This window comes from Methyloglobulus sp. (genome assembly GCF_040079455.1).
GTDB lineage: Bacteria > Pseudomonadota > Gammaproteobacteria > Methylococcales > Methylomonadaceae > Methyloglobulus.
This window is the reverse complement of sequence record NZ_JBEBKJ010000009.1, coordinates 1-57,671: the sequence shown is the minus strand read 5'-3', so window position 1 is coordinate 57,671 and position 57,671 is coordinate 1. Positions and strand designations below refer to the sequence as shown.

Here is a 57,671-nt window from a genome sequence, read left to right as displayed (position 1 = left end):
CATGAATGTCCAAATGAATACAAAGATAAGGTTAAATACTTTCTCGACTATGCGCCACATTTAGGCGTACGCGAAGTCCCTGACCCTTATTACGGTGAGAAACTCGGTTTTGAACAGGTTTTGGATATGGTTGAAGATGCCTCATTAGGGTTTTTAGAAACCCTACAAAAAGCGGGTTTTAAATGATTTCTGCGTGTTGGTGAGATGTCAGGCACATGCTATTCTAGCAATTCATCTTAATAAATTAAGTTGCTTGGACATCAGCCTAGGTAACGCTAAAAAGAGGAGATACACTATGTTTATGAAAAGCTTTATAAGCTGTGCTACATTGACTGCGTTGCTGTTTTTGCTGGGTATCACTGACTCGTTCGCTGATATACAAGCATCCGCACAAGAGCCAGCACTGGTTCGTACGGTACAAGATACGCAACTTAAGTGGAACCCCTGTCCCGCATTTATGCCCAAAGGCTGCGTGATTGCCTTGTTGCACGGCGATCTTGCAAAAGATAACGCTGACGTATTCTTCAAAATGCCAGCCCATTCCACTATTCCTACCCATAGTCACACGTCGGCGGAGCGCATCTTGGTGGTTGCGGGAGAGCTTCATGTAACCTATGAAGGCCAACAGACAGCTGTGATAAAGCCAGGGACTTATGCGTACGGACCAGCAAAACGATCTCATAACGTTTTTTGCGCCAGTGCTGAAGCGTGTGTGCTGTTCATCGCTTTTGAAACGCCGGTTGATGCTGTACCGACCAAAGGCGCACAATAATTCCAGTTAATGCCTACTATTAATGCGGGTTGCCGTATTCATACTATGGTTAAGTATTAGATATTAAAGATATAATTATGGCAATCATCGAAAATACTGTTGTGTACATGGATGGAGAAGTTGTCTTAGAAGCATTTTTTGCTTTTGATGATGCTTTTACAGACCGAAGACCTGCTGTTTTGATTAACCACACTTGGGCCGGTCGGGATAATTTTGTCTCAGATAAGGCAAGGAAATTGGCGGAATTAGGTTATGTCGGATTTGCGCTTGATATGTATGGTAAAGGCGTGTTGGGAACCAGTGCCGAAGAAAATGCAAATTTGATGCAGCCTTTTATGGAAAACCGGGCTAAATTGCAACAACGTATGAAAGTCGCCCTTAATACGGTTAAGTTGCTGCCTTGGGTGGATGACAGTAAAATCGCTGCGATTGGTTTTTGTTTTGGGGGTTTATGCGTTCTTGATTTAGCACGGACTGGCGTCGATATTAAAGGTGCGGTGAGTTTTCATGGCTTGCTTGGCACACCGGATAATACTAAAGGCAACAAAATCAGGGCAAAAATCCTTGCCTTACATGGCCGTGACGATCCAATGGGGTTGCCTGAACAAGTGTTGGCTTTCCAGGAGGAAATGACATTAGCCGGAGCTGATTGGCAGTTTGTTTCTTATGGCAACACAGCGCACGCTTTCACTAATCCTATTGCTAATGATGCCAATTCAGGCATGGTTTATCAGGCCGATGCCGATAGACGATCATGGCAGGCCATGCAAAATTTCTTGGCTGAAATCTTTGGATAAGTTGTCAATATACACTTTTTATATAGTCTAGCTTCGGTATCATCATTAGTTATATTTATTGAATACAGAAGCTGCACTTGTGAGTTGTGGGTCGTTTCTCACCCTAATCACACCAATTTGACTGGTGGGAGACCAAATCCTGTAACAATTACTTATTTTTGTGCCGTAAAAATACAGTAAGCCGTCAAATTCTTGGTGAATAGGTAATGTTGAGCGACACCCACCCAATAGTTAGCCGTTTGCCCTTCCGTGCGGAGGCCTAACCACTCGCTGGCTTTTTGAATCGGCCGTAAGCGTTTCGCCACTTGCAGCATGTAATTTATGGAATCCATGGTTTCCGGCATAAGATTGCGCATCGATACATCATGAAAGCCGTTCTGTTCTAACATGCCGCTGAATTCATCCTTAATACACAGGTTGGGGACTGCCCAGCCGTTCAGGCAGGTGATGATTTCTTTCCATTCTGCTGCATTGAATTCGCGCCGGGTAAAAAAACCGTCACAAACTACAACACGTCCACCTGGGCGTAACACCCGCCAAGCTTCCTTCAAGAAGTCGCCCTTATTGACAGCATAACAGGAGCTTTCCAACGCCCACACCACATCGTATGATTCATCCTCGAACGGCATTTGGCAAAAATCCGCGACTTCAAAATCGACCAATGCGCCAACACCCTGCCGTTTGGCATGTTTGCCGCCATATATTGCCTGTTGTTGGCTTACGGTCAGGCCAGTGGCTCGATTACCATAGTTTTTCGCCATCCAAATACTGCTACCACCGACACCACAACCCGCATCCAGCACCCGTTCACTGGCTTTGATCTTCGCGGCCTCATAAAGCACCTGGTTTTTGTTTAGCAGGGCTTCATGGTGTTGATATGGCGTGTCTTTATCCCAATAACCATAATGAAATGCCAAATTGTCCCGATTACACCAAGTAAGCAGATAGTCCCAATAACATTGGTCATAATAATGGGCGGTATCTTTGCGTAATGCTTCACCGGTTTTTTCAACTTCAGGAGAGAGTGCTCGATTGTCTCGATTGGATATCAGGGTGTACATGAATAAAGTAATTTGGTTGCAAAATGGTTGTAATAGCCGAACATTATATCAGCCAAACGGCTTGGATTCATGCAAGCCGAACATCGTAGCCATAAGAAGCTTATTTAACCCTCATCCCCGCAACTGCGCCCTCATCAGGGCTTAGCACAAAAATATCCTTTCCACCTAGACCTGCCGCCAGCACCATGCCCTCTGATAGGCCAAACTTCATTTTTCGTGGCGCGAGGTTGGCTAACACTACGGTTAACCGACCTTCCAAATCTTCTGGTTTGTATGCGGATTTAATTCCAGCAAACACGGTACGGGTTTCATCGCCTATATCGACGGTCAATTTCAATAATTTTTCAGCGTCTGGCACTGCTTCCGCCTTGATGATTTTGGCGATGCGTAAATCCAGCTTCGCAAAATTGTCAATTTGGATTGTCGCTGCTATAGGTTCGAATTGCTTAGTCTTAGGTTCGGCCTTAGAATTATCGCTGGTTTTTTCCAGATTTTCTTTGGATGCATCGATAATTGCCGCGATTTTATCAGCTTCAACCCGTGTCATCAGTGGTTTAAATTCATTGATTGTATTGCCTTTTAATGGTCGCATTCCGGCAACCCAGTGTTGGCTTTCAATTGCCAAAAACTGTTCGGCTTCCTTAACTAAGGTAGGTAGCACGGGTTTGAGATAAGCAGTAAGAACGCGGAACAGGTTGAGTCCCATCGAACATACATCCTGTAATTCCTGATCTTTACCTTCTTCTTTGGCGAGCAACCAGGGCTTTTTATCGTCGATATAAGCGTTGGCTTTGTCTGCTAAGGCCATAATCTCGCGCATAGCTTTGGCAAATTCACGGGTTTCGTACAAGTCGGCAATGGTTTCGTTCGCATTGACAAAGTCGGCAAATAATTCCGGTTCTGAACAGTTTTCAGATAAGCGGTTATCAAAGCGTTTGCTGATAAAGCTGCTGCAACGGCTGGCAATGTTAACGACTTTGCCAACTAGGTCGGAGTTCACCCGCTGGCTAAAATCATCGAAATTAAGGTCTATGTCGTCCACCCCAGCACCGAGTTTAGCGGCAAAATAATAGCGCAGATATTCAGGATTTAGATGATCCAGGTAAGTTCTTGCCTTGATAAACGTGCCACGGGATTTGGACATTTTTTCGCTATTTACGGTCAAAAAGCCGTGGGCAAAAATCGCACTGGGAGTCCTGAACTGCGCTCCACTTAACATGGCAGGCCAGAACAAGGCATGAAAGTAGATAATGTCTTTGCCGATAAAATGGTACAGCTCGGCATCGCTGTCTTTGCGCCAAAACTCGTCAAAATCCAACCCTTGCTTATCGCAGAGATTTTTGAAACTCGCCATATATCCAATCGGCGCATCCAGCCAGACATAAAAATACTTGCCGGGCGCATCGGGTATTTCAAAACCGAAATACGGCGCATCGCGGCTTATATCCCATTGTTTCAATCCGCCGTCCAGCCATTCTGCCAGTTTATTGCTTATTTCGGGCTGCAAATGACCGGCAGTCGTCCAGTCCCGTAACATATCGTTGAAGTTTTCCAGATTGAAAAAATAATGCACGGAATCTTTTGGAACAGGTTTTGCGCCTGAAATAGCCGACACAGCATTCTTTAGGTCGGTAGGGGAATACGTCGAACCACAGACTTCACAACCGTCTCCATATTGATCAACAGCACCGCACTTAGGGCAATCGCCCTTGATAAAGCGGTCGGACAAGAACATCTTCTTGACCGGATCGTAACCCTGGGTAATGCTGCGCGAGTTAATATGTCCGGCATCGCGCAAGCGTTCATAGATTAACGAGGATAGCGTTTTGTTTTCTTCCGAATGGGTGCTGTGGTAATTGTCGAAAGCCACGCCGAATTCATCGAAATCCGCCTGATGTTCCTTGCTCACTTGGGTAATCAGCTGTTCTGGGGTGATACCCTCCATATCTGCCCTCAGCATGATGGGCGTGCCGTGGGTATCATCCGCACACACGTAATAACACAGGTTGCCGCGTTGCTTCTGGAATCGCACCCAAATATCGGTTTGTATGTATTCGACTAAATGGCCGATATGGATTGGGCCGTTAGCATAAGGTAAGGCACTGGTGACGAGGATTTTTCTTGTGGACATGATTGTGGGTAAGTAAACAGTCAAAAACAATAGCCCATTATGGCATAAATGGTGGCTTCTTGGGATATTGGGAAGCTGTAGGGCATGGTGGGTTGATTTGCTGTAAAATGTTATGTACTTGGTACATTTTTATAAAATGACCAACTTTTACGCGGCAGTAGACTAACCCAGCAATAAACTAAAATGCTGTTGAAGTAGAACGGGCTAGTCCCTTCTCCCTTGAGGGAGAAGGTTAGGATGAGGGGAATTAAAATGAATTGTTCTTTTATTTCCCCCTCACCCCAGCACTCTCCCCCAGGGAGAGGTGGTCACCATAATTTAACAACGCTTGTGCATAACCCCAGGACGCCATCCCAATGACCGAAATAGTTAAAACCGACGTAGAAAACATCCTCAAAACCATAATCGACCCCAATCACGGTCTCGACCTTGTTTCCGCAAAATCGGTTAAATCCATTGACATTGAAAACAATGTCGTTTCTGTCAAAATAGAACTCGGTTATCCGGCCTTAAGCTATCACGAGGAATTGAAATCAGTTGTCAAACAGCAACTTAAAACCCTTAATGGTATTGGCTCTATTACCATTGAAGTCTCAACCAAAATCATCTCCCACGCCGTACAGCAAGCCTTAAAACCCCAACCTAACATTAAAAACATCATCGCCGTGGCTTCAGGTAAGGGCGGGGTTGGCAAGTCCACCACCGCCGTCAATCTGGCATTGGCATTGGCGGCGGAAGGTGCGAATGTCGGCATCCTCGATGCGGATATTTATGGCCCCAGCATCCCCACCATGCTCGGCTTGTCCGGTTATCCCGAAAGCAAGGACAACAAAACCATGATGCCCAAGATTGCCTATAACATCCAAACCATGTCAATCGGTTATCTGGTTGATGCAGGCCAGGCCATGATCTGGCGCGGCCCGATGGTCACCAACGCCTTACAGCAATTGCTCAGGGACACCAATTGGGACAATGTCGATTACTTGATCGTAGACTTACCTCCAGGAACCGGCGATATCCAATTGACCTTATCGCAGCAGATTCCCGTCAGTGGCGCGATTATCGTCACCACGCCGCAAGACATCGCCCTGATCGATGCCCAACGCGGCCTGGGCATGTTCCAAAAAGTGAATGTGCCCGTACTGGGCATTGTCGAAAACATGAGTATGCACATTTGCAGCAACTGCGGCCATAGCGAACCCATCTTTGGCACCGGCGGCGGCGTTGTGATGGCGGAAACCAACCATGTCGATTTTCTGGGCGCGTTGCCACTGGATATCAACATCCGTATACAAGCCGATTCCGGTCAACCGACGGTCGCCGCTGATCCAGACAGCCAAGCAGCGCAGATGTACAAAGCCATTGCCCGTAAAGCGACGGCGAAATTGGCGTTGAAGGCGAAGGATTTTAGTACGCGGTTTCCGAATATTGTTATACAAAATACCTAACTTAAGGCGAGGTTGGAGTGTTTAAAACAGACTTTGTGTGGCTGAGCTTTAAAAATTTTAAAGACATAAAATTTAGAGGTCGAGAGCGACCCTCAAATTACCCACTGATTACAATTTTACTGTTTTTGTCGTTTTGTTCAGTCTCAAATGCAAATAAACTGAGTTATGATCGAAATATTGCTCAATGGCAAGAGGTTGCTATTCCACCGTGGTCGGACAAAGGTTCACGAATGGTTTGGGATTATGCTGCAAATTATTCCGAACTTTCATGGAGTGTCTTCAAAAAAGATGGACAAGTGCTAGCGCAACTCAATGAAGAGATCGTCGGAAACCAATCTGCCCATCCCAATTTTACTCCTCTAACAAAAGAGTTTAGTGGTGCATCAACTTTTTTCCCAGTCAATAATGGTTGGCTTATTGGTTTCAATCACGGTGAGTTCGGTGCAGCTCTTTATTGGTTCAGCCGCAATGGTAGGCAACATTACAAAATTTCTAACCACCAAATTGTCAACTTTTTTATTACAAAAGAAGGGATTCAGGCTATCGAAGGCTTGGCTCATATGGGCATGTCTACGGGTTCAGTTATTCGTATCACCAGACCTAAAAAAAACTCCCGTTGGCATGCCTCCACCATTACTCAACTTCCTTTTGCTCCATTAGCCATTTCGTTAAAAAACGATGGCGTAAAATTAATAACACTTTCTGATTGTTTAGTTTCTCTTGATACCGAAAATAAAGTTCAGACACTTCTATATTTTGCCCCTTGGGACAGCTTCTATCCTAACTCTTCTGTTCTTTCTCAGGACGAGCAAAAGTTATTTATCGGGATGCGACAATTTGTCGGCGAATTTGATCTAAACACTAAAAAACTTCGTTTGCTCGTCCCTTCTAAAGAATTTCTTAACAAACTTCCTAAAGACGATGAGGATCGTATTCGCAAAACTTATGGAAGCGAATAATTAACCCGTTAATTCGGATAAATATTTTGTGAACGACTATATTTACCATCGCAACATCTTTTATTTTAAGACCGTAAGACGCATAAATGTAACCCGTAAGGCGCATAAATGTAGAGCTGTAGGGCGGATTAGCCGCGCATCTTAGAGGGATTTTGATTTGCCACTTTAGTTTGGGCGCGGCGTAATCCGCCGAATGTGTGGTGTACCCTTGCCATTCGGCGGATTACGGCGCACGGAAACTTCTTGCATATCTGAATATTAAGCTATTTGTGCGCCTAATCCGCCCTACGACTACGACCTTAAATAGCTCGTAGGTTGGGCTGAATGCAATGATGCCCAACATAACGAAGCCTATCTATATTGTTGGGGTTCGCACACTCACCCCAACCAACATAAAAATTCGTTATACAATATATCCTACGTAAAAATTATTCCTAAAACAACAAGCTACCACTCATGAGCATCAAATCAGACAAATGGATACGCCGGATGGCGCAACAACACGGCATGATCGAACCCTTTGAATCCGGCCAAGTCCGAGATTCCGAACAAGGACGGGTAATCTCCTACGGCACGTCAAGCTACGGTTATGATGTACGCTGCTCGGACGAATTCAAGATTTTCACCAACATCAATTCTGCGGTGGTCGATCCCAAAAATTTCGACCCGAACAGCTTTGTGGATATCAAAGCCGATGTGTGCATCATCCCGCCCAACTCCTTTGCATTAGCGCGGACGGTGGAGTTTTTCCGCATTCCCCGCGATGTGTTAACGATATGCCTGGGTAAATCGACCTATGCCCGCTGCGGGATTATCGTTAATGTCACGCCGCTGGAACCGGAATGGGAAGGCCACGTCACCCTGGAGTTTTCCAACACCACCACGCTGCCAGCAAAAATCTATGCGAATGAAGGCGTGGCTCAAATGCTGTTTTTTGGCAGTGATGAAGTTTGCGAAACGTCTTACAAAGACCGAGGAGGCAAATATCAGGGGCAGACGGGCGTGACTTTGCCGAAAGCCTAAACCTAATAATCTCCTCTCCTGCTGGCGAGGGTTGGGTGAGGAGAATATGATCAACTTTATATTCCCCCTCAACCAACCTTAACGGCGCAGGTTCCATACCTCCTGCCGCACTTCCACCATCTCTGGTGGTCGTCCCTCAAGGGATAAGGGGCTTTTTGAATTTTTTGAGATTTCCATGAATAACTCCCCGTTCAACCCCGAGCGATTTTTCAAAAGCGCATGCCTATTTGAAGCCGCGCTAATCCTGGTTGCGATAGTGTTGGGTTGGATGAGTGGTATCAACCCGTTTGCTGATTTACATTACTCGGAAAGTGCCATCCTATATGGAATATTGGGTACGATACCTCTGTTTTTGCTGTTTTTATTGCTGGAACAATTCACCTCAGAATCCGTCATCACCATCCGGCGTTTCCTTATGGAAACCTTGGGGCCAGCATTACATCGCCATCATTGGGCAGATTTATTCGTGTTGGCGGCAATCGCCGGTATCTCCGAGGAAGTTTTATTTCGCGGTGTAATCCAGCCTTGGATGGAATCATCTTGGGGAACAATCGCTGGGTTGATTGGCAGCAATATCCTTTTTGGTATGGTACATGCCATCACACCACTCTATTTCGTAATGGCGACGGTGGTCGGTATTTATTTAGGGCTTGCCTTGGATATTGGTGGGGATAGAAACCTATTAACGCCAGTCATCATCCATTCACTGTATGACTTCTTGGCGTTTCTGGCACTTATGAGGAGTTACAGGGCAAATTTAGTGAAGTCACAATAATTCTCAAAGCGATAACAAAGCCAGCAAAGTTCCGTAAATCAATTGCCATTGCGAGGATGGCTTCAGCTAAAAAGAACTGACCCCTCTCCCCGTGGGAGAGAGTGAGGGGTTCCAATAAGGCTTTTTGCTTTTTAGATCCCCTCATCCCAACCTTCTCCCGAAGGGAGAAGGGGCTACCTAGCGTTTGGCTGAAGCATCTTACTAATCAGGCTTACTTTTGACCAAACGCAACAATACCGTCCCATTCCAGAGGTTCATTTTTTTTATAAGCGACTGCCAAATCCAAATAGAACCGAGTTGGGCCATCGTAGCCATGACTATCTAATGACATTTGAAAGTCAGCTGCTGCGTCCTCCCATCGGCCTTCCTGAAATGCACTTAAGCCACGGGCGAACTGCTTGTATATAGCGTGTTTGGATACGCTGGCATCGGCCTCCATGCCGACAATTTCGATAAGTTCTAATGGTTCATCCCGTCCGACCAAGCGAAAGATACCTACTGGTCGATAAATGACATTGCCCAGGCTAGCTGCAATTGTTGCTGTCGCTAAAATCTGCGTGTCCAGAAATTTGTTAACACCCTGAATGCGTGAAGCGGTATTTACAGTATCACCAATGGCGCGGTAATGACTGCCTTCACCGGCATCTAAGCTGCCCAGCGTCATATCGCCTTCGTGTAAACCGATGCGTGTGGGGAGGCGGCCTATATTAGATTTTTCATTAAATCGCTCAACTGCCAGTTCCATTTCTAGCGCGGCTAAACACGCTGCAAGTCTTTGACTTGAAACAGGTAAATTAATCCACACCGCCATCATAGCATCACCCGTTACATCCGCGATGATGCCATTATGAGAACTCACCGGATAACCCAATACCTGATAATACGCGTTTAATAATTCCCACATCTCATGTGGAGTATGTTGCGCTGCAACAGTCGTATAACCTTCAATGTCTGTGGCAAGACACAAACCAAAGACATCCCGCTCTGAAGTTAATTGTGCCACGCCTTTTTCTGGATACCATTGCCCCGGCGATGATGGTAAGGGCATCCATTGTGGAAATACGCGGCGGACAAAAGCAAGAATCCGTTTTCTTTCATTTAACAGATCTCGGCGTGACCACAATAAGGAAATAAACCACGACACAGGTAATTGAATCAATAACGGCACGGCTATTGGCAAGCACAAGCCGCTACGATTGAAGCTCCACACAGCCAAGCCAACATAAACGCCGCTGACCATTAAAGTTGCCGCTATACCTGATAGACCAGCAAACTGAGCCAATAATAAACCAATCAGTAAGCCGAACATTACAAGCAATAGGCTTGGAGGGAATGGCGATTCGATAAAACGACCTTCCAATAAATTGGCAAATTGCGTAGCCATTATTTCTACACCCGCCATTTTGCCACTATGCGTGTCGGTGAAAGGCGTCTGGAAATAGTCTGTTTTGCCTGGTGAAAATTTGCGGTTAGCCTTTCCAACAAAAACCACCTTGCCTTTTAAATCGACCACCTTTCCTTCATAAACATTACTATAAGATTCCATTCTCAAGGTCTGTGGCGGACCATAAAAATCAAGATATCGGCTGTCACCTAAGCATGTCAACTGTCCAATACGATTTTCCAAACCAGATTTTGCTGGTGAATTTTTGGTTTCATATAAGTCAGAAGCGCATTGTCTACGCTGTTCTGTTAACCAAGAAGAAAAAAGCACATTGGGCTGGGTAATACCTTGTAAAGCATTAGAGCGCTGCAAATAGTACAGCCACGTCACCACTGATAAGGTAGGCACTTCTGCCAGCGAATTAAGAAAAGTCCAGCCTTCCCGAACGGTAGGGTTTTCAGCATCGTTAGTCAGATAAAATGGGGCATGATCCAATGCAGACTGAGCCAGCGGCGATTTAATTAAGCGAAAAACAATAAGCTGATCGGAAAGTGGCTGTTTTTGTATGCCTTCCTTCTGGACGAAAGGTTCCTGATTGCTTTCTGAACATTCATCCCGGCCATAAAAATCTTCAACCCCGCGCAGTAATTTCTGTACACAGTCGGTCACTAGCACATTGCCTGCTGCCTGCATTGCAGCAGCAAAGGCTGGATCGTTATCGGGATGCGGTGCGATAAATTGAAGGTCAAAAATTACCAACGCCGCACCCTGGCGATGCAACTCCTGAATCAGCTTGGCATGAAAGCTGCGCCAGCGGGTTAAATCCTGCCCCATGCATAAACGGGTTTCTGAGGTTTCATCCATAGCCACGACCACGACTTCGGGAGGAGGGGGGCGTACTCCGCGCAATTGAAACAAGGTATCCAAACCCAAGGTCGATTCCAGGTTGGTCAGGTAATCAATACCGCTGCCTAGCAGGAATGTGATAAAGGCGATGGTGATTGCGCGATGGAAATGACGTTTCATGGTTAGAATTCTATCTGTTCAATTCATGATTAATTTAGGAGGAGTCCAAAAAATAGCGTAATTGTTTTAGAGCAAGCAAAACATATTTTCCAGGTCTTTACTTTGGATTCAGTTGTTCAATGCTTAAAAAGAAACTCAAACACAATCATTCGCCCTTTTTATCAACTATCCCACCAATATCAGCACATGGCGATTGTGGGACTCATTAGAGGACTAACTAAGCTGGGTCATACAATCGTCTTGTCAATGCTCGCGTTGTGTCAAAAGCTTTGCTTTATGGGATCTCTAAAATCCCCGACACCCTTGCTACGCTCCCTCGTAGGGCTAGAGGTATCTATACAAGCATCGTGCATTGTCCTACTAGCTATATCCATGTAGGCATCCCGACGGGTGAAGGAGTTTTTTGAAGTATTAGAGATTCCCTTACCTTGATAGTCGATGTTGCCACTCGGCGACGTTTGTTTTCAGCGCGGCTAAATTAACTGTGGTTAATTGCCGTTGTTTTAGTAGTTGTTTTCCGGCGACCCAAACATCGGTGACTTGCTGTCTGCTGGCGGCATAGACGATTTGTGAAACGGGATCATATAATGGTTGTGTTTCCAGATGATCGAGGTTTATGGCAATGACATCGGCAGATTTTCCGATAGTTAGAGAGCCGATTTCGTGATCTAGTCCAAGAGCTTTAGCACCGTTGATGGTTGCCATCCTCAAAGCCGTCATGGCGGGAACTGCACTGGCATCTTGGGCGACGGCTTTAGCAAGCAATGCGGCAGACCGCATTTCGCCCATCATATCCAAGTCATTGTTGCTGGCTGCACCATCAGTACCGAGCGCGACGTTAATGCCAGCGGCTAGGCATTGTGCGACAGGGCAAAAGCCGCTGGCGAGCTTTAGGTTAGATTCTGGGCAATGCACGATATGGGCACCGGATTCAGCAAATAAGCCAATTTCTTCAGCAGTCAATTGTGTCATGTGAACAGCTATAAATGACGGATTAATTAAACCAAGGTTATGCAGTCTTTGTAGTGGCCGCTGCCCTGTTTTAGCGAGTGCCTCATCCACTTCATGTAAAGTCTCATGGACGTGCATATTGATAGGTATTTCAAGCTCGTCTGCCAATGTCCTAATTTTTTGCAAGGGATCATCCGAGACGGTGTAAGGCGCATGAGGTGCAAAAGAGGTTGTGATAAGCGGTTGGTGACGAAATTGATCGTGAATATCGAGACCTTTTGCGATATAAGATGCGCTGTTTTCCGCCCAAACGGTTGGAAAATCAATAACAATCAATCCAATACTGGCACGAATGCCATGTTGTATGGCTTGTTGGGCTGTTACATCGGGAAAAAAGTACATATCGTTGAAACAAGTCGTCCCACCCAATATCATTTCGGCAATCGCCAAATCAGTGCCATCCCTTACAAAAGCTTCGCTCATCCATTTTTGTTCCAAAGGCCAGATATGGTTTTGCAGCCAGTCCATCAATGGCAGGTCATCGGCAATGCCACGCATCAAAGTCATTGCCGCATGGGTATGGCAATTGATGAAGCCGGGGAGCAGGGCGTGGGTGGCTAGGTTTTCAGTCGTTGTACCTTGGTACATCAACTTGGCGACATCCGTGGGTTGTAAGTCAATAATCCGGCCTTTATCAATGACTAGAGTATGGTTTTCATAGGTTACGGATTCCGGTTCAACGGGTATAATCCAGCGGGCGTGGATAAGGGTATCGACGATCATGTTAGTTTCCAGATTTAGTTAGCCGAATTATAACTTTTTAGCGTTAGTTCTTATAAACAAATGACAAATCAAAAACAATCCGGTGTCTTGGCCTTGCAATGGACCGGACATAGCCTAAAAGTGCTGGATCAAAGGCAGTTGCCTGAAAAGATCGTTTACGATGAATATACTGATGCCCAAGGCGTTACCGAAGCCATCGCCACCATGCGTGTACGCGGTGCGCCTGCTATAGGGATTGCCGCCGCTTATGGTGTTGTGCTTTCGGTTTATCAACATTATGCCCAATCTATTGATAGCTGGCGGCAGCATGTTCTGACGGATATTGAGTTGCTGGCACAATCCCGACCGACAGCAGTTAATCTGTTTTGGGCTTTAAACCAGATGAAGGTAGTATTGGAAGGGCAGGGGGATGATCGCCAATCCGCCATTCTTGCCTGTGCAGAAAAAATTCATGCTGATGATATTGCCGCCAATTACAAGATGGGTGAATTGGGTGCGGATATTTTGGTGAATGCTAAAGGCATCCTAACCCACTGTAATACCGGCGCATTGGCAACGGGAGGCTATGGTACTGCCCTGGGTGTGATAAGAAGCGTGTATGCCAGAAATCCTGTCAAAATCTATGCCGGAGAAACCCGCCCCTGGCTGCAAGGAGTCAGGTTAACCGTTTGGGAATTAGCTCAAGATGAAATTCCGGTAACGCTGATCGCCGATTCAGCCGCCGCATGGTTGATGAAGTCCGGCGCAATCGACTGGGTGGTAGTGGGTGCTGACCGCATTGCGCTGAATGGTGATGTCGCCAATAAAATCGGCACTTATTCTTTAGCAGTGCTGGCCAAACAGCACGATGTGAAGGTGATGGTGGTTGCACCAACATCGACCATAGATGGCAGTATGAAAAGTGGTGCTGAAATTGAAATAGAGCAGCGCCAGCAAAGCGAATTGTTACCCGTCTGCTATAAGGATAATGCTTATGTGAGCGCGTGGAATCCGGTTTTTGATGTCACTCCAGCGGGATTGATTTCAGCTATTGTGACCGAGCGGGGTGTGGTTATGAATCCTGTTAAAGGTGGGATGGGCGGAGAAAATAAATAAGATACCCAGAATGCCGCCATCTGTAATCTGTGTCCCAAATATCATACGAAGCCATCAGCTTTAGCGGGTGGTTGTTTAGTTAATTTTTTGGTTTTTGAAGTTGTTTGGTGCCGAGAAAAGGACTTGAACCTTCACGGAGTTTCCCCCACTAGCACCTGAAGCTAGCGTGTCTACCAATTTCACCACCTCGGCAGAGGATGCTGTAAGCAAAGTGAGCGGGAAATATACTCGCCAAGCCTGATTTTGTCAATTAGAGGGGTGAAGTTCGTTACGGGTTGGCAATGCTGCATATATGGCGGATTGCTTCGCTCCGAATCCGTATATGGACACCTCCCGGTTTGCAAGCATTAATTACTTCTGGTTTTAGGGTACGACTGCACACGTATATCCGACCTCTCAGTTGAGCGCATTTGCTCGGGCCATAATGGGCTATTCGCGCGTTTACACCTAATCGCCTTATCGTGCTCTTTGGCAGCACGGATTCGTCAGGGTTTGTAAACGCCGGTTCGACCTGTTTACCATCAGTAGTTGTTGCTTAACAATCGTGGGTGAGTAACTCCTTTATCTCAACTTGCTTAAGTTTGAAAACTTGTTCTTGTAACCTAAAGGTCATAAATGCCATCGGGTATTCGAACTTAAGCAGGTTTGCCTTCCGGCAGGAAATCCGTTTCTTTAGTCAACAAGGCCCACACGATACGTGCGTTCTTGTTAGCCAGGGCAACAGCAGCAATATTTTTATTGCGGCGGCTGCATAAGTTTTGCAGCCAGCGACTACGCGGATCGTCTTTTTTATCGGCGACTTTGAGTACCGCTCTGGCACCATGTATCAGTAAGGTTCTCAGGTAGGTATCACCCCGTTTGCTGATGCCTAATAAGCAGTCTTTACCACCACTGCTGTGTTGTCTTGGGGCCAGTCCTAACCATGCCGCTAAATCGCGCCCACGTTTAAATTGTTTACCATCACCAATTGCACAGACTAAGGCTGTAGAGGTAATTGGGCCAATACCTGGGATTTGTTGTAGCCTTTTGGCTGTACTATTGTTGATTGCCAGTTGTTGGATTTTTTTATCCATTTCACTTGATCGGTCATCCAGGGCGATTAAATCTTGTTGTAAACTTTGTAATAACACCCGAAAATCAAAACTGAGTCCATTCTCAGCATCTTCAAGCAACAACGTCAGTGCCTTGCGCAATTTCTCCACTCGGCGCTCAACGACGATGCCATATTCAGCCAGCAATCCGCGAATTTGGTTCACTTTAGCGGTGCGTTGTTGCAGTAATCCGCTGCGGATGCGATGCACGGCTTGAATATCTTGTTGCTCAATCGTTTTAATCGCTACAAAACGCATGTTAAGACGGGCAACGGCTTCACAAATCGCTTCGGCATCGTTGGCATCATTTTTGTTGCCTTTAACATACGGTTTTACAAACTGTGGGGCTATTAGTTTAACGGTATGCCCAAACTTCTGTAATTGCCTGGCCCAATAATGTGAACTGCTGCATGCTTCTATGCCTATCAAACAGGGTGGCAATTTAGCGAAATAATTCAGCATTTGATTCCGGCGTAGCTGTTTGCGTAATACAGGGTTTTCTTGATGGTCTACGCCGTGAAGTTGAAAAACTTGCTTTGCTAAGTCTATGCCCATTCGTTTAATATTCATGGTGGATGTCTCCTATAAGTTGTCTGATAGTGTAATTCTATCAGTCTGGCATCTCGATGCCGATAGGCAGGAGGTGTCCATCCCATTGCCTTACGCCTTACAAGCAATCGCCGAATTAAGATATTGTGTGTAATGTTCACATGCGTCTGCCGCAGTTGGGTAATATGCGCCAAAAAATTGCCAATTATAATATTCAGCCGTCGCGGATGAGGTGAACAATAAGGAGCATAAGGCCGTGAGGATTCGCTTTAGCAATCCACCCAAACGAATTGCCTCAACCGAAGCCGGGCAGGTACGTTACCCCGTCCCCAGGGTTTCTTGTTGCGTTCAACGGCGGCGGCAACATCCAAACTTTCTGGGCGGGACTTCAAGTCCCTCCCCGCGGAAGGCGTAATGGCATCGGGAATTGCCGAAACCCCGAACTCCCCTATTCCGCAAGCTGCAGCGAGACCACTGTTTGGTTCAACCTTTTTACCCACCATCTTACCACCCTTATTTGCCGTTTTACTGTTGAAAAATACCGTGTCTTCTTATAATCCGTTGCACTATAAAAACGCACTCATGGACGTAGGTAGTAGGGCAACGCAGGAGCAGTTGCCGAGAGGGTTTGGGAGAGGCGAATACAAAAGGAAAAGCTATTATATTCCCCCTCATCTTAACCTTCTCCCTCAAGGGAGAAGGCACTAAAGCAAGTTGCATCGAGGCTAATGTTAAGATTCAACCACTTTATCCACCATCTTCTGATGCCCTATGTATTATTGGTAGTGGGTTAAACCTATAACTTGATATGGAGAGGAGTGACAATCCTTACCTTCTGGGGCATAAGAGGTTTATCACTCCAAAATACACGCGACTCACGGGCATGAAGCCGACAAGTTCATTAAAAAATACAGGTTTAACCTACTACTGGGATTTGTAGTAATATTTACCCAGTCCATTCCAGAAAAGGTTGCTCCATGAGTCTTGAGTCAATGAATGTAAGCGGGATTGCTCAAGCGCTAATCTTAATTAATGCCGCAAATGGCGCGCCTGTTATCGTGCGAAAATTTTTTGGGGCGCGGTTTGCACGGTCTGTGGATGGTGGATTGTTACTGCCTGATAGGCAACCTTTGTTTGGTCCATCGAAAACCTGGCGCGGATTGGTCGCTGCTGTCGCCTGTCCAGCAGCGATAGCGCCGCTGCTGGGGTTATCATCTTTGTTAGGCGCAGAGTTTGGCGCTTTATCAATCTGTGCTGATTTGCTGGCGAGCTTTACCAAACGGCGTCTCGGTTTTACACCTAGCAGTCGCGCGCGGTTGCTGGATGTATTTCCCGAAGCATTGTTGCCGATGCTGGTGTTACACTCTGTGTTCGGCCTTGGAAAATGGGATATTTTAATCACTGTGTTGATTTTCTTCGTGCTAGAAGCATCAATTTCCCCCCTGTTATACCGATTACATATCCGTAATCGACCCTATTAGTGTTGCGATCTGAGCTATGGCTGCAAACTGTCTGACTGTCCTAACTTATAATATCCATAAGGGTTTCAGTCCAGGTAATCGGCGTTTTGTTTTGCATCAAATCCGTACTGCATTACTCGCCGTTGATGCCGATGTGTTGTTTCTACAGGAAATGCAAGGCGAACATCAAGGGTACGAACAGCGCATTAGCGATTGGCCGAATTGTACACAGCTTGAGTTTCTGGCTAGGGATATATGGCCGCACTATGCCTATGCCCAAAACGTGACGTATAGTGCGGGTCACCACGGTAATGCGTTATTGAGTAAATTTCCTTTGCTAAGTTGGGAAAATATCAATGTTTCACCGTTCCGTGGGGCAAGCCGCAGCCTGCTACATGGCATCTTGCACGTGCTAGGCAGCCATTCTCCAGTGCATATTATTTGCATTCATTTCGGCTTATTCGGTTTAGAACGTCAGCGACAAATTAAAACGCTTTGCGCACGCATTGACAGCCATGTGCCGCATGATGCACCGTTAATTGTCGCAGGTGATTTCAACGATTGGAGCGGTGTGGCAGAAAAGCGTTTTTCTCAACATTTGGAGTTGCAAGAGGCTTTCCGTGGGTTGCATGGTCACCGTGCGCTGACGTTCCCGGTCTGGCTGCCTTTTCTACCGATGGACCGCATTTATTATCGCGGTTTGCAACCGGTTTCATGTGAACGCTTATTGCATGCGCCATGGCCACATTTATCCGATCATGTGCCATTGATGGCGACCTTTCAGCTATGAAGATTCCGCGTGAATTGCTAACGATACCCAATTTGCTAACTGGCTTTCGTATAGTGTGTGCCCCAGTGTTATTAATCATGGCCTGGCATGGCTATGCTACATCTTTTATGTTATTGCTGGCTGCGGCATTTATATCCGATGTCTTGGATGGCCTGGCAGCGCGTTTAAGCGGGCAAGTAAGCCAATTTGGAGCCAAGCTCGATAGTTGGGCGGATGCCACCTTGTTTTCAACGATAACCATCAGTGCTTGGTGGTTATGGCCGGATGTCGTACGGCGCGAAGCCGGGTATGTTGTTGTGGTGATAGCTTGTTATCTATTGCCGGCCATTGTCGGATACCTTAAATTTCGCGCTATAACCAGTTATCACACATGGATTGTCAAATGTGCGGTGGCCGCTGTTGGTTTGTCGTTGTATGTGTTTTTTCTCGGTGGTCCGGTGTGGCCGTTCAGGTTGGCAACGGGGCTTTGTGTGCTGGCAGCTATCGAAGAAATAGCCATTACCGCCGTTTCGACAGAATTGCATAGTGACGTGCGTTCCCTTTGGGGTGTGCTACGGCATTTGTCGAATAAAAATCAAAAATAGCGGTTCAAGCTTTTCATTACAGTTAGAGTGTATCCGTGAAACGCAGCGTATATGATTTCCACACATTTTATTATTAGAATCATTCTTACGATGGGATGTTTTGTTTTTTAATGTCTGTGTTCAGATCAATGTGAAATAATGTAAACAATTGGAAGATTAAGTTTTTAGGTTACATTTTGAATACACAAGTTTTTTGTCTTTGTGGCTCGGGCATTGAATACAGGCAATGTTGTGAACCCTTTCATTCCGGTGACGAATTACCGGCTACTGCTGAGAAATTAATGCGTTCGCGCTTTACGGCTTACGCACTGGATAAAACCCAATATGTGCAAGATACATGGGATGCCAGTACCCGACCAAAGCCGGAGAAGACCCAGCTTGCTGAAGAAAATATCGACTGGCAGCGGCTGGAAATTATCGACACCAAAAAGGGCGAAATCAATGACAGTAAGGGCATAGTAGAATTCAAAGCGTTCTACTTAAACAATGGCGAAGCGTATAGGCTGCATGAAGTCAGCCGATTTGCTAAAACCAATGGACGTTGGTTTTATTTGGACGGCGTGGTCAAGAAAGTTGGCAAAATCATCCAGCAATCTAATCAAGGCAAGAATGCACCTTGCTCATGCGGCAGTGGCAAAAAATTTAAGCGTTGTTGTGGTGCGGGATAATGTGTTTCTAAAGAGGTAACAAATACCAGAGTCTATTCTTTTGTCTTTCTAATAATGTCATACACTTACCCATTTAACTTCAGAGATATTTTGCGATGGCATCACCCGCTAAAGAAAAAGCCTTCCCACAGGATGCTAAGCAAGCGCTGAACGAAATTCTAAGACGGATCAGCTTCCGTGCCGAGGTTTTTTACCGTGGTCAGTTGTGTGATTCCTGGGCTCTTGATACGTCGGGTACGGGCAATGTCAATTTCCATATCGTTTGTCATGGTGAATGTTGGCTGCATTTGCCGGATTCTCAGGCTTCGACTCGATTACAAGGCGGCGACATCTTAGTTTTCCCGCATGATGCCGCGCATATCATTGGTTCGTCAGAGGAAAAACCCAGGGCATTTGGCATACAAAATGTTACCCGTGAAGTGCGCTTGGATCGCACCAATCCAGGCACTGCCTTAATTTGCGGCTTTCTGGAAATCGACCATTCAGTGCGTCGGCTACTTATGGGTGCCTTGCCGGAATTTTTAGTAATTGCTTCCCAGTCGGGAGGCACTAATGTCGCCGCACGTACCTTGCTTGACTTACTTTTTGCCGAAGCGGGGATGGATGAAGTGGGTGCTACTGCCATTCTGGATCGACTTGCCGATGCGTTGTTGTTTTATATCGTGCGTGATCTTGTAGAAAAAAACCTACCAATTCCTGGATTATTGGGCGCATTTGGCGATGCCCAGATTTGTAAAGCAGTTTTGGCGATTAACGCAAATCCTGGTGAACATTGGACGTTGGATAATCTGGCAGAAACGGCATATCTTTCGCGCTCTGCTTTTGCTGAACGCTTCTTATCGGCTTGCGGTATGCCACCGATTGAGTTTTTGACGATCTGGCGTATGTATTTTGCCCGCCGTTGGCTTGAGCAAGATAAAGCGACTGTTATGGATGTTGCGGAACGCTGCGGTTACGAATCAGCAGCGGCATTTAGCAAAGCGTTTAAAAGGGTGATGGGCGCAGGGCCTGGACAATTTAGAAAAATCGGTGGGGTTCGCAAAATAAAATAAAGGTATTTAGCGGACTCTGGTAAAAAAATCCACTAAATTTCATTTCGTTATTATCTGGCAATTAATCCATTAGCACCGTCAGGCAAGCCTGTTAAGGTGGTTAGCGGTGCAAGTTCGCCGTCTAAGCCTACGGAAAAACTGGAAATTGATTCGTTACCTGAATTTAGAGTATAAAGAAACTGGCTTTCAGGGCCGATAGCCAGATCGATTGGGGCGGTAGCCTTTCCGGTAATACCGGCTTTACTCTCGGCAACGGTAAGTTTGCCGTTAAAGCCGATTTCAAATGAAGACAGCGTTCCACTAGCGGTATTGGTAGTAAATGCGTAACGGCCATCAGGTGTTAATGCTACCCAGCAAGCTGCCGTTTCGCCCGTGCCAACTTTTGGGCTAATAATGCCTAATTTACCGGATGATAGTAGGCTGTAAGAAGACAATGATGAAACACCAGCCGCACCGCCTTCAGCATTTGATACGAAAAATTGATTGCGTTTGCCTACGGCAAAGCCAAAAGGGGTGTTGCCGGATGAAGCAATCAGTCTAGGGTAACTAGGCACACTGTAATGATTCAAAGAATAAGTCAGGATTAGATTAGTTGCTTTTTCAGTCACAATAAGCTGTCTTCCGTTGTCACTAAAATTAATTTGAGCTGCACCGGTAGTCGCTGTTTTGCTGCTTAAAGGGCGAGAAGTGTAGGGCATTGACCACAAATCACCATTATATTCAACACGAAAGCCATAGATGTTGCCACCTTTTGAGCTATTACCGGCATTGAGTACGAACAGTCGGCCGTTATGTTCTGTGATACTGACTGGACTTATCCCGCCGGATGAGCGAGAACTAATTAAAGCTAATCCTCCTTCTGTAATCCGAAATGATGAGATTGAATTGCTGCCTGCATTGACGGCGAATAGAAAGAATCCATCACTGCTCAGTTTTAAAGCACTCTGATTGCCCAACCCGCTGCCGCTGCCCTTGCCATTAGTTGGCACATGTCCAGCCTGGAATAGGCTACCATCGGAAAGACGGTTATAAATCAGTATCTCATTTCCGGTAGTCGCATTACTCATCGTGTATAATTTGCCTATCGAAGTAGCCGCAAATGCCGACATCAAAGGTAAAGCTGTTAGCGTGAGTACGCTTCCAAAGTATCGTAAATATTTTTTCATTAAAATTCTCCAAAACATTTTGAGGGATGATAGGGTACACCGTCATATTTGGCGTCCCGTTTCTATATTACGTTTGATGTCTTGATGGCACTATGTGCATTCATCCTGATAATGTGTCCGAACGTACGTAAATGCTTACATCATGAATAACACAATTATTTTTTCTCCCAAAGTTTCCCAAACAAAAAATCAAACAGTCACCTGGACAGGCTTAACCGGTTGTGGTGATTCATTGGCTTTGGCTACGGCTATCCAAAATGAAAACCGCCTGTTTGTGGTGGTTACACCGGATAACCAGACGGCTTTAAGGTTAGAGCATGAGCTGGCGTTTTTTTTGCACGACGAATACCCCATTTTGCATTTTCCCGATTGGGAAACGCTGCCTTACGATGTTTTTTCGCCATTGCCGGAGATTATTTCCGAACGGCTGAAAACCTTGGCGTTATTACCGCAAGTTAAACGCGGCGCGTTGGTGGTTTCGGTGACGACCTTAATGCATCGCTTGGCACCGAGAGAGCATGTCCTTGCTAACAGTTTTGCGGTGAAGATCGGTGAGGATTTCAATCTGGAATTAAACCGGATCAAGCTGGAAAGCGTCGGTTACCAATGTGTATCTCAGGTTTATCAACATGGTGAATTTGCCGTTAGAGGTTCGATTGTCGACCTATTCCCGATGGGCAGTAAAGTGCCTTTCCGTATTGAATTATTTGATGAGGAAATTGAATCCATCCGCACATTTGACCCCGAAACTCAGCGGTCTTTAGAACTGTGCAAAGAAATCCAGTTATTTCCAGCCCGCGAATATCCATTTACCGATGAAGCTATCAAACATTTTCGGCAAGCCTTTAGGGAATATTTTCCAGAAACGTCACCTAAAAACGTGTTGTATGTTGATGTCAGTAAGGGTATTACGCCGAGCGGGATTGAATATTATTTGCCACTGTTTGTAGAGCAAACTGCAACTTTATTCGATTACCTGCCTGCTTCTGCGGTAATGGTAACAGCCGAGACTTTTGACCAAACCGCTCAGGCGTTTTATGGCGAAGCAGAAGACCGTTTTCAGCAACGTAAATATGATGTTGACCGGCCATTGCTTGCACCCAATCTGTTGTTTTTATCAGCGCAAGAAGTCGCGCAAAAAACGGAAAATTTTGCCCGTATTACCGTCGATAACACAAAACTAAATGATAACCGTGCGTTTAAATGTCTGGATTTACCCGACTTAACCATTGATGCAAAACTATCCGAGCCAGCCCAACGGCTTCAGCAGTTTGTAAAAGAAGCTACTGGCAAAATCTTGTTCGTTGCTGAGTCTGCTGGGCGCAGGGAAGCCTTAATCGACAAATTAAGGCAAATCAAAATCCTTGTTAAGCCGATAGAAAGTTGGCAGGCTTTTTTAGCCGATGCCATTTTGCTCGGCATTACCGTAGCACCGATGGACCATGGAGTATGGCTTGAAAATCCTGCCATTGCCATCATCACCGAAAGTTTGCTATCAGGTGAAAAAATCCAGCAACGTCGTAGGCGTAGACGTTCAGCCGCACACGAGCTTGAAAACATCGTCAATAATCTGAATGAGTTGACGATAGGATCGCCGGTTGTACATCAAGAACATGGTGTAGGCCGTTATCTAGGTTTGCATACAATAACAGTAGGCGGTATACCAGCTGAGTTTTTGGCATTGGAATATGCCGGCGGCGATAAGCTCTACGTGCCGGTGTCGTCATTGCATGTGATAGGGCGATATACCGGTGTCAGTCCGGAAAATGCACCGTTACATAAATTGGGTGGCGACCAATGGTCAAAAGCCAAGAAAAAAGCCATCGGGCGAATTAGGGATGTGGCGGCTGAATTGCTGGAAATTCAGGCAAAGCGTGCTGTGCAAAAAGGCCATGCCTTTGCTGTGCAAGATGCCGAATATATCACCTTTGCCGATGCGTTTCCGTTTGAGGAAACGCCAGACCAGCAAACCGCCATTGAAGCGATCTTGGAAGATATGGCAAGTCCACAGCCGATGGACAGGGTGGTTTGTGGCGACGTGGGTTTCGGTAAAACCGAAGTTGCTATGCGTGCTGCTTTTATTGCGGTACAAAGCGGCAAACAGGTTGCCGTGTTGGTACCAACCACGTTGCTGGCGCAACAGCATTACCAAAACTTTCGTGACCGCTTTGCTGATTGGCCGGTGCGGGTTGAAGTGCTGTCACGGTTTGTGTCGGCCAAACGGCAAAAAGAAATTACCGACGATTTGGAACAGGGCAAGGTTGATATTGTCATCGGAACCCATAAGCTGTTATCCAAGGATTTGCGTTATAAAGCATTGGGTTTGGTGGTTATCGACGAAGAACACCGTTTTGGTGTTACCCAAAAAGAACACTTCAAAAAAATGCGGCATACCTTGGATATGCTGACCTTAACGGCAACGCCCATTCCTAGGACGCTCAATATGGCCTTATCGGGTCTGCGCGATATTTCGATTATTGCCACGCCGCCGCCTAACCGTCATGCCATCAAAACCTTTATTAGTGAATGGGTCGACGCACAAATTAAGGAAGCCTGTCAGCGGGAAATCAAGCGCGGCGGTCAGGTATTTTTTCTGCATAATGATGTTAAATCCATGAGGAAAATGGCGGATGACCTGGAAAACCTGATACCCGAATCGCGGATAGCCATTGCCCACGGGCAAATGGCAGAGCGCGACCTTGAGCAAATCATGATGGATTTTTATCATCAGCGTTTTAACCTGTTGTTGTGTTCCACCATTATCGAAAGCGGGATTGATATACCCAGTGCCAACACCATTATTATTAACCGTGCCGACAAACTGGGCTTGGCGCAATTGCACCAACTGCGGGGCAGGGTGGGGCGGTCGCATCATCGGGCTTATGCTTATTTCGTCGTGCCACCCAAAGCCTTGATGAGCAGTGATGCGGTAAAACGTTTGGAAGCGGTGGAAAAATCCGGCGATTTAGGCGCAGGTTTCATGCTGTCGTCACACGATATGGAAATCCGTGGTGCAGGCGAGTTATTGGGCGACGAGCAAAGTGGGCAAATTCAGGAAATCGGTTTCACCTTATATACTGAATTGTTGGAACGCGCCGTTAATGCGCTAAAATCAGGAAAGATACCAGAACTTGATGCCCCAATGGATTACGGCCCGGAAGTGGATCTACAAGCAGCGGCATTAATTCCTGAAGATTATCTGCCCGACATTCATGCCCGTTTGGTGCTGTATAAACGTATCGCCAATACCGAAACCCAAGATGATTTACGCGAATTGCAGATAGAAATGATTGATCGTTTTGGCTTATTGCCGGAACCGGTAAAAACCCTGTTTAGCATAACCGCATTAAAGCAACAGGCAGGAAAGCTAGGCGTTAAAAAAATTGATGCGAATGCTGGCGGCGGGCGAATTGTTTTTAAATCTACCCCCAATATCAACGCCGAAGCCTTGATTAGGTTGATTCAAACGGAAGCGCAATGTTACAAATTTGATGGCACTGAAAAGTTAAGGTTTGTCAAATCATTTACCGACATAGAACAAAAACTTGAGTTTATCGGCGCGTTATTGAGAAAGTTAATGCCGGAAACAGCCGCTTGAAGTCTCCGGGTGGGATGGGATTGCTCTTTTGCCGAAATGGCAGTGAAACTGGTGTTTATTGGCGATTGGTTAAAAAGTCTAACATGCTGAAATTTAATATGATATGTTCTATGAAGAATGTATTTAACTGATAGAATTAGTCCAAAGAAGTTTTAACCCCCTTTCGGCTTCGCTCAGGGAGCTTTTTGAAAGTTATCGTGTTTCGATTAAGTTCCCTGAGCGAAGCCGAAGGAATCGATGCCCCTGCCTCAGGATATGCAAGATTCAAACATCAAAAAGCCAAATCAATAGCCTAAACGATATCCTGTTATTTCAGGGTTAAAGAATCAAACGCAATGACCGCACCCAACAAAGCCCTTATTCCAGGAAGAGCCAGACAAACCAAAGCCGACGAACTCGCTCGGCTGGATAAAATCGTCGAAAACTCTTCGGAGAAAAACCGCAATTTCTTTATCGTCTATCTGGGTTTGTTGGTTTATGTGCAAGCCATCATCTTTTCCACGACGGACTTACAATTGCTGGTATCTACCGACGGCTTAAAACTACCGCTGATTGATTTGAATGTGCCGTTGGTCGGGTTTTATGTGGTGGTACCGATCTTCATCATCGCCCTGCATTTTAACTTTCTGCAAAACTTGGAAAGCCATCATTACAAACTGATGCAATGGCAAGCCGCGCACATGGGTGGGCAAGTGCCGCGCAAGTTTATTTATCCCTTCCTGTTCGATTATGCCATTTTGGAACAGGGCAGCCAGTTTCAACGGCTGGTGAAAATCGCCAATAGTTTGCTCTGTTACAACCTTGCGCCGATTACCTTGGGGTTGCTGCTGATTCGTTTTAGTGATCGGCAGGATTTTATGGTCACCGCCTGGCATTATCTGCTGTTTGTCATTGATAGTTACCTGGTGTGGAAATTTAGTGTTGCCGTACGGGAAAATGGACAGCCAAACTCTAAGAATAAAAGTACTTACCGTTGGCCGCAGAAAGCCTGGTATTTTCTGCGCGATAGCTTTCGTTATGGTTTACATGGTGTGTTTGGTTTGTTGATCTTGTTGGAAACCGTGTTAACGGGGTTAATTGGCGGGACGAGCAGTGAATTTTTTGTTGAGGAAGTACAATCTTGGCTACAACCGATAGCCTATAAAAATTATATTTATAAATATGGGCATAAAGAAATAACTCTACTGATTGCACACCAACTTTTAGATAGGCCGATTGAATGGTTGCTTCCACGTATTTCCATTAATCCCACAGATTCGGTCTGGAAGCATGATGTCATTGCCTTGCAGACCCAAGCAAAATTAGCTGGACAAACTGACTGGGTTAAGTATTTTAATGAGCAGGGCAAAGGTTTTAGGCCAGCTTTAGATAGCTTACGATTTTCAATTTTGCAAGACCAAAATCTACCCCGTAGTCAATTATCAAATTTCAAGCTAGAAGGAGCTAATCTGAATGGCGCACAATTGCAAGGTTCTAATCTGAAGAATGCGTACCTGCACGGTGTTCATTTGGATTACGCGCAGCTCGAAAACGCTGATTTAGAGGGTGCTCAGTTAGAGTTCTCTGATCTAAGCGATGCACGACTACAAGGTGCTAACTTACAATATACTATTTTACGGTCTGCTAATTTGAGTGGAGTTGATCTGCGATTTTCTTTTCTGAATATGACACAATTGCAGGATGCATTATTATCTTTAGCAGTACTGATAGGTGCTACCTTAGACCATGTAAACTTGGCTGGGGTAGATTTAAGTTCTGCATATCTGATAGGTGCTGACTTAAACGGAGCAAACTTAACTGGAGCAGATTTAGGTAATGCTCAACTACAAGGCGCAAGTTTGACTGGTGCATCCTTGAAAGGTGCTAACGTTGATTCAGCCGAATTATCAGGGATTATTGTGGATGAGACATCATTTGAGGAGGTCAGTTTTGGCATTAATAGCGAACGGAATCACATTCCAGTCTTTTCGAAATCTGGAAATATCGATATGTTATTTATAAATCCCCCTGTGAGTTTTTTTAAGGTCATGATAGTAGATCCAACCGCATTTGGTGGCGCGTTTTTTAAACCAAAAATATCTAAAAAACAAAATTTTTACCACGCTCCTAGTGAAATTGCCAAGGCAGCATTAACTGGAGTTTGCACAACCCCACTTCGGTCTATTGCAGCAATCAGTTTTCGTGGGCAATACCAAGGGTTGCAAAACGAGGATAATAAGCTAAAAACAAACAAGGAATATCAAGTCCTACTCACCGACATCGACCGCAAACTTTGCACCCTGCCCGAATGCGCCGACATCCGCGATGATATTGACGGCTTGGATTGCCAGCCTTTTCTGAAAAAATCTCGAAAAATCAACAAATAAGGTGATTTAAAGGACGTAAGACGGATTAAATGTAGGGCGGATTAGCCGCGCAAACATATGTCCTATCGGTTTTTGGTTGACCTTTGGGCGCGGCGTAATCCGCCAACTGCAATGTCCGTCGAAATGGTGGATTACGACGCGCGGGTAATTCTTACGTATATAGAAGTTGGAGTATTTGCGCGTCTAATCCATCCTACGTGACTGCCCGAATGCGCCGACATCCGCGATGATATTGACGGCTTGGATTGCCAGCCTTTTCTGAAAGAATCCCAAAAAATCAACAAATAAAAAATCCTTACATGGCAATAAACTGGCGAAAGCTATTGTTTGGCTGACAATAAAATCCTACTATTCTTTACTAAACCAATAGTAGAGTTGCTGAAAACGTCCAACCTTGATAACCATTTTTTTCAGGAAGATGCTATGAACATTGAAACCATCACTGAACAGGCCTTAAAGCTCGAACCGGCTTTGCGGGCTTATGTGGCCGAAATATTATTGGAAAGCCTGGATTATGAGGAAGATTTTGTAGTCTCCGACGCATGGCGACAAGAAATAACCAGTAAGGCGCAATAGCCGTGAGGCGTATTGCGCCGAATGTTGGGCGACCACTGACGGCACGATGTACATCCCCTGTTGGCGCAATACGCTACACTATTGCGCCCTACGCAAACTTACGAAAAAATCTTCGGTGTTTCGTTTGTTTTTGGTTGGTGTTTGGCTATGATGATGCCTTATTTGCTTGGGGCTGAGGTGTATTGATGCCGGACTATCGCCGATACCGGGTGTCGGGCGGAACCTATTTTTTCACGGTGAATCTTTTGGAACGCTGTCCCAACGACTTGTTGGTACGGCATATCGACGTTTTACGTTCTGTGGTGCGGGATGTCCGCACCAAACGCCCCTTCGTGATTGATGCCTGGGTGGTGCTACCAGACCACTTACATTGTGTATGGACGTTGCCACTAGGTGACGATGACTTTGCCAATCGCTGGAGGCTGATTAAACAAGGTTTTTCTAAGGCTCTGCCAATTACTGAACGTCGTTCGGCGGTGCGAAAAGCACGAGGTGAGCGCGGAATTTGGCAGCGACGTTTCTGGGAACACGTTATCCGCGATGACCGTGATTATGCCAACCATGTTGATTATTGCCACATCAACCCATTCAAGCATGGTTATGTGCAAAAAGTCGCGAATTGGCCTTATTCTACTTTCCACCGCGCTGTGGCACAGGGTATTTACCCGTTGGATTGGGCGGGTTCGCCCAATATGCCCGATTTGGCATCCGGCGGTGAACCTGCTGACCTGCCACGATAATAAAATATTCTCTTTGATCGTTGTGCTTTTGGTTGATATTACCAACCCAGTTCTGAATGTGAACCCAACCTGACCAGTTGCGGTCTATCGTTATCCGATTTATGGTATATAAGCACTAAATCCGGCTTGATATGGCAATCCCGAAAATTCTCCTTTGCACCAAAGCATTACTGGCCATAAAACCTCCTGAAGTTGTTGTGAATGACGTTGTAATTCAGGATTAGGCTTGAGTCAAAATTGGTATCAATGGGACATATCAAGTCCGTAAAGCAAAAAGGCTTGGGCTTTGTTGTCCTATCACTTGCATTGTATTTTTCATCATCTTTTCGAAATGGAGCATCGAATATGAAAATATACGACGCTTTCATTATCGGTTTATTGCAGATGGCTGTACATTTGGATCATGGCCTAGCTGCACACGTAAAAATGGTCATAATTTGTGCGTTTGTACTTGAAATTGATTAAATGCACACGTCCTATTTGCACATAATGCCCCGAAAATGAGCGCATCTAAAATTGACTATTGCCGAGTATCGACTACCAAGCAAAATATGACCGCCCATTATTAAGGCTATCGAAGAAGGCCGGATTTAACGCCTATTTTCCTTAACGACGTTTTTTTCATAAACTCTAATACGTCTTCTGAACCGGATTTACATACTGTGAAATAGATGCTGAATTTTTGCAGGTTGGTACAGGTAGAAGATGGGAATAATGCAATAAAAAACATTAAGTTAGGCTTATCTCTGCGAAAAAAAATCGGAATATCGGCCAACCCTCCTTAACAACCTTAAGCAATATGGGGTTTTGTGTGGAACGGCCCAAAAAGAACCAGTTGTAGTTAAGTGTTCATAGGGTTTCATGCTGAAACACAGGCTTGTAAGCAGTCGTTTGAACTTTTATATTACTGGTTAGCGAAGTATAGAGTGCGTTTACGCACCCAAAGCATCGGTGTTTGGCGCGACATTGCTAAATTCGGCAAGATTCTACAAATGAAACGGGAAAGTAACTTGTTTTAATGCTATTGGCATAACTCTTACGCCTATTGTCCGTAATTGTTTTTTAGTTAGCCAGCCAGTTTTGGGGCTTTAGATAGCGCTCATAAAGCAATGCTTCTGGGCTGTTGGGTTCAGGTTGCCAGTTATATTTCCAGTGTACTATCGGCGGCATCGACATTAGAATGGATTCTGTCCTGCCTCCAGATTGTAGGCCGAACAGGGTTCCCCGGTCATAAACCAAGTTGTATTCGACATAGCGCCCTCTGCGATAAAGCTGAAAATTGCGTTCCCTGTCGCCAAAAGGAGTCGCTTTGCGTTTCTGTATGATGGGTAAATAAGCCTCGATGTAATGATTGCCGACGCTTTGCATGAAGGCAAAACAACGTTCAAAACCCCATTCATTAAGGTCATCAAAGAACAAGCCACCGACACCACGGGTTTCATCGCGGTGTTTTAGGTAAAAATACTCGTCGCACCATTTTTTGTAGCCTAGATAGACATCATCGCCGAAGGGCTGGCAGGCAGCTTCTGCAGTCTTGTGCCAGTGGATAACATCTTCCTCAAAAGGATAATAAGGTGTTAAGTCAAAACCACCACCAAACCACCAGATGGTGGGTTCATTTTCTTTTTCAGCGATTAAAAACCGCACATTGGCGTGGGATGTTGGGATATAGGGATTGCGCGGATGAATAACCAGCGACACCCCCATTGCTTGAAATTGCCGATTCGCAAGTTCTGGTCGTTTAGCGGTTGCTGAAGGCGGCAGGCTAAAGCCAGATACGTGCGAAAAATTTACGCCGCCTTGCTCAAAAACTTGCCCATTGGTTAATACCCGCGTTCTTCCGCCACCACCTTCGCTGCGTGTCCATAGATCTTCAATAAACCGCGCTTCCGGTTCTTCATCTGCCAAAGCCTTGCAGATACTATTTTGCAGGGTGAGGAGATAATTTTTTACTTTGTTAATATCATCAATATTCATGGCTGGGTCTGTGAAATCAAATGCGTTTTAAAAGATACTGCAATTCTGCCTGAATTTTTTTACGGTAAAAAATAAATTTCCAACGTGAACCACCACATTGCCGCCATAATAATGCCGAACGTACTCCTGCCAAGAGCAGCGCTCTGACTTTATTGGCAATATCCGGTCGGCCTAAGTAGCTTTGCTCACCATTCACCATAATTCTAGGCTGTAAGGTACTGATTGTGCTTTGATAAAGCGACCCCAAATTGGCTAATACATTGCCGTGTAACAAGCCAAACTGTTCCGTTTGCGCTTGCGCTTTAACGATTCCGGTTTGTATGGTGCTGAGCATGTCTTTGCGGTCAGAAAGTTTTCTTTCTAGAAACACGATAGCCGCTGCATAACGAGCCTGCTCAGGATTGGGGGCTTTATCGCCAGTTATTTGGCCATCAAGCTGTTCTAAGCCTAATTTCAACCCGGCTAAGCCGCCATAAATATCAGCCACCCCATCTGAATCTATTTTTAATATGCTGCCAATGCTGGCTTCCATCGCCTGTTCGTCGGCTGTCCCAGTGGTAGCTAATTGCTGAACCAGCACGGCTACTTGAGCAATGCCAGCCAGTGCGATGGTCTGATTGGTAAGGGTATTGAGTTCCATACGTCTAAATAATGAAAAATTAAGGGCTAATCGTACCAACAATGAAGGTTGTTATTCAATGGCTACTTACCAGAGAGTTGTTTGTGAACATAGTACCCGCTGTTAACGGGTTGTGATATAAATACCTTACACAATCTTATGGAGATGAGAAATGACTGAAACCACATCATTAAAAGTAACTGGCATGAAGTGTGGCGGCTGTGAAAACAATGTCGCCACGAAATTAAAGACCTTGGCAGGAGTAAAATCAGTGATGGCCTCAAGTAAAAGTCAAGAGGTTAAGGTCGAATTCGACGCAGAACAGACCAGCCTTAAGACGATTGCACAAGCAATTACTGACGTAGGGTATACGGTAGTTGACAATATCTGATTGATTTCTCACAATATCAAGGTGAAGCCATGAGTACAGAACCAGCCGCCGAAGTAACAGTAGACGAAACAAGATTATCCATCATGGGTATGACTTGCGCGGGTTGCGTGAGTGCCGTTGAAGGCGCATTGGCTACTGTGCCGGGAGTGGTGTCGGTCAGTGTGAATTTTGCCGATCATTCTGCGATGGTCAAAGGCCATGCCGACCCTGGTTTATTGAAACAGGCTGTGGTTAGTGCAGGTTACGATGCTGCGGTTATGGAAGGGATGGAAAATCCTGAAGAACAAGAGGCTTTTGAACGACAACACTATCGCAGCTTGATGAAAAAAGCGGCAGTAGCAGGGGCTTTCGGCACTTTTCTTATGGTGGCAGAGCATCTTGCCTGGTTGCCCGAAATAGGTTCGGTAGCAGGACTTTGGATTTGGCCGGAAATTGCCCTGATTACCTTAGGGGTAATGATCTATTCCGGTTTGCACTTTTATCAAGGCGCAGCTAAAGCACTGAGTATGGGGCAAGCCAATATGGATACCCTGATCGCCTTGGGCACAGGTTCTGCATGGCTATTTTCCTGTATTGTGATTGATTTTTCAGGTGTTTTGCCGTCATTGGCTAAACATGCGTATTTTGAGGCTGCGGTCGTCATTCTGGCTTTTATCAACCTAGGAACAGGCTTGGAAACGATGGCGAGAGGACGGACTTCCGGCGCGATCAGGAAGCTCATCGGCTTGCAACCGCGCACCGCCCGTGTCATGCGGGATGGCAAAGAAACTGACATTCCCATCGAAGAAGTCGGTTTGGGCGAGACGTTGCGGGTTAGGCCGGGCGAAAAAATTGCCGTCGATGGGGTGTTATTTGAGGGGCATTCAACTGTCGATGAATCCATGTTGACGGGTGAACCTATACCAGCGGAGAAAACCGTCGACAGCGAAGTTGTCGCTGGGTCTATCAACCAAACTGGCACGTTCCTGTTTAAAGCCACCCGTATCGGACGAGATACCGCCTTAGCGCAGATTATTAATAGCGTTAGACAGGCGCAAAGCAGTAAACCCGAAATTGCCCGTCTGGTCGATAAAATCTCCGCCGTGTTTGTACCGATAGTGGTGTTGATTGCTATATTAACCTTCGCGCTTTGGTATTATTTTGGCCCCGTGCCTTCCCTGGGCTATGCCTTTGTCACTTCTATGACCGTGCTGGTGATTGCTTGCCCTTGTGCATTGGGGCTGGCAACGCCGATTTCAGTGATGATTGCTGTCGGCAGGGCGGCGCAATCAGGGATATTAATCCGCCAAGGTGATGCTCTGCAAAAAGCAGGGCAACTAACCTGCGTTGTTCTCGATAAAACCGGAACGATTACTGAAGGCAAGCCTGTCGTATCAACTGTAAGGCACGCTGCTAAATTTGATGGCGATTCTGTGTTGGCCTGGGCAGCCAGCATAGAATCGGGTTCGGAACATCCCTTAGCCGCAAGCATACTGGCAGCCGCGGAGCAAAAACAGCTCAAGTTGGAAAAAGTACAAAAATTTGAAGCCATTGCTGGGCATGGTGTTGTGGCGACCATCAACAAAAGACCGGTATATTTTGGCAACCGCGCTTTGATGAAATTAAAAGGTATTGATGCCAGGAACTATGATGAACAACTCGCAGAATTGTCAGCTTTAGGACAAACACCCATGTTGCTTGCCGTTGATAATACAATTGCCGGCATTATTGCCGTGTCAGATCCCATCAAAAAAGATTCCGTCTATGCCGTACAGCAACTGCAAAAGCTAGGTATCCGTATTATAATGGTGACTGGCGATAATAATATCACCGCTCAAGCTATCGCAACACAGGCAGGTATTGGCGAAGTCAAAGCGCAGGTACTGCCTCAGGATAAGGCCACCATTATCAAAGAATTACAACAGCAGGGCGAGATAGTCGGCATGGTAGGCGATGGCATTAACGATGCACCCGCATTAGCACAAGCCGACGTGGGCATAGCTATAGGTACAGGTACGGATGTCGCGATTGAAAGTGCCGACGTGGTTATATTGCAAGGATCGCTACTGAAAGTACCTGAAGCCATTGCCTTATCCAAAGCTACTGTGAAGAACATCAAACAAAACCTGTTCGGCGCATTTTTTTACAACACTATTAGTATTCCCGTCGCCGCCGGAGTTTTGTACCCAGTCTTTGGTATTTTGCTCAACCCCATGATAGCAGGGGCGGCAATGGCAATGTCATCATTAACGGTGGTTGCTAATGCTAGCAGATTGCGTTGGCTTAAGTTGAGTAGCTGATGGCATTTTTTACAGACCGATACGTATAAAATTTAACAACAGGATCAATCATGACAACCACAGACATTCAAGTTGCAAGTGTAGAGGGTAAAGAACTGGCAATTGAATCGAAAATAATAAATGGAACTCCGATAGTAGTGATACCTGTAGGTTTTCAAATTACTCAATTTGATGACTTACGTGACAAACCAAAACGCGTAGAGCAAACAATACGACACAATACGGCTGACAGCTTTATCAGATATTACCAAGAATTTGCTACCGAAAATTCGGCAATTTTTCTGGACACTGACACCAACACATTCGTGGCTATTTTCGATTACCATAAAACAGACAAGCCCGAATGGTGCAGCCATAAAGCAATTTACACGCTTAAGCCGACATCGGAATGGACAGCGTGGAAGGAAAGCGATAGGCGTTCCATGCTGCGAGAAGAATTCGGGCAATTTATAGAGCGTAACCTAGAAGAGATAATCGACCCACAAAACGAACACCTTATGGATATTGCCGCGAGATTACAATCCGATGCCAGACTCAAATTTAACAAAGCCACACACACAGAAAACGGGCAAGTCGTATTCCAATACCATGAAGAAATCGAAAATGGCAAAGTAGGGCAGGTTGGGCAACTTAAAATACCGAATACGTTTTCAATAGGGCTTAAATTATTTGAAGGTGGCGAAGAATATCGAATTAACGCTCTATTTAGGTATCTTGTAAAAGACGGTACTTTGCTTATTTGGCACGAACTTATCAGGCCGCACAAAATTGTCGAAGCTAACATTAAAGATACTCGTGAGCGGATTGAAGCGGGTATGAATGTAGGGTCGTTTTTTGAAGCGCTTGTGCCTCTGTAAGTTTAAATAACTTGATCTTAGTAAACTATCAATATCCAGAATACCGTATTGACGGTGTCCTCCAGGACGACTGGGTATTATTTAACATAATATACATTATGCGAACTATATTATTTAGCGTTTAAGTTTAAACAACCTTCGGAAATTTTCGGTGGACTGATTTGCGATGTTACTAAACGATGTGTCTCGTAATTCAGCGATATGTTCCGCAACATAGCGAACGTAAGTTGGATAATTAGGTTTGCCTCGATGAGGCGCGGGAGCTAAGTATGGTGAATCAGTTTCAATCAAGAAACGATCAAGCGGTACTTTTTTTGCCACGTTTTTAATTTCTTTGGCATTATTGAATGTCACGATACCTGAGAAGGAAATATAAAAATTCAACTCTAATGCGCCTAGTGCAAACTCCCAGTCTTCGGTAAAGCAATGGATAATACCGCCGACTTCTGAGGCATTTTCTTCTCGTAAAATTCGTAATGTGTCTGATTTGGCTTCGCGGGTGTGGATGATTAACGGTTTTTTTAACGCTTTTGCCGCGCTGATATGATTCCTAAAGCGTTGTTGTTGCCAGCTCAAGTCGCCTTCGCTACGAAAATAGTCAAGACCTGTCTCGCCTATGCCAATTACTTTGTCTAGCTGTCCTAAAGCGATAAGTTCATCAACTGTTGGATCTTTACCATCCTGCACATTAGGATGAACGCCCACTGTTACCGATATTTGCGGGTAGTTGGCTACCATAGAAAGCATGTCGGGATATGATTCCAGGTCGATAGCGATGGTCAGTAAATGTTCAATCTGGTTATCGCTGACTGCATCCATAAAGTTTGCAAAATCATTCTGATAAGGTGTCAGATCAATACGATCAAGGTGGCAATGAGAGTCGATTAGCATTTAAGAGTATTTTGTGTTTTTTGGTATTAACTCAGGCTTGATCGTTAAAAGTCAAGCTGCAAGGAGGCACTAGGGGTGTGATTACTTTACATGGTATGTGTTGAGCGGTCGGAACCTAACGCCCCCGCAAGATAAGTTTCTATCTTATTACGCGCCAAACCACCGTCTTGATCGCTAAACTGAACGCCAATGCCGCATATCCGGTAGCCCGATGAGCCTACAGGGGTTTTCCAGATCACTTTCCCTGCAATGGGTAATCTCTCTGGTTCTTCCATCAGATTTAGCAACATAAACACTTCTTGCCCCATTGCGTATTCACGGTCAGTCGGAATAAATAAGCCACCGTTAGTCACAAACGGCATGTAAGCTTGATATAAGGCGTTTTTGTCTTTAATAGCGAGCGACAAAATACCTTGTCTGGGGGCTGGTGCTTCTGCCATTGCTAAATTCTCCCGTTAATTTGTTGCCATTGTACTAAAATTTCTTCAATCATTATCTGGAAATTAATTTGAGTACCTAAGCGTTGGCGGCTAATGATGAGTAAGTCATACCACTTATAAAGGTGCTTTAAGTCTAGTTGCTGTGACAATTCTTGCAAAGGTTTGATGAGATCTTGGTTGCATAATTGTTCTCGATTAATCTGGTAAGTACATTTAATCAAATCAACCACCCAGGATATTAGCCAGTTTATTAATTCTATTTCCGGCAATTTCTGCCATTTTTCTGAAATTATCGCTGGATGATTGGTCTGTTTTGCAATCGTTAACCAGTCGTTAAAGCAATCCGTGCGTTGCTTTAGGAGATCATGGTTAGTGAGTTGCTGGGGCTTTACTATTGATCCTTTAAGCAAATTGACTAGCGTTTCTTGATTATCGTCGATGCCCTGGGCTTTCAACCAATCGTAAAGCATCGGTTTCTCAGGAAAAGTTATCGAGAGTTTTTGACAGCGGCTAATAATGGTTGCCGGTAATTTATTCGGTTTGTCTGTTATTAGGATAAAAATAGTGCGCTCAGTCGGTTCTTCAAGGCATTTTAAAAATGCGTTTGCGGCTTGCCCCGTCATAACATCTGCTGGATTGATGATGGCCACTCGGTGAGTATCGAATTGTGGCTTTAAATAAGTATCGGTAACGAGCTGTCGAATTTGATTGATGGAAATGGATTTTTTGTCATCGTCCGGTTTTATCTGATTTAAATCGGGATGGGTATCGGCTTTAATTAACAAACAACTGTTACACACGCCGCAACACTCGCCATTATCTTGTGGATTTGCACAAAGCAAGGAATAGGCAAATCGGTTGGCTAACGTGTGTTTGCCTAGTCCACTCGTGCCTGTAATAAGTAAAGCCTGTGGTAACCGTTTTTGTTTGATATAACTGTAAAGGGAATCCCAGTTTTTTTGCTGGCTGGGGAATACGCTATGACTTACGGACATAGCAGCAAAGGCTTTAAGTTTTCAACAATCGCTTTTTGTACGTCGGCTAAGGCTTGATCTGCCTTGATTATTTTGATCCGCTCCGGGTATTGTTGAGCCTGCTGTAAATAAACTTGCCTGACTTGTGTAAAAAAATGCACGTGTTCTGACTCAAAGCGATCTAACTGCCCTCCCCTATTTTTTGCCCTAGCCATGCCAGTTTCGATAGGTACATCGAGCAATAAAGTTAGATCAGGCCTTAGATCATCTTGTACGAAATTTTCTAGCCATTGGATAGCCTCTAAAGGCGTACTTCGTCCACCGCCTTGATAAGCATACGTGGCATCGGTAAAGCGGTCGCACAACACCCAATGACCTTGAGCCAAGGCAGGTTTTATCACATACTTAAGATGCTGCGCCCTGGCGGCAAACATGAGCAAAATTTCGGCATGGGCAGTTACTTCTTCACCATCACTATGTAGCAAAAGCCCTCGTATTTTTTCAGCCAGCTGAGTGCCACCAGGTTCCCGTGTGACGACGACAGGAATGTTTTGGCTTAGTAGATAATCTTTGATGAACGGCACATTGGTAGTCTTCCCTACCCCTTCACCACCTTCCAGCGTGATAAATTTTCCTTTGGTAGTCATCATTTTCTATGCTTCTGAAAGTTATTAACGGCCTTGTTATGTTCAGCCAAGGTAGGTGAAAATTGATGGCTACCATCACCTTTAGCCACAAAATACAGGTTATTGCCTTTATCGGGATGCAAAACGGCATGTATGGCATCTCGTCCGGGCATGGCTATCGGTGTGGGCGGTAAACCTTGGATTACGTAAGTATTGTAAGGTGTTGCAGTGCTTAGATCTTTCACCCTGATGTTGCCCTTGTACTTATCACCCATGCCATAAATGACGGTGGGATCAGTTTGCAACAACATGCCTTTTTCAAGTCTGCTGGTGAATACTCCAGCAATCATTGGACGCTCATGTTTTGCGCCGGTTTCTTTTTCCACAATGGAGGCCATAATAAGTGCTTCGTATGGAGATTTATAGGGGAGATTGGCTTCTTTGCTTTGCCATTCCTGATCTAATACGGATTGCATTTCTGCATACGCCGTTTTTAATATCGAAACATCCGTAGCATTTTTTTCAAAATGATAAGTATCAGGAAAAACCCAGCCTTCGGGATTGCTTACACTTATCCTTAATAACGAAGATAGCTCTGCAACAGTTTCTTTTTGCAAGGTTTTGTTAATATTAGGATGCTTGGCTATTTCTAGCAAGATTTCCTTTAAACTCCAGCCTTCTGGAAAGGTAATGGTGTATTTTTTCGCCCTGCCCTCAGCAAAAATCGTCAATATTTGCGGTATTGTTAAGCCAGGGGTTAATTCGTATTCACCTGCTTTAAGATTGTTAGTTACGCCTTTTTGGAAAGCTATCGCTTTAAACCAGAAGGGTTCAATTGCTATGTTTTGCGCAAGGAGTTTTTGAATGATTTTGCTAAACGAATCGCCTTTTTCTATTTCAACGACTAGCTTGTTCTGGACGGCTGGCTTGTTTAATGCGTTGTTATAGCTTACTCCTAAGCCGATCAGCAATGCTAATAGGATAACAAGAATCCCCGCCATTATGTTACGTCGCATCAACGCACACCTGTTCTTTGCTATGCACTAACCAAGTTTGGAGCTGGCTAGTCACATTGCCAACAGTAAAGCTTACATTTTCTATCTGCCTGATAGGCCAAATGCCGATAATAGCGTTGCAGACGAACACTTCATCGGCGGCGAGTAACACGTCCTTGTGATAGTCATGCTCGATTAAAGTGAGCTTATGTTCGGCTATCAGAGCCTTAATAATACCCCGCATGACACCTGACACGCCTGATAACGTCAGCGTTGCGGTATAAATAATACTGTCTTTCACATAAAAAATATTGGTCATCGTTCCTTCAATCACATGGTCGTTGATGTCCGATATTATACCTTCTTGTATCGTAGGATCATCCCATTCGGCACGAGCCATGATTTGTTCCAAACGATTGAGGTGCTTGACACCTGCCAACGCAGGATTTAAGCCCAAACGGGTATTACAAAAACGCGCATTAATGCCCTGTTCGGAGTGGCTTTTAGGATATTCGGGGAAAGGATGCAGGCTCACGACGCGGGTTGGCTGGATAGCTTCTGGTTGTCGATAACCTCGACCGCCAACTCCACGTGTAATAATTATTTTGACTACGGCTTGTTTAGAATCTTTACAAATGTGATGAATTTCATCAGTAAGTTGTTTTATATAGGGTTTGGGGATATTGAGTTTGCAACAATCTGTACTCAACCTAAGTAAGTGTTGTTCCAAAAACACGGGCTTTCCATCTACAATTTCAATGGTTTCAAATAAGCCGTCACCATATTGAAAGCCGCGATCATTAACCGCAATGTGATCAGTTTCTACTCCATTTATCAGAATCATGGCAGAGTCGATCACATAGTTTGTGATGGCTTTAGTGCTTATTCAAAGCGCTTAAACACTAATGAACCATTAGTGCCGCCAAAGCCAAACGAATTGGACATGGCGACATCAATTTTCATATCCCGAGCGATATTCGGAACGAAATCCAGGTCGCATTCAGGATCTTGGTTGTCTAAGTTGATAGTTGCTGGGGCAATTTTGTTTTTGATGCTTAAAGCCGTCAACACCGCTTCAATACCACCCGCCGCGCCCAGCATATGACCGAGCATGGATTTAGTTGAACTGATAGCCACTTTATAAGCGTACTCGCCCAAGGCGGTTTTCATCGCTTGAGTTTCACCGAGATCACCTGCTGGAGTCGATGTGCCATGTGCATTGATATAATCTACGGCTTCAGGGTTCAGTCCAGCATCGCGCAAAGCGTTCCGCATACAGCGAGCAGCGCCCTCCCCGCCTGGTGATGGCGTGGTCATATGGTAAGCATCACCGCTCATGCCATAACCTACCAACTCAGCATAAATTTTAGCTCCCCTTGCCTTAGCGTGTTCCAGTTCCTCAAGAACAACAACACCAGCACCGTCACTCAGGACGAAACCATCCCTATCCTTATCCCAAGGGCGGCTCGCGGCCTGCGGGTCATCATTACGACGCGACAATGCTTTTGCCGAAATAAATCCGCCCATAGCTGTGGGTGATGAAGTACAACGTTCTGCGCCACCTGCTACCATCACGTCGGCATCGCCGTATTTAATCAATCGGGCGGCATCTCCGATATTGTGAGTTCCGGTTGCACAGGCAGTAACAATCGCAAAATTAGGCCCTTTCAAGCCATATTTGATCGAAAGGTTACCGGAAATCATGTTAGTAATATTGCCAGGAACGAAAAAGGGTGAAATCCTTCGTGGCCCACTCTTATCGTAGACTGCATAACATTCTTCTATGCCCGTAATGCCACCAATACCTGATCCAATAGCAACACCAATACGTTCGGCATTTGCTTCGGTCACTTCAATGCCAGAATCGTCTATCGCCTGGCAACCCGCAGCAAGGCCGTAATGGATAAAACCATCCATACGTTGGGCATCTTTGGCTGGGATATACTGTGTAATATCAAAGTTTCTTATCACACCGCCAAAAGTCGTCGCAAATGGCGATATATCGAAGGAATCTATGCCACTAATACCGCTGCGACCATTAATAATGCCCTCCCAAGTTTCTGATACCGTGTTAGCAAGAGGTGTTACAGCACCCAATCCGGTTATGACAACTCGACGACCGCTCAATGTAATAGTCCGTATGAAAAAAAGTTAAGGTGGGGATAAGGAGGTGGTAAAACTAGTGGATGAACGGTGATCGTTCATCCACTGAAAATCAGGTTTAGGCGTTTTTTGTTACATAATCAATAGCTTGCTGAACGGTTGTGATTTTTTCAGCTTCATCGTCTGGGATTTCACATTCAAATTCTTCTTCAAGAGCCATGACGAGTTCAACTGTGTCCAGAGAATCAGCGCCTAAATCGTCAACGAATGACGCATCGTTAGCGATATCTTCTTTAACGCCTAATTGCTCTGCGACAATTTTTTTAACTCGTTCTTCAATATTACTCATAATTATATCCTCAATCAATGCAAGCTTATTCTTAATATTCAGAAACTTGCAATGTGGTGGTGTTAGTTTTACTGGAAATCCCGTCTCCGGCATTTCCAGACGGCGGGGGAATTATACTTGATATTGCGATAATGTCACAATATTAAGGCATGTATAGGCCGCCGTTTACATGAAGAGTTTCCCCTGTAATGTAAGCGGCTCCTTCTGAGGCTAAAAACGCGACGGCATGGGCAATTTCACTGGCTGCACCCAACCTTGACAAAGGTATGGAAGCCAACAAAGAGTTTTTAATGTCGTCGCTCAATTCTTTAGTCATATCCGTATCAATAAAGCCAGGTGCAACAGTATTAATGGTGATATTACGTGAGCCGACTTCCTTTGCCATCGACTTGGCGAACCCTATCATCCCCGCCTTAGCTGCGGCATAGTTGGCTTGCCCAGCATTGCCAGTTACACCGACAACAGATGAAATATTGATGATGCGCCCAGTTTTCGCTTTCATCATGCCGCGCAACACCGCTTTGCTCATGCGAAACACGGATGTCAGATTAGTGTTAATGATGTCATTCCATTCATCATCTTTCATCCGCATTAATAAGTTATCTTTGGTAACGCCAGCATTGTTGACGAGTACCGTTGGCGCACCAAAGCTATCATTCACTGTTTTGATGACGGCTTCAATGGATTCCGCATCGGCGACATTAAGTTTTAGGCCTTTGCCATTTTGGCTGAGATAAGCTGAGATAGCTTCTGCACCACTGTCTGTTGTTGCGGTTCCAACAACAAAGAAACCGTCTGCGACCAGTTTTTCTGCAATTGCCTTGCCGATACCTCGGCTTGCCCCTGTTACCAAAGCGACTGGTTTAGTCATTGAGTTGCTCCAATACTTTATTTAACGTCTCTGAGTCATAAATTGCTAAGTGTTCAGCATCTTTGGCGATACGCTTGTCCAAGCCCGTCAATACCTTGCCTGGGCCGCACTCTACAAAAACGGTCACGCCTTTATTGTGCATACGTTCGATGGTTTCTACCCAGCGCACGGGCTTATATAGCTGTTCTTTTAAGGCATTGCGGATAACTTCCGGTGCCGTGTGCGATTCCACGTCAACATTATGGATTATGTGCATTTTCGGTGCGGCTAGGGCAATATCCTGCATGTATTCATCAAGTTTGGCCGCAGCCGATTCCATCAATGCACAGTGGGAAGGTACGCTAACAGGCAGCAACAATGCCCGTTTAGCACCAGCCGCCTTTGCTGCCGAAGCCGCACGTTCTACTGCCGCCTTGTGTCCAGCAATTACCACTTGGCCTGGCGAATTGAAATTGACTGCCGAAACAACTTCCGTTCCAGCAACACTGGCGCATATCTCTGTCACTTGATTATCGTCTAACCCCAAAATAGCAGCCATAGCGCCCACACCCGCAGGTACTGCATCCTGCATGAGACACGCCCTTGCACCAACCAATTTGACTGCATCTTCAAAAAACAATGCCCCTGAACATACTAAAGCAGTGTATTCGCCCAGGCTATGCCCCGCTATCCAGGCCGGACGGATGGGGCTGTGTTTGCACCATACTTCCCATACCGCAACACCCGCAGCCAACATAACAGGTTGGGTATTTTGAGTCTGATTAAGCTCGTCCTCTGTACCCTTTGAAACGAGATCCCAAAGGTCGCGTCCTAATACAAATGATGCTTTATCAAAGGTTTGTTTAACTTCTGGATAGCTTGCCGCCAATTGGGTCAGCATACCCACGGATTGAGAGCCTTGCCCTGGGAAGACAAATGCCAGATTTTTTTGTTGTTTACTCATGGATGTGTTACTAGTTAATATCTGATAAGCGCGGAACCCCAGGTGAACCCTGCACCAAATGCTTCCAATAAGATTATTTGTCCGCGTTGGATACGTCCATCACTAACACCTTCGTGCAAGGCAAGCAGCACAGATGCAGAAGACGTATTGCCTTGTTCTTCCAAGGTGACAATGACTTGATCCATAGACATCTTCAGTTTTTTTGCGGTGGCTGCAATAATCCTGATATTAGCTTGATGTGGAACCAGCCAATCGACATCGGATTTTTCCATGTTATTGGCTTCCAGGGTTTCATCGACAATGCGTTCCAAGGTATTGACCGCCATCTTAAAAACTTCATTGCCGCGCATACTGATGTACCCAGCTTCATGCTTATTGACTTCGGTTGCAGCTTGCGGGTTGGGACAATAAAGCATGTCCTCATAGCCGCCATCGGAATAGATGTGCGTTGATAACACACCCGCTTCATCAGATGATCCCAGCAATACAGCCCCTGCCCCATCGCCAAACAAGATGCAAGTGCCTCGATCTGTCCAATCAACAATGCGTGAACAAATTTCAGAACCAACGATAAGCACGTTTTTGACTGCACCCGTCTTGATATATTGGTCGGCAATGCTCAACCCATAAATTGCGCCGGAACAAGCCGCCTGGACATCAAAAGCTACGCAATGTTTGATTCCTAACCGGTGTTGGAGTAAACAAGCCGTGCTTGGATAAACTCGGTCAGGCGTTCCCGTGGCGACAATGATTAAGTCGATTTCATCTGGGCTGATTTGGGCAGTGTTTATCGCTTGTCTTGCGGCGATTTCACCCATGCTCGAAGCTGTCTCGTTTGCACCCGCTATACGGCGGCTTTTGATGCCCGTACGTTCGTAAATCCAGCTATCGGAAGTGTCAACCGTTTTTGAAATATCGTCGTTGGTGCGGATTTCTTCAGGCAAGTAGCCACCTGTACCTAGTACTTTTGCAAAACGGGTCATGCGCTTTTTCCCAGGGTCAGGGATTTTTCTACCTGTTCGCTTATCTTTCTGATAACATCTTGTTTCACTTCAAGTTCTGCAAGTTGGATAGCTGTTTTGAAGGCTAGCGCATCCGCGCCGCCATGACTTTTGATGACCAATCCTCTAAGCCCCAAAAAACTTGCACCATTATATAGCCGAGGGTCAATTCGATCTTTAAACGATTTAAGGACTGGATAAACAATTAATCCAGCCAGTTTGGTGAAAATACTTTTAGAAAACGATTCTTTGAGTAAGGTGCTAATCATTTTTGCTGCACCCTCTATGGATTTCAGTGCAACATTACCGACGAAACCATCGCAGACAATCAAATCCACCTCAACATTCCCCGCATTAAGCGAATTACCTTCGACATAGCCAATGTAATTCAGGGATGATTTTTCCAGCAATTTTGCCGCAGCCTTGACCTGCTCATTACCCTTTACGTCTTCTTCACCGATATTCAACAAGCCAACTTTGGGGTTTTCAATATCCTCAACTGCCTTGACCAATTCATTGCCCATGACGGCAAATTGGTAAAGGTGTTCTTCCGTACAATCGACATTTGCACCCAAATCAAGGACATGGGTATGACCATATATCGATGGAAGGGTAGAAATAATGGCTGGGCGGTCTATGCCGGGAATCATTTTTAGTACAAACCGAGCGGTCGCCATCAATGCGCCAGTATTGCCGGCACTAACACAAGCGTCTGCGCGGCCTTCATGAACTAGATTAATAGCCACCCGCATTGAAGAATCTTTTTTATTTTTCAATGCTTTGGATGGCGATTCGTGCATTTCAACCTGCTGCGAGGCATGCTGAATGACTAGCCTTTCGTGAGCGGCAGATTGATTTTTTGCTAAATGCTGATTGAGAATAGTCTCATCACCAACCAATATCAACGTTAAGTCTGGATTGTTTTTTAAACATTCCAAAGACGCAGGCACAGTCACCTCGGGGCCGAAATCTCCGCCCATTGCATCTATCGAGATCGTCAAACTCACGCTTAAGAAGTGCTCCGATATAATTAGCTTAGGATAAGTTAATGTAAGCTTGCTAACAACACGCTAAAGCAAAGCAGTAGAATAATTAATCTTCAACATCCGTAGTTACGATTTGACGGCCTTTGAAAAAGCCATCGGGCGTGACGTGGTGACGCAAATGGGTTTCGCCTGTCAATGGGTCTTGGGCTAATGTCCTTGCGGTTAAGGAATCGTGGGAGCGGCGTTGGCCGCGTCTTGAACGTGATACTTTACTCTTTTGTACTGCCATTGGTGGTCTCCAGTTTTTTTAAATTGGCTAATATGGAAAAAGGGGTTTCTTTTATTGTTTCAACGGTTTTGAGTACCGGCTTAGGCTTATTATTAGGCGTATTGGGCTCTGCACAATCGTCTTGGTGTTTAGGAATACTGGGTAAAATAAGCAATAACTCATCTTCGACGATATTCACGAGAGGGATTTTGCCTTCTTCAATGAGCAGTAAAGGTTCAAAACCTTCAGGCAAATCATTTGCTCGCTCTAACGAGCTAACAACACCTAAATTAATATCGCTACTTACAGTCCATTCCAAAGGCTCTAAGCATCTTTGACACTTTAGCGCCAGAACAGCAGAAATATGGCCATCAATCGTAGCCAGCCTACCTTTCCTGCCAAAAAATAACTTAACGGAAATATTGCCGGCATCATTAGACAACAAATCAGCTACCCGCTCTAAGCTGCTGACAGGCAATTCTCCTTCGATATTGGCATTCCTATCGGCCAATAATAAAGGGTCTATGAATTTGGGCAAGTGAGCTAGCATAACCGTAGGATAATATAGATAAACGAGGATTTCGTCAAATTTACAACTTAACCCTATCCGAAAGAAAGCTTTGAGCGTCTCAAATTACATCAGGCCAAAGGATGGATTTCAGAAGTCATTTCTGAAAAAATTTGTGGCTATCTTTCGCCAAGACATCTAAAAGATCGAATCAAGGTCAGGAGTTCTCTAAACGCTCATCACCCAAAGCAGAAACAACAAAGGTTGATGCCTATAAGTAGAATGAATTTATCTCTATTCCGACTCAACTTAATCCAAAAAGGCATTTAAAACTCCTTTTAAGTTTGGTCGACTAATCTGATGCGGTGTAGTCGCTACACCGCTAAACCCCTTGGTCAATTTTCAATCGGCACAGATGATCAGTTTTCGATCGCACCAACAGGCAGATACTTGTGTAGATACCTATGCTCCCAGAGGGAGAAGGAGTTTTTTGGATTTATTGAAAATAAAAATGACAGACTTATTGCTTAATCTAAAGTCTATTTTCAAGCTTTTTAAGCGTAATTGCCTTGCGACTTCAAGAGGTTTTTTTCTCTTGTGTAAGCCGAAAAAACGTGCTAGATTTTCACTGCTGTAAAGAATTTTTGATCTGTGCTGTTGATTACAAAACTTGAGGTTAGCGAACATGAAAATACAACTGACATTTACAGCCATTGCAGTGGGCTTATTGCTCGCATCGAATATTGCAATGGCTGATAAGGATAAAGGTAAGGACAAGGGCGGGCATCGTACTGAAGTCCGAGAAATATCTGGCAAACGTCCTAAATTTCCAGAAATATCTATTGCATCTGGAACCAGCGCGATTGCACTGCTTGCAGGTGCTTTATTATTAGTAGGCGAAAGGTCTAGATCTCGACGTTCTTAAAATTGCTCCATGCCACACATAAAGGCCGAATCAGACTATTAAGAACTGATTCGGCTTTTTGCTTTTAGAGGAATTTTTTTCACATTACGATTAGTTTCCTTAATTCTTGAAAAGCATTCACATACCAACAATCTTGGATAGGTCAACATTTCGACACCTCTTTTTAGTAGCGATTCTGTCCATTGAAATCACTGCAATAACAGCATGTTATGAAGTTCCCGTCCTACTTTACTATAACAATAGCCTGTCGGCGTGGTTATTTGATTTCTCCAAAGATTACTGGCAGGTAGCACTTTGGGTGGTTGGTGCTTGCTTCGTCATCCTTACTCCACATTACAAAACAGTCTTTGACCAGTTATTCATGCAGTCGCAAGGCTACCGCTGGCCAGTTTGGCTAACGCTGCATCTCTTAAGCTTTGCCGCATTCGCAACAGTCACCTCACTGATTTTTGAAAAGCCTGCCAATCCTCTCCATCTAACAGCACTCTGGTTCTCAGCTTGGTTTGCGTTAGCAAGTGCAACATTCATTCTATGGGTATTAGCATTAGCTCCAAGCAATTTTTGGTTAACCCTTATTCGTCAAAAACGCATAGAATTGCTTGTTGGCGTTCTCCTTGGCATTTGCGCCTGGATGCTAATTGGAATGCTTGCTCGGCAAGAAGCCCCTCTCGCCCAAAAAGATCTTTGGTTTTTTTTATCGGGACTCACACTTCAAATCGTCCATAAACTGCTTGGCTGGTTCTATTCCGACCTTATCTATGAGCCTGAGTCATCCGTGGTAGGAACGGTGTCTTATTTTGGCGAAGTCACTTACGCCTGTTCGGGCATCGAAGGTGTCTCCCTTATCGCCGTATTTCTGGCTGTTTACCTCTGGTTATTTCGCAAAGATTTACGTTTCCCTCAGGTCTTATGGCTTTTTCCCTTGGGTATGCTGGCAATATGGTTAGCCAACGCAGTTCGTATCGCTATGCTGATTGCCATCGGTAGCTCTTTTTCTCCCGAAGTGGCAGGGATGGGTTTTCATGCACAAGCCGGCTGGATAGCCTTTACCCTGATTTCACTTGCTGCAATAGCTTTGTCACACCGAATGCGTTTTTTTACTGCTTACCCATCCAAGCTTGTGATTGATACACACAGTAACTCTCTAGCCACCGCCTTGCTTGTTCCACTGCTGGTTCAAATGGCTGCCTTGATGATAACATCGGCTTTTTCAAGTGGATTTGACTTCCTCTACCCCATAAGAATAGGGATTATTACTGCCGTTCTTTTTTGCTACCGTAAAATTTACAGCAAATTAGTTTGGACATGTAGCTGGCAAGCACCAGTGATAGGCACTTTGGTATTTATAATATGGATGCTTCTAGAACCCAATGATAACAACAGCGGAATGGCTTTATTGCAAAGCCTTGAAAAACTGAGCGGTGGATGGGCGGCAGTGTGGTTGGTTTTTCGCGTGTTCGGATCAGTTGTTATAGTTCCGATAGTCGAGGAACTCGCCTTTCGCGGTTATTTGATCCGTAAGCTGAGTGCAAAAGACTTCGAAAATGTACCCGAAGGTCATTTTTCATGGCTATCTTTCCTTCTTTCTTCATTGTTTTTTGGGCTGTTGCACGACCGCTGGTTTGCTGGAATATTGGCTGGCATGGGCTATGCCATTGCCCTCTACAGACGCGGACATCTTGGTGATGCCGTCGTAGCCCACATGACGACCAACGCACTTATCGCTATCTTTGTCCTTACTCAGGGAAGATGGGCGTTATGGGTATAAAATAAAGACACCATGAAAAGTTTCTGATTACGTCAGTGAGAGTGATGATGGCCACCATGCGAGTGGCTGTGTCCATCATGGTTATGCCCACCGTGTTCATGGCCGCTGTGGTTATCAGCATTATTGTTAGATTCAGGATTATCTTTTTTATGCTCCGGCTGCATAGAAGCGTCTTCTGGCTTAATTCCTGAGTTGGTGGATGCGGCTTTGACAGATACGCCATACTGGTAAACCATTAAGCCGCCTAAATCTGCTCCCAATGATAAGAGTACACAGAGGAATCCGGCCAAACAAAGAAATATCGTATTACCGCTTTTTGAATGCAATCCCCATTGTTTTAACCGCCACGCGGAAAGAAAGAGTGATAAAGAAAGTACGGCGATGCCAATATGCTCATGACGCTCCATAATCTCATGTACGTCTTCTCCATGCTCGACAGAATCGGCTGCAAACAATCCTGCCACAACCGTAAATGCGGCAGCAATCGTACCCACATACAGCAAGCAGCTTGCTACATAGCGCAATTTTTCTTTTTTGGTTACCGTGCCAAAAAAATCAAATAGAAAAAATGCGGTAAATAATGCAATGGGGTAGTGTACAAACAGGGGATGGATGTTTTCCAACCCCGCAATTCCTGGCAGTATTGCAGAAAACATTTCTGGTGGCGTTTTGCCTGAAAGTCCCTCGATAAACACGAGTAGGCTCTCGACGTTAGCGGCAACACCGCCTCCCATTCCCCCGCCGTGTATTTGAAAGGATAAAAAATTGGTCATATTTATCATGTATTAGGTTATAAGAAATAAATCTACTCGATTAACTGTAAATTGCAAGCAAGGAGGCCACAAAACGGGGATTTAGTTAAAACGCTTGGCATCTTCCGGTAATTTAAGAAACGCAGGATGCTTTGAAATTCCATAACAATCAGGATAATAAACCGACTCCAAATACAAGCCATAAGGTGGGGCTGTTACGCCGCCAACAGACCGTTTTTTGGCGGACAGTAGCGCCAGCGTCCAATCTTCTGCTTGCTTGCCCACGCCTATATCTATTAAGACACCGGCAATATTTCTGACCATGTGATGTAAGAAAGCGTTCGCACAGATATGAATAATAACTTTGTCGCCATCCCGGGAAACCTCAATAAAATGCACAATCCGCACTGGGCTTTTTGATTGACAGCCTTGCGCCCTGAATGAAGAAAAATCATGACTGCCAAGCAAGTGTTGTGCGGCTTTATTCATTATCTCGGCATTCAACAGGTGATAGCACCACGTTGTCTGTTTGCCTAGCAACGCCGACTTGACCTTCCTATTCAGAATTACGTAACGATAGAGTCGAGCAATAGCACTATACCGCGCATGAAAGCCATCTACTGCTAGCTTAACCCAAGTAATCCGTATCGCATCCGGCAGATTACTGTTGCCCCCTAACAGCCAAGCATCGAGTTCACGTTCTACGTTGACATCAAAATGCACCACTTGTTCCAAGGCATGAACGCCAGTATCCGTCCTGCCCGCACAAATTACGGTCACGGGATGATTAGCCACTTTCGATAAAGCTTTTTCCAATTCACCTTGTACGCTAGCTAAATTGGTTTGCCACTGCCAGCCGAAAAAACGACTACCGTCGTATTCGATCCCTAGAACAATACGTGCCATTTATTTTTTTAAGATGAACATTGAGGTCTTTGGGCTGGTTTTGTTACACGGTTTTGCAAATACATAATTACTCGTGAATGTAGACCTTAACGCCAGTTTCCACAGACTCAAACAGCTCTAACATGTCTATATTTTTCATGCGTATACAGCCATGCGAAGCCGGAGAGCCAATCATCGCTTCATCCGACGTGCCGTGTATGTAGATGTATCGCCAGCAAGTATCGACGTTTCCGTAGCGGTTTCTACCTGGTTCCAAGCCACCTAGCCACAAAATGCGGGTTAATATCCAATCGCGCTGAGGATAAAGCACGCCCAGTTCATTGCTATAGATTTCACCAGTCGGTCGCCTGCCTTTAAACACCGAATTTATTTGCTGGCCTGAGCCAATTTTTGCCCTGACGCTATGCCAGCCGATAGGCGTACACTCGCTTCCACGCTGTTCACCTGCACCATTTTTGGCGGTGGAAACAGGATAGCTTCGTATTTCCTTACCGCCATCAATAATGGTCAAACATTGCTCTGAAATCGAAATATCCAGAAAGAAATCTGCGATCATGATATCGATTACCTAGGCTAGTGGTTATTCCAGCTTAGCAAAAACCTTTTTTAATCCAATACTACTTAAGATTCATTAGCTGAATCTGGTTTAGGTGTCACGGTTAGGCTGACATTCTCTGGGGCAGTATTTGAAGCACTCGCTTGAGACTCCGATCTACCGTCTCTTCCCTGACGATTGGCGAATTCAGCGGCATAAGACGGTGCAGAACTTGCCTGAGATTCGCCAGAAAACTCCCTGGTCGCGCCTTCAGCATTATTGCCGTCCTCGCCAGTAGCATCAGGTTTCTTGTAATTGGGATTGCGCGGTCTTCTGCGATTGGGCCCACGTCTAGAATTACTTCGTTTATTCTCAGAACGAGGCGAACTCTGCTCATCATTACTCGAAACCGATTCTTCTGTGTTGGCAATAACCACACTTTCACTTATGACTTCTTGCTTAGGTAAAAAAGTTGGCGTTGCTGTTTCTGCCACATTAACAATCGAGCTGGCATCAATATCTTCCACAGAAGGTGAAGCAACATTTCGTTTGAAATCTTTGATGGGTTCTTGTCGCCGATTCGGGTTTTGATTCGGATTCGGTGACCGCGTGGCATCTTGCGGCATTGCTGCCCTTGATTCCTGCCCCCTAGGAGGACGGGCATTACGTTGCGGTTGTTGTCCTCTTGGTGCGCCACGACCAGGATTAGCGTCTTTGTTCGGATTCTGGTTTGGATTTTGGCTTGTTTGGTTCGAGTTAGCACCTTGACCTCGCCTATTATTACGCGGTCTCGCTTGCCGATTTTCCTCACCCGCGCCAGCATCTCTAACAACCTGGGACGAAGAATTTTGTGCTTTTATATTTGGCTTAGTTTTAGCTTTTTCTGGCTTTGTGCCAACCAATTTGTGCCAGAAACGTTTAATCAGGCTGGCTGACTCATTCTTGTTTTGTACAGGCGCGGGTGCTGGTGAGTCATGCAAAAATTCTTTGATGACGGCTCTATCACTTTTGGGTTTTATCTGTTGGGCAAACTCAGGAATCGAAATATCTTCAGCTTTTATTTGCACATAACTGGGCTTATCATCAGTGCCGCCCTCTTTTTCTCTGATACGGTCAATATCATAAGCGGGAGTTTCTAGGTGTTTGCTAGGCAAAATGACGATGCCAACTTTTAATCTCTGTTCAATACTTTCTATCGCACTGCGTTTTTCATTCAACAGAAAAGTGGCACATTCAATCGACAAATGCGCGATCACTTTTTCCGTGCCTTTTTTCATGGCTTCTTCTTCGAGCAAGCGCAATACGGAAAGCGCGACCGATTCTACGTTACGGATTGAACCTTGGCCTTTACAGCGCGGGCAGGTGATTTGGGTGGAATCACCCAAAGATGGCCGCATACGCTGCCTGGACATTTCCAACAATCCGAAACGTGAAATCTTGCCAGTTTGAATTCGGGCACGGTCAATTTTCAGGGCATCCCGCAAATGATTTTCAACCGTACGCTGATTTTTGTTGGACATCATGTCAATAAAATCAATAACAAACAGGCCACCTAAATCCCTCAACCTGAGTTGCCTGGCAATTTCATCTGCCGCTTCAAGGTTGGTATTGAACGCAGTCTCCTCAATATCACTACCCTTAGTTGCGCGTGCCGAGTTAATGTCGATGGACGTTAACGCTTCGGTATGGTCGATAACGATAGACCCACCCGATGGCAAGGACACATCCCGACCATAGGCGATTTCAATTTGCGATTCAATCTGATAGCGATTAAATAGAGGGACTGCATCCTGATACAACTTCGCTTTAGGCAGCAAGTGCGGCATGACCTGCTTCATGAAATTTTGGACGAGCTTGAACGACTCTTCATTATCGATCAGAATTTCATCAATATCGCCCCGCAAATGATCCCGTAAGGCGCGAATAATGACATTGCTTTCCTGAAAAACCAGGAATGGTGCGGCCTGTTCTGTCGATGAGCGTTCGATAGCATCCCACAATTGCAATAGGTAATTTAAGTCCCACTGCAATTCTTCGGCATTTTTACCGCAACCTGCCGTTCTGACGATAAGCCCCATCGTCTCAGGTATTTCAAGGCTTGCCATGACTTCGCGCATGTCGTTGCGGGTATCGCCTTCTATGCGCCTGGAAATGCCTCCTGCTTTCGGATTGTTAGGCATCAGCACCAAGTAAGTGCCCGCCAGACTGATGTAGGTGGTTAGCGCAGCACCTTTGTTGCCCCGCTCTTCCTTTTCGATTTGGACGATGATTTCCTGACCCTCCTTAAGATGGTCTTTGATAGCGCTACGGCGCACCTCACCTTCGGTTTCGTCTTGGGCTTTGAGATTGATGGGAGAAATTTCTTTGAACGGCAAAAATCCGTGTTTATCGGCGCCATAATTAATAAATGCCGCTTCCAGACTAGGTTCTACGCGGGTGATTATGCCTTTGTATATATTGGATTTTTTCTGTTCTTTTGAAGGTACTTCTATGTCAAAATCATACAATTTTTGACCATCTACCAAAGCCACCCGCAATTCTTCAGCCTGCGAGGCATTGATAAGCATTCTTTTCATTCTATTTCCTTTTTATGTACTGCTCCAATAATCAGAATTTACTGATTCAGACTGGTTTAATCGTCGCGCCTAGCTAATGCGCCAAAATTTAGGCTTTCGTTGTCCTATGTGCATTTATAGGTTTTTAGGCATAAATGACTTGCTGTTTGGTATCCCGACCCTAATGTGAGCCTTATGGCTTAGTAGTGTAATGAGATCAACGATGGCTACGCGTAGTGGTTAACTAAGCAATTTGTTCTTTCAGTCGTTAGTGTAAAATCTGTCGTTGGACAGGATTTAATAATTCATTCGTCATGGGTGAATGACCAACCCGAAATTCTTTGTGGATGAGGCCTTGACATTATTTTTATAACTTTCGTTCCTCACCGACTCACTTTTTGCTAGTTTCATGATGGAAACCCTAGAGAGCCTTCTATTTTTTTACTTTATAGCAAGGTTAATATAGCAACCTTATTGCTTTTCATCAATTTAATCCATCAATTAAGGCAAACTACTGGTATTATTTAAGCCATGGATACCGACCAACAAAGCCCAACACCCCAGGTTCAATGGGTAGAAATCACCGAAGACAATAGCGAGCAAAGGCTAGATAATTTCCTCATTACCCGCTTGAAAGGCGTTCCCAAAAGCCGCATTTACCGCATAGTCCGTAAGGGTGAAGTCAGGGTCAATAAAGGTCGGGTAGACGTGAAATATCGCTTAGTTATCGGCGATATTGTACGAATTCCACCGGTGCGTATGGCAGAAAATACTGATGGTGATCTGCCCGTCAGCCGAGGTTTAACCGACATCTTGCAACATAATGTCTTGTTTGAAGACGAATCGTTATTAGTCGTTAACAAACCGTCAGGCTTTGCCGTACATGGCGGTAGCGGTATTGATTCAGGCATTATCGAAGGCTTCAGAAAAATAAATCCTGAGCAACGCTTCCTCGAATTAGTGCATCGGCTGGATCGAGACACTTCCGGCTGTTTATTAATCGCCAAAAAACGCAGTGCCTTGCGCCATTTACATGAGCAATTTCGTGATGATACCGTCACCAAAACCTATTTAGCCTTGCTGTCAGGACAATGGGCGCGAAAAAAACTGATTGTAGATCAACCTTTGTTAAAAAATGTCAGCAAAGGCGGCGAACGGATGGTGGTTATCAGCCAAGCGGGAAAAGCATCTGAAACTTTATTCCGTCGGTTAAAGCTGTTTAAAGATGCAACTCTGGTCGAAGTCTCTCCTAAAACCGGACGAACCCATCAAATCCGCGTCCATGCCGCTTATCTAAGCCACCCGATTATTGGCGATGACCGTTATGGTTTTGATGATGTCAACAAAGTCTTTAAAAATCGGGGCTATAAAAAAATGTTTCTGCATGCAGAAACTTTACAATTTAAACACCCCGTTTCAGGCGAAATTGTAAAAATATCCGCTCCATTACCACAACAATTTATTGATTTTACTAAAAATGAAGAACCGATTTGATGTAATTGTATTTGACTGGGATGGCACCTTGGTCAATACCATTGATTGGATAGTCCATTGCCTACAAAAAGCAGGGGAACAATGCGGTTACGTAATTCCTGAGCCACAAGCCGCCAAAGATACGATAGGTTTATCCATAGAAAATGCAGTGCAGGCTTTATATCCCAATGCTGATACCGCTACCAATCATAAATTAGTCGCCAGTTATAGTCAGACCTATTTCTCCAAACAACTTACTCAGGATGATTTTTTCCCCGGCATTTATGACATGTTGATACATTTGAAAGAGTCAGGCTATCAACTTGCCGTCGCCACGGGCAAAACCAGGGCGGGTTTGACGCACGCATTGGCAGCCACAGGCACGGAAAGCATCTTCAACATTACCCGCTGTGCTGATGAAACCGCATCAAAACCCAACCCAAAAATGTTGCATGAAATCATGCACCATACTCAAGCAACGGCTGATCGTACCTTGATGGTTGGCGACTCCATCCACGACCTGCAAATGGCACGTAACGCCAATGTGCCTTCAGTCGGCGTTGCCTGCGGTGCAAACAGCCGAGAATCCCTACAACAATATGATCCTTTGCTATGCTTGCAGCAAGCAACGGAATTACTGACTTTTATTTCTTAAGGTAAATTGATGGACAACCAATCAGACAATCAAGTTAACTCGACCTCATCTGGCAAAGTCGGCTGGGAACGCGAACTCGTCGAAAAACTGGCCTTTGCTGCCGTCACCGAACAAAGAAGGTCACGGCGCTGGGGGATATTTTTTAAGCTACTGATGTTTGGATATTTACTGGCAATCCTCGCTGTTACCCTATATCCCAAATTCAAAAAGGACATGGGAATAGGCGGAAAAGGACATACTGCCGTGATCGACTTAGTGGGCATAATCGCAGAAGGTCAAAATGCCAATGCAGACAGCATTATTGAAAGCCTCAGAAATGCGGTGAAAGACAAAAATACCAAAGGCATCATTATAAATGCCAACTCGCCCGGTGGCAGTCCCGTGCAATCAGCTTATGTGTACGATGAAATCAAGAAGATAAAAAAAGAACATCCTAGTCTACCTATACACGCCGTCGTCAGCGATATTTGCGCGTCCGGTTGTTATTACATAGTTGCTGCAACTGACAAAATCTATGCCAGCCCCGCCAGTCTTGTGGGTTCTATCGGCGTAATAATGGATGGCTTTGGCTTTGTTGAAACCATGCAAAAACTGGGTGTAGAACGCCGTCTAATAACTGCTGGCGCACACAAAGCGATATTGGATCCCTTCTCCCCCGCCAAACCCGATGAAAACCAGTACATGCAGAACTTAATCAACCAAGTTCATCAGCAATTTATAGGTGCAGTTAAATCCGGCAGAGGCGCTCGCCTTAAAGAAACGCCTGATATGTTTTCAGGCTTAGTTTGGACAGGTGAAGAAAGCGTTAAGCTGGGCATTATTGATGCGATGGGGACGCAAGATCATGTCGCCAAAGACATTATCGGCGCAGAAACATTAGTCGATTTCACCCAACAAGAACGATTGGTTGACCGCATAGCGGGTAAGCTGGGCGCATCTTTTGGAGCAGGCATCAGTAATTTGGTGCGGGAATGGTCGTTACACTAAGGAAATTGATTCCACTAAAGTTCAGTCTGCATTCAGGGTATTCGGCTACACTAGCCTCGCCTGATTTAAAAGCTATCAGAACATTCGAGATATATTTCAGAAAAAATAAACCGATGACTTTAACAGTGTACTTATGAACATACTGATTAAATTACTGATATTAATAGTCTTATCCAGTGTGTGCCATGCCTCCGAGAATCTTAACGTCGCACGGGTGAGCCTGGATGAAGCAACCCGACAAATTCTCAGGGAAAGCAATAAGCGGGTATTAGGCGCAACGACTGAGATTATTGATGGCAGAGAAGTCCACATCATCAAGGTACTAACCCCAGATGGCCGTATACAGCATTATAAAATCGACGCAGAAACAGGCGCGTCGATTAGTTGACGGTTTTCACTAAGGAGAAACCATGCGAATTCTTGTAGTTGAAGACGAAATAACACTCTGCAAACAAATTCATCAATATCTGGAAGATAAAGGTTTTGCTGTCGATACGGCTAACACAGGTAAAGATGGCTACTACATGGGCAAAGAATACCCTATTGATGCAGCAGTTATTGACCTTGGTTTGCCCGATTTTTCAGGCATTGAGCTTATCAAACGGCTAAGAGAAGATAAAGTTAAACTACCTATTCTTATCTTAACCGCCCGCAGCCGCTGGCAAGAAAAAGTAGAAGGCTTGGAAGCAGGTGCCGATGACTACCTCGTTAAACCATTTCATTATGAAGAGCTGTTGGCAAGGATCAATGCCCTCATTCGCCGATCAGCAGGACAAGCGCACCCCGTGCTGACACATGATAATATTGCATTGAACACGTTAACTCAGGAAGTTTTGGTTTCAGGCGAAAAACTGGAGTTAACTGCGTACGAGTATAAGGTGCTGGAATATTTAATGTTCCGCAAGGGCGAACTGATTACAAGAACCGTTTTGACATCGCATATTTATGATGAGGAATTTGACCGTGACAGCAACGTTATTGAAGTTTTCATTGGTCGCTTACGAAAAAAACTAGATCCCGATGGCAGTCGTAAGCCTATTGAAACCTTACGTGGCAGAGGATACCGCATATCCTAATAATCCAATTAACTCACTGAGAGTGTTTACATAAAGATACATTTTGGCTATAGTAACTTCCTTAATCCAAAGGAGGCGCGGCTATGGCAATCTGTAAACATTGTGGTGTTGAAGAA

General features: G+C 45.1%; 54 protein-coding genes, 1 tRNA gene and 1 pseudogene (1 of these 56 running past the window's edge). 27 read left to right on the top strand and 29 right to left on the bottom strand.

The features are described 5' to 3' along the window. The 3 genes from ABL924_RS03835 to ABL924_RS03825 form a co-directional block, all read left to right on the top strand. On the top strand, nucleotides 1-186 hold the final stretch of the coding sequence (locus tag ABL924_RS03835; protein ID WP_349025747.1) for a low molecular weight protein-tyrosine-phosphatase. The gene continues 297 nt to the left of window position 1, outside the view; the window shows 186 of its 483 coding nt (coding positions 298-483); its start codon lies beyond the left edge, outside the window; the stop codon is at nucleotides 184-186. A 109-nt stretch (nucleotides 187-295) separates the two neighbouring features. Then, the gene (locus ABL924_RS03830) at nucleotides 296-772 is read left to right on the top strand and encodes a cupin domain-containing protein (protein WP_349025746.1); all 477 of its coding nucleotides are present in this window, start codon (nucleotides 296-298) and stop codon (nucleotides 770-772) included. Nucleotides 773-849: 77 nt separating this feature from the next. Then, on the top strand, nucleotides 850-1,569 hold the full coding sequence (locus ABL924_RS03825; protein WP_349025745.1) for a dienelactone hydrolase family protein: 720 nt from the start codon (nucleotides 850-852) through the stop codon (nucleotides 1,567-1,569). Nucleotides 1,570-1,721: 152 nt separating this feature from the next. On the opposite strand, the gene ABL924_RS03820 is transcribed toward ABL924_RS03825, so the two are convergent. Next, nucleotides 1,722-2,630: a methyltransferase domain-containing protein gene (locus tag ABL924_RS03820; RefSeq protein ID WP_349025744.1), complete on the bottom strand. Its 909-nt coding sequence runs from the start codon at nucleotides 2,628-2,630 to the stop codon at nucleotides 1,722-1,724. A gap of 100 nt (nucleotides 2,631-2,730) precedes the next feature. Beyond that, on the bottom strand, nucleotides 2,731-4,761 hold the full coding sequence (gene metG, locus ABL924_RS03815) for a methionine--tRNA ligase (RefSeq protein ID WP_349025743.1): 2,031 nt from the start codon (nucleotides 4,759-4,761) through the stop codon (nucleotides 2,731-2,733). A 356-nt stretch (nucleotides 4,762-5,117) separates the two neighbouring features. Between metG and apbC the strand changes: the two genes are divergently transcribed. The 4 genes from apbC (at nucleotide 5,118) to ABL924_RS03795 (ending at nucleotide 8,966) form a co-directional block, all read left to right on the top strand. Continuing rightward, complete coding sequence (apbC, locus tag ABL924_RS03810; protein ID WP_349025742.1) at nucleotides 5,118-6,209, top strand: iron-sulfur cluster carrier protein ApbC; 1,092 nt, start codon at nucleotides 5,118-5,120, stop codon at nucleotides 6,207-6,209. 17 nt (nucleotides 6,210-6,226) lie between these two features. Then, a complete protein-coding gene (locus ABL924_RS03805) occupies nucleotides 6,227-7,168 on the top strand; it encodes a hypothetical protein (RefSeq protein ID WP_349025741.1) in 942 nt (313 codons plus the stop codon). A gap of 456 nt (nucleotides 7,169-7,624) precedes the next feature. Continuing rightward, complete coding sequence (gene dcd, locus ABL924_RS03800; protein WP_349025740.1) at nucleotides 7,625-8,191, top strand: dCTP deaminase; 567 nt, start codon at nucleotides 7,625-7,627, stop codon at nucleotides 8,189-8,191. A gap of 175 nt (nucleotides 8,192-8,366) precedes the next feature. After that, entirely contained in the window at nucleotides 8,367-8,966 is a 600-nt protein-coding gene (locus tag ABL924_RS03795) for a CPBP family intramembrane glutamic endopeptidase (protein WP_349025739.1), read from the top strand. A 211-nt stretch (nucleotides 8,967-9,177) separates the two neighbouring features. On the opposite strand, the gene ABL924_RS03790 is transcribed toward ABL924_RS03795, so the two are convergent. Both ABL924_RS03790 and ABL924_RS03785 read right to left on the bottom strand, forming a co-directional pair. Further along, a complete protein-coding gene (locus tag ABL924_RS03790) occupies nucleotides 9,178-11,376 on the bottom strand; it encodes an adenylate/guanylate cyclase domain-containing protein (RefSeq protein WP_349025738.1) in 2,199 nt (732 codons plus the stop codon). 423 nt (nucleotides 11,377-11,799) lie between these two features. Beyond that, on the bottom strand, nucleotides 11,800-13,110 hold the full coding sequence (locus ABL924_RS03785) for a TRZ/ATZ family hydrolase (protein WP_349025737.1): 1,311 nt from the start codon (nucleotides 13,108-13,110) through the stop codon (nucleotides 11,800-11,802). A gap of 60 nt (nucleotides 13,111-13,170) precedes the next feature. Here ABL924_RS03785 and mtnA point away from each other — a divergent pair, with 60 nt between their 5' ends. Further along, nucleotides 13,171-14,205, top strand: coding sequence for an S-methyl-5-thioribose-1-phosphate isomerase (gene mtnA / locus ABL924_RS03780; protein ID WP_349025736.1), 1,035 nt, complete (start codon nucleotides 13,171-13,173; stop codon nucleotides 14,203-14,205). Nucleotides 14,206-14,310: 105 nt separating this feature from the next. Here the strand turns inward: mtnA and ABL924_RS03775 are convergent. From ABL924_RS03775 to ABL924_RS03765, 3 genes are all read right to left on the bottom strand, one after another. Further along, a tRNA-Leu gene (locus ABL924_RS03775) sits at nucleotides 14,311-14,397 on the bottom strand. Nucleotides 14,398-14,840: 443 nt separating this feature from the next. Beyond that, nucleotides 14,841-15,866, bottom strand: coding sequence for an IS110 family transposase (locus ABL924_RS03770; RefSeq protein ID WP_349025735.1), 1,026 nt, complete (start codon nucleotides 15,864-15,866; stop codon nucleotides 14,841-14,843). Nucleotides 15,867-16,114: 248 nt separating this feature from the next. Further along, entirely contained in the window at nucleotides 16,115-16,348 is a 234-nt protein-coding gene (locus ABL924_RS03765; RefSeq protein ID WP_349025734.1) for a hypothetical protein, read from the bottom strand. A gap of 474 nt (nucleotides 16,349-16,822) precedes the next feature. On the opposite strand from ABL924_RS03765, the gene ABL924_RS03760 reads away from it, so the two are divergent. From ABL924_RS03760 to ABL924_RS03740, 5 genes are all read left to right on the top strand, one after another. Continuing rightward, complete coding sequence (locus ABL924_RS03760) at nucleotides 16,823-17,326, top strand: CDP-archaeol synthase (protein ID WP_349025733.1); 504 nt, start codon at nucleotides 16,823-16,825, stop codon at nucleotides 17,324-17,326. 16 nt (nucleotides 17,327-17,342) lie between these two features. After that, nucleotides 17,343-18,095, top strand: coding sequence for an endonuclease/exonuclease/phosphatase family protein (locus ABL924_RS03755; RefSeq protein ID WP_349025732.1), 753 nt, complete (start codon nucleotides 17,343-17,345; stop codon nucleotides 18,093-18,095). Beyond that, on the top strand, nucleotides 18,044-18,679 hold the full coding sequence (locus ABL924_RS03750) for a CDP-alcohol phosphatidyltransferase family protein (RefSeq protein WP_349025731.1): 636 nt from the start codon (nucleotides 18,044-18,046) through the stop codon (nucleotides 18,677-18,679). The genes ABL924_RS03755 and ABL924_RS03750 overlap by 52 nt, the downstream gene beginning before the upstream one ends. Nucleotides 18,680-18,855: 176 nt before the next feature. Beyond that, nucleotides 18,856-19,347, top strand: coding sequence for a YchJ family protein (locus ABL924_RS03745; protein WP_349025730.1), 492 nt, complete (start codon nucleotides 18,856-18,858; stop codon nucleotides 19,345-19,347). 95 nt (nucleotides 19,348-19,442) lie between these two features. After that, on the top strand, nucleotides 19,443-20,399 hold the full coding sequence (locus ABL924_RS03740; RefSeq protein WP_349025729.1) for an AraC family transcriptional regulator: 957 nt from the start codon (nucleotides 19,443-19,445) through the stop codon (nucleotides 20,397-20,399). 50 nt (nucleotides 20,400-20,449) lie between these two features. Here ABL924_RS03740 and ABL924_RS03735 read toward each other — a convergent pair whose 3' ends face one another. After that, nucleotides 20,450-21,565: a beta-propeller fold lactonase family protein gene (locus ABL924_RS03735; RefSeq protein WP_349025728.1), complete on the bottom strand. Its 1,116-nt coding sequence runs from the start codon at nucleotides 21,563-21,565 to the stop codon at nucleotides 20,450-20,452. A gap of 142 nt (nucleotides 21,566-21,707) precedes the next feature. On the opposite strand from ABL924_RS03735, the gene mfd reads away from it, so the two are divergent. The 4 genes from mfd to ABL924_RS03715 all read left to right on the top strand — a co-directional run bounded on the left by mfd (nucleotide 21,708) and on the right by ABL924_RS03715 (nucleotide 28,845). Further along, nucleotides 21,708-25,163, top strand: coding sequence for a transcription-repair coupling factor (gene mfd / locus ABL924_RS03730; protein ID WP_349025727.1), 3,456 nt, complete (start codon nucleotides 21,708-21,710; stop codon nucleotides 25,161-25,163). Nucleotides 25,164-25,498: 335 nt separating this feature from the next. Continuing rightward, nucleotides 25,499-27,529: a pentapeptide repeat-containing protein gene (locus ABL924_RS03725; protein WP_349025726.1), complete on the top strand. Its 2,031-nt coding sequence runs from the start codon at nucleotides 25,499-25,501 to the stop codon at nucleotides 27,527-27,529. Between the two features lie 423 nt (nucleotides 27,530-27,952). Next, nucleotides 27,953-28,105 (top strand): addiction module protein, encoded by a 153-nt coding sequence (locus ABL924_RS03720; protein WP_349025725.1) that lies wholly within the window; start codon nucleotides 27,953-27,955, stop codon nucleotides 28,103-28,105. Between the two features lie 185 nt (nucleotides 28,106-28,290). Beyond that, entirely contained in the window at nucleotides 28,291-28,845 is a 555-nt protein-coding gene (locus tag ABL924_RS03715) for a transposase (protein WP_349025724.1), read from the top strand. 38 nt (nucleotides 28,846-28,883) lie between these two features. Here the strand turns inward: ABL924_RS03715 and ABL924_RS03710 are convergent. The 3 genes and pseudogenes from ABL924_RS03710 to hflD all read right to left on the bottom strand — a co-directional run. Further along, a pseudogene (locus tag ABL924_RS03710) lies at nucleotides 28,884-28,991 on the bottom strand (type II toxin-antitoxin system mRNA interferase toxin, RelE/StbE family); the annotation flags it as partial. A 916-nt stretch (nucleotides 28,992-29,907) separates the two neighbouring features. Then, nucleotides 29,908-30,822, bottom strand: a complete 915-nt coding sequence (hemF, locus tag ABL924_RS03705) for an oxygen-dependent coproporphyrinogen oxidase (RefSeq protein WP_349025723.1) — start codon at nucleotides 30,820-30,822, stop codon at nucleotides 29,908-29,910. Between the two features lie 16 nt (nucleotides 30,823-30,838). Beyond that, complete coding sequence (hflD, locus tag ABL924_RS03700) at nucleotides 30,839-31,462, bottom strand: high frequency lysogenization protein HflD (protein ID WP_349025722.1); 624 nt, start codon at nucleotides 31,460-31,462, stop codon at nucleotides 30,839-30,841. 151 nt (nucleotides 31,463-31,613) lie between these two features. Here hflD and ABL924_RS03695 point away from each other — a divergent pair, with 151 nt between their 5' ends. Genes ABL924_RS03695 through ABL924_RS03685 form a run of 3 tightly spaced genes read left to right on the top strand, consistent with a single transcriptional unit; the run spans nucleotide 31,614 to nucleotide 34,968 of the window. Beyond that, nucleotides 31,614-31,832, top strand: coding sequence for a heavy-metal-associated domain-containing protein (locus ABL924_RS03695; RefSeq protein ID WP_349025721.1), 219 nt, complete (start codon nucleotides 31,614-31,616; stop codon nucleotides 31,830-31,832). A 29-nt stretch (nucleotides 31,833-31,861) separates the two neighbouring features. Further along, nucleotides 31,862-34,111: a heavy metal translocating P-type ATPase gene (locus ABL924_RS03690; protein ID WP_349025720.1), complete on the top strand. Its 2,250-nt coding sequence runs from the start codon at nucleotides 31,862-31,864 to the stop codon at nucleotides 34,109-34,111. Between the two features lie 50 nt (nucleotides 34,112-34,161). Beyond that, nucleotides 34,162-34,968, top strand: coding sequence for a DUF2303 family protein (locus ABL924_RS03685; RefSeq protein ID WP_349025719.1), 807 nt, complete (start codon nucleotides 34,162-34,164; stop codon nucleotides 34,966-34,968). A 114-nt stretch (nucleotides 34,969-35,082) separates the two neighbouring features. On the opposite strand, the gene ABL924_RS03680 is transcribed toward ABL924_RS03685, so the two are convergent. The 14 genes from ABL924_RS03680 to ABL924_RS03615 form a co-directional block, all read right to left on the bottom strand. After that, nucleotides 35,083-35,859, bottom strand: coding sequence for a TatD family hydrolase (locus ABL924_RS03680; protein WP_349025718.1), 777 nt, complete (start codon nucleotides 35,857-35,859; stop codon nucleotides 35,083-35,085). Between the two features lie 86 nt (nucleotides 35,860-35,945). Continuing rightward, nucleotides 35,946-36,299, bottom strand: coding sequence for a PilZ domain-containing protein (locus ABL924_RS03675; RefSeq protein WP_349025717.1), 354 nt, complete (start codon nucleotides 36,297-36,299; stop codon nucleotides 35,946-35,948). A 2-nt stretch (nucleotides 36,300-36,301) separates the two neighbouring features. Continuing rightward, nucleotides 36,302-37,294 (bottom strand): DNA polymerase III subunit delta', encoded by a 993-nt coding sequence (gene holB / locus ABL924_RS03670; protein WP_349025716.1) that lies wholly within the window; start codon nucleotides 37,292-37,294, stop codon nucleotides 36,302-36,304. Further along, nucleotides 37,285-37,920, bottom strand: a complete 636-nt coding sequence (gene tmk, locus ABL924_RS03665; RefSeq protein WP_349025756.1) for a dTMP kinase — start codon at nucleotides 37,918-37,920, stop codon at nucleotides 37,285-37,287. Before tmk ends, holB begins: the two co-directional genes overlap by 10 nt. Next, nucleotides 37,920-38,915 (bottom strand): endolytic transglycosylase MltG, encoded by a 996-nt coding sequence (mltG, locus tag ABL924_RS03660; protein ID WP_349025715.1) that lies wholly within the window; start codon nucleotides 38,913-38,915, stop codon nucleotides 37,920-37,922. The genes tmk and mltG overlap by 1 nt, the downstream gene beginning before the upstream one ends. Then, entirely contained in the window at nucleotides 38,905-39,738 is an 834-nt protein-coding gene (gene pabC, locus ABL924_RS03655) for an aminodeoxychorismate lyase (protein ID WP_349025714.1), read from the bottom strand. The genes mltG and pabC overlap by 11 nt, the downstream gene beginning before the upstream one ends. A gap of 38 nt (nucleotides 39,739-39,776) precedes the next feature. Further along, on the bottom strand, nucleotides 39,777-41,021 hold the full coding sequence (gene fabF, locus ABL924_RS03650) for a beta-ketoacyl-ACP synthase II (protein ID WP_349025713.1): 1,245 nt from the start codon (nucleotides 41,019-41,021) through the stop codon (nucleotides 39,777-39,779). 94 nt (nucleotides 41,022-41,115) lie between these two features. Continuing rightward, complete coding sequence (gene acpP, locus ABL924_RS03645; protein ID WP_349025712.1) at nucleotides 41,116-41,346, bottom strand: acyl carrier protein; 231 nt, start codon at nucleotides 41,344-41,346, stop codon at nucleotides 41,116-41,118. 142 nt (nucleotides 41,347-41,488) lie between these two features. After that, on the bottom strand, nucleotides 41,489-42,217 hold the full coding sequence (gene fabG / locus ABL924_RS03640) for a 3-oxoacyl-ACP reductase FabG (RefSeq protein WP_349025711.1): 729 nt from the start codon (nucleotides 42,215-42,217) through the stop codon (nucleotides 41,489-41,491). Next, on the bottom strand, nucleotides 42,210-43,160 hold the full coding sequence (gene fabD / locus ABL924_RS03635) for an ACP S-malonyltransferase (protein WP_349025710.1): 951 nt from the start codon (nucleotides 43,158-43,160) through the stop codon (nucleotides 42,210-42,212). Before fabD ends, fabG begins: the two co-directional genes overlap by 8 nt. A 14-nt stretch (nucleotides 43,161-43,174) precedes the next feature. Then, nucleotides 43,175-44,143, bottom strand: coding sequence for a beta-ketoacyl-ACP synthase III (locus ABL924_RS03630; protein WP_349025709.1), 969 nt, complete (start codon nucleotides 44,141-44,143; stop codon nucleotides 43,175-43,177). Next, entirely contained in the window at nucleotides 44,140-45,168 is a 1,029-nt protein-coding gene (gene plsX, locus ABL924_RS03625) for a phosphate acyltransferase PlsX (protein WP_349025708.1), read from the bottom strand. Before plsX ends, ABL924_RS03630 begins: the two co-directional genes overlap by 4 nt. Before the next feature lie 85 nt (nucleotides 45,169-45,253). Further along, nucleotides 45,254-45,436 (bottom strand): 50S ribosomal protein L32, encoded by a 183-nt coding sequence (rpmF, locus tag ABL924_RS03620; RefSeq protein WP_349025707.1) that lies wholly within the window; start codon nucleotides 45,434-45,436, stop codon nucleotides 45,254-45,256. After that, complete coding sequence (locus ABL924_RS03615) at nucleotides 45,417-45,953, bottom strand: YceD family protein (RefSeq protein ID WP_349025706.1); 537 nt, start codon at nucleotides 45,951-45,953, stop codon at nucleotides 45,417-45,419. Before ABL924_RS03615 ends, rpmF begins: the two co-directional genes overlap by 20 nt. Before the next feature lie 655 nt (nucleotides 45,954-46,608). Here ABL924_RS03615 and ABL924_RS03610 point away from each other — a divergent pair. Both ABL924_RS03610 and xrtE read left to right on the top strand, forming a co-directional pair. Further along, nucleotides 46,609-46,848 (top strand): VPEID-CTERM sorting domain-containing protein, encoded by a 240-nt coding sequence (locus ABL924_RS03610; RefSeq protein WP_349025705.1) that lies wholly within the window; start codon nucleotides 46,609-46,611, stop codon nucleotides 46,846-46,848. Nucleotides 46,849-46,981: 133 nt separating this feature from the next. Then, nucleotides 46,982-48,616 carry an exosortase E/protease, VPEID-CTERM system gene (gene xrtE, locus ABL924_RS03605; RefSeq protein ID WP_349025704.1) on the top strand — a complete coding sequence of 545 codons (1,635 nt, stop codon included), beginning with the start codon at nucleotides 46,982-46,984 and terminating at the stop codon, nucleotides 48,614-48,616. Between the two features lie 32 nt (nucleotides 48,617-48,648). On the opposite strand, the gene ABL924_RS03600 is transcribed toward xrtE, so the two are convergent. From ABL924_RS03600 to ABL924_RS03585, 4 genes are all read right to left on the bottom strand, one after another. Further along, complete coding sequence (locus ABL924_RS03600) at nucleotides 48,649-49,389, bottom strand: DUF2231 domain-containing protein (RefSeq protein ID WP_349025703.1); 741 nt, start codon at nucleotides 49,387-49,389, stop codon at nucleotides 48,649-48,651. Between the two features lie 81 nt (nucleotides 49,390-49,470). Continuing rightward, nucleotides 49,471-50,274: a tRNA pseudouridine(38-40) synthase TruA gene (gene truA, locus ABL924_RS03595; RefSeq protein ID WP_349025702.1), complete on the bottom strand. Its 804-nt coding sequence runs from the start codon at nucleotides 50,272-50,274 to the stop codon at nucleotides 49,471-49,473. A 67-nt stretch (nucleotides 50,275-50,341) separates the two neighbouring features. After that, entirely contained in the window at nucleotides 50,342-50,830 is a 489-nt protein-coding gene (locus tag ABL924_RS03590; RefSeq protein WP_349025701.1) for a L,D-transpeptidase, read from the bottom strand. A 65-nt stretch (nucleotides 50,831-50,895) separates the two neighbouring features. Next, the gene (locus tag ABL924_RS03585) at nucleotides 50,896-53,385 is read right to left on the bottom strand and encodes an Rne/Rng family ribonuclease (protein ID WP_349025700.1); all 2,490 of its coding nucleotides are present in this window, start codon (nucleotides 53,383-53,385) and stop codon (nucleotides 50,896-50,898) included. Between the two features lie 510 nt (nucleotides 53,386-53,895). Between ABL924_RS03585 and rluC the strand changes: the two genes are divergently transcribed. The 5 genes from rluC (at nucleotide 53,896) to ABL924_RS03560 (ending at nucleotide 57,555) form a co-directional block, all read left to right on the top strand. Further along, nucleotides 53,896-54,858, top strand: a complete 963-nt coding sequence (gene rluC, locus ABL924_RS03580) for a 23S rRNA pseudouridine(955/2504/2580) synthase RluC (protein WP_349025699.1) — start codon at nucleotides 53,896-53,898, stop codon at nucleotides 54,856-54,858. Then, on the top strand, nucleotides 54,842-55,492 hold the full coding sequence (locus tag ABL924_RS03575) for an HAD-IA family hydrolase (protein ID WP_349025698.1): 651 nt from the start codon (nucleotides 54,842-54,844) through the stop codon (nucleotides 55,490-55,492). The genes rluC and ABL924_RS03575 overlap by 17 nt, the downstream gene beginning before the upstream one ends. A 9-nt stretch (nucleotides 55,493-55,501) precedes the next feature. Next, complete coding sequence (gene sppA, locus ABL924_RS03570; RefSeq protein WP_349025697.1) at nucleotides 55,502-56,479, top strand: signal peptide peptidase SppA; 978 nt, start codon at nucleotides 55,502-55,504, stop codon at nucleotides 56,477-56,479. A 133-nt stretch (nucleotides 56,480-56,612) separates the two neighbouring features. Next, complete coding sequence (locus ABL924_RS03565) at nucleotides 56,613-56,867, top strand: PepSY domain-containing protein (RefSeq protein WP_349025696.1); 255 nt, start codon at nucleotides 56,613-56,615, stop codon at nucleotides 56,865-56,867. 22 nt (nucleotides 56,868-56,889) lie between these two features. Further along, entirely contained in the window at nucleotides 56,890-57,555 is a 666-nt protein-coding gene (locus tag ABL924_RS03560; protein WP_349025695.1) for a response regulator transcription factor, read from the top strand. The last annotated feature ends 116 nt before the right edge of the window (nucleotides 57,556-57,671 follow it).

What these genes read in the sequence shown, in the direction of transcription:
- ABL924_RS03830 (WP_349025746.1), top strand. Translation starts at nt 296, where the DNA reads ATGTTTATGAAAAGCTTTATAAGCTGTGCTACATTGACTGCGTTGCTG.
- ABL924_RS03825 (WP_349025745.1), top strand. Translation starts at nt 850, where the DNA reads ATGGCAATCATCGAAAATACTGTTGTGTACATGGATGGAGAAGTTGTC.
- ABL924_RS03820 (WP_349025744.1), bottom strand. Translation starts at nt 2,630, where the DNA reads ATGTACACCCTGATATCCAATCGAGACAATCGAGCACTCTCTCCTGAA.
- metG (WP_349025743.1), bottom strand. Translation starts at nt 4,761, where the DNA reads ATGTCCACAAGAAAAATCCTCGTCACCAGTGCCTTACCTTATGCTAAC.
- apbC (WP_349025742.1), top strand. Translation starts at nt 5,118, where the DNA reads ATGACCGAAATAGTTAAAACCGACGTAGAAAACATCCTCAAAACCATA.
- dcd (WP_349025740.1), top strand. Translation starts at nt 7,625, where the DNA reads ATGAGCATCAAATCAGACAAATGGATACGCCGGATGGCGCAACAACAC.
- ABL924_RS03795 (WP_349025739.1), top strand. Translation starts at nt 8,367, where the DNA reads ATGAATAACTCCCCGTTCAACCCCGAGCGATTTTTCAAAAGCGCATGC.
- ABL924_RS03790 (WP_349025738.1), bottom strand. Translation starts at nt 11,376, where the DNA reads ATGAAACGTCATTTCCATCGCGCAATCACCATCGCCTTTATCACATTC.
- ABL924_RS03785 (WP_349025737.1), bottom strand. Translation starts at nt 13,110, where the DNA reads ATGATCGTCGATACCCTTATCCACGCCCGCTGGATTATACCCGTTGAA.
- mtnA (WP_349025736.1), top strand. Translation starts at nt 13,171, where the DNA reads ATGACAAATCAAAAACAATCCGGTGTCTTGGCCTTGCAATGGACCGGA.
- ABL924_RS03770 (WP_349025735.1), bottom strand. Translation starts at nt 15,866, where the DNA reads ATGAATATTAAACGAATGGGCATAGACTTAGCAAAGCAAGTTTTTCAA.
- ABL924_RS03765 (WP_349025734.1), bottom strand. Translation starts at nt 16,348, where the DNA reads ATGGTGGGTAAAAAGGTTGAACCAAACAGTGGTCTCGCTGCAGCTTGC.
- ABL924_RS03760 (WP_349025733.1), top strand. Translation starts at nt 16,823, where the DNA reads ATGAGTCTTGAGTCAATGAATGTAAGCGGGATTGCTCAAGCGCTAATC.
- ABL924_RS03755 (WP_349025732.1), top strand. Translation starts at nt 17,343, where the DNA reads ATGGCTGCAAACTGTCTGACTGTCCTAACTTATAATATCCATAAGGGT.
- ABL924_RS03750 (WP_349025731.1), top strand. Translation starts at nt 18,044, where the DNA reads ATGGCCACATTTATCCGATCATGTGCCATTGATGGCGACCTTTCAGCT.
- ABL924_RS03740 (WP_349025729.1), top strand. Translation starts at nt 19,443, where the DNA reads ATGGCATCACCCGCTAAAGAAAAAGCCTTCCCACAGGATGCTAAGCAA.
- ABL924_RS03735 (WP_349025728.1), bottom strand. Translation starts at nt 21,565, where the DNA reads ATGAAAAAATATTTACGATACTTTGGAAGCGTACTCACGCTAACAGCT.
- mfd (WP_349025727.1), top strand. Translation starts at nt 21,708, where the DNA reads ATGAATAACACAATTATTTTTTCTCCCAAAGTTTCCCAAACAAAAAAT.
- ABL924_RS03725 (WP_349025726.1), top strand. Translation starts at nt 25,499, where the DNA reads ATGACCGCACCCAACAAAGCCCTTATTCCAGGAAGAGCCAGACAAACC.
- ABL924_RS03720 (WP_349025725.1), top strand. Translation starts at nt 27,953, where the DNA reads ATGAACATTGAAACCATCACTGAACAGGCCTTAAAGCTCGAACCGGCT.
- ABL924_RS03715 (WP_349025724.1), top strand. Translation starts at nt 28,291, where the DNA reads ATGCCGGACTATCGCCGATACCGGGTGTCGGGCGGAACCTATTTTTTC.
- hemF (WP_349025723.1), bottom strand. Translation starts at nt 30,822, where the DNA reads ATGAATATTGATGATATTAACAAAGTAAAAAATTATCTCCTCACCCTG.
- hflD (WP_349025722.1), bottom strand. Translation starts at nt 31,462, where the DNA reads ATGGAACTCAATACCCTTACCAATCAGACCATCGCACTGGCTGGCATT.
- ABL924_RS03695 (WP_349025721.1), top strand. Translation starts at nt 31,614, where the DNA reads ATGACTGAAACCACATCATTAAAAGTAACTGGCATGAAGTGTGGCGGC.
- ABL924_RS03690 (WP_349025720.1), top strand. Translation starts at nt 31,862, where the DNA reads ATGAGTACAGAACCAGCCGCCGAAGTAACAGTAGACGAAACAAGATTA.
- ABL924_RS03685 (WP_349025719.1), top strand. Translation starts at nt 34,162, where the DNA reads ATGACAACCACAGACATTCAAGTTGCAAGTGTAGAGGGTAAAGAACTG.
- ABL924_RS03680 (WP_349025718.1), bottom strand. Translation starts at nt 35,859, where the DNA reads ATGCTAATCGACTCTCATTGCCACCTTGATCGTATTGATCTGACACCT.
- ABL924_RS03675 (WP_349025717.1), bottom strand. Translation starts at nt 36,299, where the DNA reads ATGGCAGAAGCACCAGCCCCCAGACAAGGTATTTTGTCGCTCGCTATT.
- holB (WP_349025716.1), bottom strand. Translation starts at nt 37,294, where the DNA reads ATGTCCGTAAGTCATAGCGTATTCCCCAGCCAGCAAAAAAACTGGGAT.
- tmk (WP_349025756.1), bottom strand. Translation starts at nt 37,920, where the DNA reads ATGACTACCAAAGGAAAATTTATCACGCTGGAAGGTGGTGAAGGGGTA.
- mltG (WP_349025715.1), bottom strand. Translation starts at nt 38,915, where the DNA reads ATGCGACGTAACATAATGGCGGGGATTCTTGTTATCCTATTAGCATTG.
- pabC (WP_349025714.1), bottom strand. Translation starts at nt 39,738, where the DNA reads ATGATTCTGATAAATGGAGTAGAAACTGATCACATTGCGGTTAATGAT.
- acpP (WP_349025712.1), bottom strand. Translation starts at nt 41,346, where the DNA reads ATGAGTAATATTGAAGAACGAGTTAAAAAAATTGTCGCAGAGCAATTA.
- fabG (WP_349025711.1), bottom strand. Translation starts at nt 42,217, where the DNA reads ATGACTAAACCAGTCGCTTTGGTAACAGGGGCAAGCCGAGGTATCGGC.
- fabD (WP_349025710.1), bottom strand. Translation starts at nt 43,160, where the DNA reads ATGAGTAAACAACAAAAAAATCTGGCATTTGTCTTCCCAGGGCAAGGC.
- ABL924_RS03630 (WP_349025709.1), bottom strand. Translation starts at nt 44,143, where the DNA reads ATGACCCGTTTTGCAAAAGTACTAGGTACAGGTGGCTACTTGCCTGAA.
- rpmF (WP_349025707.1), bottom strand. Translation starts at nt 45,436, where the DNA reads ATGGCAGTACAAAAGAGTAAAGTATCACGTTCAAGACGCGGCCAACGC.
- ABL924_RS03610 (WP_349025705.1), top strand. Translation starts at nt 46,609, where the DNA reads ATGAAAATACAACTGACATTTACAGCCATTGCAGTGGGCTTATTGCTC.
- ABL924_RS03600 (WP_349025703.1), bottom strand. Translation starts at nt 49,389, where the DNA reads ATGACCAATTTTTTATCCTTTCAAATACACGGCGGGGGAATGGGAGGC.
- truA (WP_349025702.1), bottom strand. Translation starts at nt 50,274, where the DNA reads ATGGCACGTATTGTTCTAGGGATCGAATACGACGGTAGTCGTTTTTTC.
- ABL924_RS03590 (WP_349025701.1), bottom strand. Translation starts at nt 50,830, where the DNA reads ATGATCGCAGATTTCTTTCTGGATATTTCGATTTCAGAGCAATGTTTG.
- ABL924_RS03585 (WP_349025700.1), bottom strand. Translation starts at nt 53,385, where the DNA reads ATGAAAAGAATGCTTATCAATGCCTCGCAGGCTGAAGAATTGCGGGTG.
- rluC (WP_349025699.1), top strand. Translation starts at nt 53,896, where the DNA reads ATGGATACCGACCAACAAAGCCCAACACCCCAGGTTCAATGGGTAGAA.
- ABL924_RS03575 (WP_349025698.1), top strand. Translation starts at nt 54,842, where the DNA reads ATGAAGAACCGATTTGATGTAATTGTATTTGACTGGGATGGCACCTTG.
- sppA (WP_349025697.1), top strand. Translation starts at nt 55,502, where the DNA reads ATGGACAACCAATCAGACAATCAAGTTAACTCGACCTCATCTGGCAAA.
- ABL924_RS03565 (WP_349025696.1), top strand. Translation starts at nt 56,613, where the DNA reads ATGAACATACTGATTAAATTACTGATATTAATAGTCTTATCCAGTGTG.
- ABL924_RS03560 (WP_349025695.1), top strand. Translation starts at nt 56,890, where the DNA reads ATGCGAATTCTTGTAGTTGAAGACGAAATAACACTCTGCAAACAAATT.